Below are 55420 nucleotides of genomic sequence, written 5' to 3' on the forward strand. Positions count from 1 at the left end.
GTCGACGAGCTGCTCGCCCACCCGGGCACCACCTTCCTGCGCCGCGCCCACCGGATCGACATCAGCTCGGTGGACGTCGGCACCGCCGCCGAGGTGATCCGCCAGACCGTCGCCGACACCTCCCGCTCCATCACCCCCGAGGCCGCGGTGCGGGCCGGCGAGATCAGCCACGGCTACCCGTATCTCATCCAGGTGATCGGCGCGGAGGCCTGGGCCCGCGCGGGCGATGCGTCGACGATCGAGATCGAGGACGTCGACGCCGCGCGCGCGGCCACGATCGACGCGATGGTCGTCAACGTCCACGGCCCCGCCCTCCGGGACGTCACCGGGCGGCGCATGGACTACCTCCAGGCGATGCTCGAGGACGAGGGACCGAGCGCCGTCGGCGACGTCGCCGCCCGCCTCGGCCTGGACACCCGGGCGGCGGGAGTGCACCGCGCCCGGCTGATCGGCGAGGAGCTGCTGCAGGCGTCCGGCCACGGCCGCGTCGCGCTCGCCCTGCCCTACCTGCGGGAAGCCCTCGAGCGCGTGCGCGAGACCGGATCCACCCGCCGCGCCGCCGCGCCCGCCCAGGTCACGCGGCCGGTGCGGCGGAACGGCTGACGGGCCACCCCCGCCCGGGCAGACCGAGACCCCGTCCGGACCGCGACCCCCGCCCCACCCGGCCACGGCTTTGCGCGCTGTGCTTCCAGGAGTGGAAGCACAGCGCGCAATGGTGCGCGGGGTACGTGAGGGGAGCTGCTTGGTCAGCCAGCGGCTCACCCCGCGCAGTTCACGCAGGTCGACGCGGCCGGACGGATCCGCAGCCGAGCCCGCGGGATCTCGGTGCCGCAGGAGGCGCACCGACCGTAGGTGCCGTCCGCCAGGCGCTCGTCGGCGGCGTCGAGCTCCAGCAGGTGCCGCTCGGCCGCGTCCAGCAGGGCCTCCAACCGGGAGCGCTCCACGGCGGTGGTCGCCCCTTCGGGATCGTGCTCGTCATCCGTCGAGGTCAGCTCCATGCCGTCGACGATCGAGCGGTAATCCCGGCGCAGTGACGCGACGCGCTCCTGCGTGCGCTGACGCTCCTGCGCCAGCAGCTCCGAGAGCGCGTCGCGATCGGGCCGGCCGGTCATAGGATCAGCTCTCGGCGCCGGAGATGTTGACCTGCCACTCGATGCCGAAGCGGTCGGTGAAGGCGCCGTACACGTCGCCCCACATCTGCTTCTCGAGCGGCATCTGGATCGTGCCGCCCACGGAGAGCTTCTCGTAGGCGCTGCGGAGCACCGCCTCGTCGTCGCCCATGAGGGAGAGGGTGACGTTGGTGCCGGGCTTGTGCTCGCCCATGCCCTCCACGACGTCCGAGACGTACAGGCGGATCAGCTCGGTGACCTCGAGGGAGCCGTGCATGATCTTGTCCGCCGCGGGATCATCGGCCGGGACGGCCTGGAACTCGCCGAAGGTGGCGAACTGGGGCGTGGCCCCGAGGGCCGCGCCGTAGAACTCGAACGCCTCGCGGGCGTTGCCGTCGAAGTTGAGGTACGGGTGGAGTGCTGCGGGCATGGCGGACGTCCTCCTCGGCATCGGCGCCGGCCCGGTGCCGGGCGCTCACAGCGAGCGTAGATGCGGGGTCCGACGGGTGGAACCCCCGCGGGCGACGGCCAGGTGGTGGAGGTGACCGCCGCCGCCGCCGGTAGCCTGGCCCGGTCGTCCCGTGGTCAGCGAAGGAGCCGCACCGATGGACCCCGACCAGCGCCCGATGGGCCTCCTGCTGGACCTGCAGGAGCGCGCCGCCGGCGTCGACCCCGCCGCGCTGCGGCTCTCCTGGATCGTGCCCCCGCTGGGGGACGCGCGACAGCGCTCCTACCGGCTGCAAGTCGCCGAGGACCCCGCCTGCGCGCAGATCCTCTGGGACTCGGGCCCCGTCGACTCCCCGGACTCGACCGGCGTGCTCCTCGAGGACCTGCCGCTCACCCCCTCCACCCCGTACTGGTGGCGGGTGCGGGTCGCGACCTCGGAGCCCGGCGACTGGTCCGCACCCGCTCTGTTCACCACCGCCCCGGACCGCTGGCCCGCCCGCCCGATCTGGGCCGCAGGCGAGGCGGACTGGGCCCTGCTCCGCAGCGAGCTCACCCTGCCGGACGCCCCGATCCGCGCCGCCTTCCTCGAGAGCGTCGGCCTCTCCCCGGAGGGCGCACCGGCCGGTGCCGCCGGGCCCCGCGGCGGCCGCCAGCACGTCGCCAAGATCTGGGTGAACGGGCAGGTCGCCGGGTTCAGCAGCGCCCGCAGCGCCGACGGCCGGCCCTCGCTCCACACCCACCACGTCGCGGACCTGCTGCGCCCGGGCGCGAACGCCCTCGCCGTGCTCGCCTGGGCGCAGGAGGGGCGGCAGGTCGCCGTGCGCCTCGTCGTCGTCCTCGCCGACGGCACCCGGCTCGAGCACATGACCGCCCCGGACACCTGGCGCGCCCTCCCCGGCGACCGACTGCTGCCCGGCACCCGCAGCATCGGCGGCTTCTGGTACCACGCCCCCGCGGAGGACTGGGACCTGCGGGAGGAGCCGGCCGGCTGGACCCTCCCCGGCGTCGACGACAGCGGCTGGGCGCCGGCGAGCGCCGCGCCGCCGCTGCCCGCAGAGCCCGTGCCCGCCACCGTCTCCCTGCACCAGGAGACCGGGGCGACCCTGCGACCGGAGCCCGTCGGCGGCGACCCCGTCGGCCCCGCCCCCGGCGCACCGGATCCGCCGCAACCAACTCCCGTCGGCCCTGCGACCGTCGGCCCCGACGCGGCCCCCGCCGCGACCTGGCGGATCGACCTGGGCCGGGAGATCGTCGGCGGCCTGCGCCTCCGCTGCCGCGCGAGCGACGGCGCCCGGATCGCCGTCCGCCTCGGCGAGCAGCGGGACGAGCACGGCCGCGTCCTCTCCGCGATGCCCACCGGGAACGTGTACGAGGAGACGTGGACGCTGCGCGCGGGGGAGCAGGAGGTCGAGCACTGGGGCTACCGCGCCTTCCGCTACGCCGATCTCCACCTGCTCTCCGGCACGGTCTCGGACCTCGAGGTCACGCCCACCCTCCTCACCTCCGGCACCGCCCCCACCGGGGCCTTCGCCTCCTCGGATCCGGACCTCGACCGGGTGCACGAGCTGTGCCGCTACTCCATCGAGGCCACCACCCTGGACCTCTACCTCGACACCCCCGCCCGGGAGCGCCTGCCCTACGAGGGCGACGCCTACGTCAACCAGCTCTCCCAGTACGCGTGCGAGCGGAGCTATGCGCTCGCCCGTGCGAGCACCCGGTACCTCACCCGTCGGCCCACCTGGCCCGCCGAGTACCACCTCATGCCCGTCCTCCTGGCCTGGGAGGACTATCTCGCCACCGGCGACGACGGCCAGCTGCGCACCGACCTCGACCTCTGGCGCGCCGCCGGCTACGACCGGTTCCTCGGCGAGGACGGCCTCGTGCACCTCGAGCCCGGCAGCTCCAGCGGCTGGGACGCCGTCCTCGTGGATTGGCCCGTGACCTGCCGCGACGACGTGGAGATCACCGAGGTCAGCACCGTCCTGAACGCCTTCCAGGCCGCGGCGCACGATGCCCTCGCCCGGATCTGCCGGGCGCTCGGCCGGCCCCGTGAGGCCGCGCACCACGCGGAGCGGGCGGCGGGCCTGCGTACGGCGATGGAGCACCTGCTGGTGCGGGCCGACGGGGTGCTCCGCGACGGGCTCCGCGCCGACGGGAGCGTCGTCGAGCACGCCGCCCAGCACTCGAGCGCCATCCCCGTCGCCCTCGGCCAGGCGCCGGCCGCGCACCGCGACGCGCTCGCCGAGCACCTCGCCGCCGGCGGGATGCGCATGAGCATCTACGGCGCCCAGTTCCTGCTCGACGCCCTCTTCTCCCTGGGACGGGCCGATGAGGCCCTCGCCCTGCTCACCTCCCGTGGGGAGCGCGGCTGGCTGCACGGGATCGACGACCTCGGCGCGACGATCGTGCCCGAGGCCTGGGACCCCTCCCTCAAGCCCAACATGACCTACTCCCACGCCTGGGGCACCGCCCCCGTCAACGTCCTCGCCCGCTGGGTGCTGGGAGTGCGCGTGGTCGCCCCCGGCGCGGCCCGGCTCGAGATCGCCCCGCAGCCCGGACCGCTGCGTTGGATGGCGGGCACCGTCCCCACGATCCGCGGGGACGTGCGCGTGCGCTACGACGCGGCGGGGCGCGAGCTCGAGGTGGACGTGCCCGCGAACGCGACCGCGGTGGTGCGCTGGGGAACCGTGCAGTGGGAGGTCGGCCCGGGGGTGACGGTGCTGCACCTGCCCTGACGGCGCCGGGAGACGGTCAGGGGGCGTCGTCCGGCTCGGGAACCGCTGCCGCCGACGCCAGCCGGCGCAGATAACGCTGCTCGGACGGGCTCCGGGTGCGCTCGGCCGCACGCAGGAAGGCGGCGCGCGCCTCCTCCTCCCGCCCCAGCCGGGCGAGGAGGTGCCCAGTCACCGCCTCATGGCGATGGGAGAGCGGCGGATGCATGGCGAGCAGGTCCAGTCCCGCATGCGGACCCTCCACCTCGGCGGTCGCCACCGCGAGCCCCAGCAGCACCGCCGGGGTCGGCTCGAGATCCGCCAGCATGCGGTAGAGCACCAGGATCTGCGGCCAGTCGGTGGCATCGCTCGTCCCCGCCTCGGCGTGGACGGCCGCGATCGCCGCCTGCAGCTGGAACGGTCCCACCGGGCCCACCGGCAGGGTCCGCTCCAGCAGGGAGATCCCCTCCCGCACCAGGGCGTGGTCCCACCGCGATCGGTCCTGGACGAGGAGAGGCACGATCTCCCCGTCGGCGTCCAGGCGAGCGGGAGCCCGGGCATGGGTGAGCAGCAGCAGCGCCAGGAGACCCGCGCTCTCCGGCTCCGCCGGCCGGGCCGCGAGGACCGCGCGCGCCACCCGGACGGCGGCGTCGCCGAGCAGTCGGTCGGTGCCCCGTCCGCGCTCGGCCAGGGAATGGTCCTGGGCGTAGAGCGCGGAGACGGCGTGGCGGACCGCATGCAGTCGGAGGGGCAGATCCGCGCCGGTGGGCGCGGGGAGGCCGGCCCCGTCGGCACGCAGGCGGGCCTTCGCCCGGGAGATCCGCTGCGCCATCGTCGACTCCGGCACGAAGAAGCAGGTCGCCAGCTCGGCGGTGCGCAGTCCGCCGACCGCCCTCAGCATCAGCGCGGTCTGGGAGGCCGGGGTCAGGGAGGGATGCGCGCAGAGCAGGAGCAGGGGGAGGAGGTCCTCTCCGTCGCCCGACGCCCCGTGCGCGTCCTCGATCGGGTCGCCGGGGTCCCCGTGCAGCGGCTCCTCGAGCCGGGCCGCCCGCTCCTCGCGGGCGCGTCGCGCGGCGTCCGCGCGGATGCCGTCGATCAGGCGCCGCGAGGCGACCGCCCGCAGCCAGGCCCGCGGGGAGTCGGGCAGGCCGTCGCGCGGCCACTGCTCCGAGGCGGCCAGGAGCGCCAGCTGCACGGCGTCCTCGCAGTCCGCGAGGTCCCCGTGCCGACGCAGCAGCGCGGCGAGGACGTGCGGCGCCTCGCGGCGCCACACGTCCTCCAGGTCCGAGGCGGGATCAGGACTCGTCGGGAGCCTCGCTCATCACCGGACGCAGCTCCACCGTCTCCCCGCGGGCGCCGAACAGGCCGGCGATCTCCGCCGCCCGCTCGGGCGTCTCGGTGTCGACGATGAAGAACCCGGCGAGGTGCTCGCGGCCCTCGGCGTAGGGGCCGTCGACGACGATCCGTCGGTCGCCCTCCCAGCGGAACAGCCGCGAGCCCGAGGGGGCGGCGAGCGCCTCGGCATGGACGAGCTCGCCGCGCTCGAGGACCTCGCCGAACGCCGCGTCGAAGGAGCGGGAGTCGGCCTCCCGCTCCGCGGCGGACCGGGCCTGCTCCTCCGGCAGGTAGTCCGGGGTGGGATGGACCCAGGGCTGGGGGTTGGAGTGGATCAGGATCACGTACTTCATCGGGAGCTCCTCGGTGGGGTCGGGCGGTCGGGGGCGGATGCCCTCGACGAGTTGTCGACGCCGCGCCGCGGATCTCGACATCGACGGTCCGGACGGGCACGATGAAGCGGCGGACGTGCCCGAGGGTACGCCGCATGGGAGGAGGCCACGATGAGGTACCCCGAGCTGCTGGACCGCACGACCGACGCCGACGAGCCGCTCTACGTGATGGGCGACCCCGAGGGGCACCCGTTCTGCCTGCTGGTCGGCTGAGCCGGGGTCACCAGGCGTAGGCCTCCGGGGCGGGACCGCCGGGGCCGGGGAAGATCTCGTCGAGCGCGGCGAGGTCCTCGTCGGTCAGCGAGATGTCGAAGGCGCCGATCGCGGAGTCGAGCTGCTCCATCGTGCGGGGGCCGATGATCGGGCCGAGCACGCCCGGCTGGTGCAGCAGCCAGGCGAGGGCGACCTGGCCGGGGGCGAGATCGCGGTCCGCGCAGAAGGTCTCCCAGCGCTCGAGCTGCTCGGTGAGGTCCGCGGGGTCGTGGCGGCGATCGGCGTCCTTGCGGCGCACCCCGTCGGGGCGGCGGCCGCCGAGCTTGCCGCCCGCGAGCGGCGACCAGGGGATCACCCCAAGGCCGTAGTGCTGCGCGGCGGGCAGCACCTCGAGCTCGATCGAGCGCGACAGCAGGTTGTACAGGGACTGCTCGGAGACCAGACCCAGCGAGCCGCGGCGGGCGGCGGCCTCGTTCGCCTGGGCGAGGTGCCAGCCGGCGAAGTTCGAGGAGCCGACGTAGCTGATCTTCCCCTGCGCGACCAGCAGGTCCATCGCCTGCCAGATCTCCTCCCACGGGGTCGAGCGGTCCACGTGGTGCATCTGGTAGAGGTCGATGTGGTCCGTCTGCAGGCGGCGCAGCGACGCGTCCACCGCGCGGCGGATGTTCAGCGCCGACAGGCCGCGGTCGTTCTTCCCCGGCCCCATCTCGCCGTACACCTTGGTGGCGAGCACGATCTCGTCGCGGCGCCCGGAGCGGGCGAGCCAACGGCCGACGATCTCCTCGGTGTGCCCCCGATGCTCCTTACCACCGTAGACGTTGGCGGTGTCGAAGAAGGTCACGCCCTCGTCGACGGCGCGGTCCATGATCGCGAAGGAGTCCTCCTCCGTGGTGTGCGGGCCGAAGTTCATCGTGCCGAGCACCAGACGGGAGACGGTGGCGCCGGTGCGGCCGAGCTGGGCGTACTGCATCCTGATCACTCCTCGGGGGAGGCGGCGTCGCGGCATCGCGAGCGGGGTCCGCCGCGGCGGAGACTACGCCCGTTCCCACGTGGTGGCGAGGGGTTTCCAGGGCGGGAGACGAGGGGTCAGGGAGCCGACGGGTGCTCGGGCCGGCCCGCTCCCGGGCGATCGGTCAGCCGGGCAGCTGCATCGTGGTCAGGCAGGTCGCGGCGGAGGCGAGGGTGCGATGGGTGGCCGAGACCTCCCCGGCCTCGGTGCCGAGAGTGAGGGTGAGAGCCCGGTCGCGGGGCAGCCACAGGCCGAGGAAGCCGTTCGCGGCGGTGGTCCGCGCCTCGTCGATCAGCGGCCGGGCGCCGCCGTCGGAGACCCGCACCTGCACCTCCTGCCCCGCGAGCTCGCCGGTGCAGGTGGTCAGGGAGTGCAGGAAGCACTCATGGGTGGACTCCACGTAGGGCGCGACGGCGAGATACACCTGCTCGGCGGGGAGCGGCAGCGTGGCCTCGCGACCATCCTCCTCGGCCAGGGTCAGCTCCTCGGTGCCGATGGAGGCGAGCAGCCCCGAGGGCTTCTCCTCGAGCGGCAGCGCTTCGAGCGCATCGATCACGGCGCGGGCGTCGGTGGTCGGCAGATCGTGGCGGGCGAGGAGGGGCGAGGCGGCGTCGTCGGTCGGCTCGGTGCCGACCGTCGACGGGGAGGAGCAGCCTGCCAGGGCGAGTGCGGTCAGGCTCGTGGTGACGAGCAGGGCGCGGCGCGGCAGGATCAGCGGCATGGGGTTTTCCTCCGGGGGACGACGAGACCGCGCCCACCGTACCCCTCACCGGTATCCCCGTGCACGGGACCATCGGCCCCGCGGCGGGGAGTCCGCGTACGGGGCGGCGCCTCCCGCGTCGCCGGGACGTGCGCATCGGGCGCCGCGGCGTCGGGCTCAGCGGGAGGCCGGGGGGAGCGCGCCGCCCGGGCGATCACCGTGCCTCATCACCCCGGGGCCGAGTGTCGGAGCGGTCTGCCGGTCCAGGTGCTCCCGCACCGAACGGGCGACGTCCGGAAGCGGACCGGCGGGCAGGTAGCCCGCGGCACCCGCCTCCAGCATCCGGGTGACCGGACCGGCGTAGTGCACCCCGAGGTCCTCGTCCTCGATCTCGGCGATCAGCATCCGGGCGCGGGGGAATTGGGATCTCAACGCCGCGAGCAGCTGCGGGCTGATCGGCGGGACCAGCAGCACGTCGGCCGTGGGCGGCGCTTCGTGCAGGTCGAGCACCACGAAGCCCTCCCCGAACTCCTCGGCGAGGCGGCTCCGCGCCCCGACGGAGAGCTCCATGGCGGTCGCGACCACGAGGGCTCCCGAGGGGATCGGAGCAGGCTCCGGCTCCGCGCGGTCCGGGGCGATCAGGGCACCCTCGAGCACGCCGCCGGCATGCTGCAGGGGCGCGATGGAAAGGGTTCCCAGCACCGCGGCGCCGCGCGCGAGCAGCACCTCCTCGCCGCGCAGCGCCCCCTCGAGCGCCGCCGCCAGCGCGCGCGGGAGATCCTGCAGGTCCAGTCGACGACTCCGTCTCGGGCGCATGGGGCGCTCCTTCCCCTCGAGGCCTCACCCTGCAGGAACTGCGGCGCATCCGCCAGGGCCTTCACCACCTCTGCACCGTCGGGCGGCGAGTGACGCGGCGCACTGTCGCGAGTACCGTCGTACACCCGTGCGACGGGCCGCCGCGGCCGTCGCCCTGACGTCCGGGAGACGCCCCATGACCACTGCCCTCGACCCCACGAACGCCCTGCACACCTGGTCCCTGTTCCGCACCCTGGGCCGGTTCGTCGCCCCCGGGAGCATGCCCTCGGGCGGGATGCCCGAGAACCGCTCCACCACGGGACTGCCCCTGCTCGAACTCCCCGCGCAGCTCGCCGCGCACGGGTTCGCCAGCGCCCAGCTGTGCCACTTCTACCTCCCCACCACCGAGTCGCCCTACCTGGCCGAGCTCCGCGCCGCCTTCGACGAGGCGGGTGTGGATCTCGAGGTCCTCCTTGTCGACGACGGGGACATGACCCACCCCGAGCACGGCGCCGAGCATCAGCGCTGGCTCTCCGGGTGGCTCGACGTCGCCGAACAGCTCCGCATCTCCCGGGTGCGCGTGCCCGCGGGGGACCGGGCGCCGAGCGAGGAGGTCCTCGTCCGGAGCGCGAGCGGGCTGCGCGCTCTCGCCGCCGAGCACCCCGACCTCCGCGTCCTCACCGAGAACTGGAAGGCGCTGCTGATCGACGCGGCCACCACCCGCCGCCTGCTCGAGCTGTGCGAGGGCGAGGTGGGACTGCTCGCCGACACCGGCAACTGGACCGGCGCCGACAAGTACGAGCAGATCGCCCAGGTCGCCGGGATCGCGGAATGCTCGCAGGTCAAGGCGCGGGAGAACGCCGACGGGTCGCTCGACGCCGAGGACTTCACGCGCTCCCTGAGCGTCCTCCAGGAGGCGGGCTACGCCGGGCGGCTCTCGCTTGTCTACGCCGGGGCGGACGACGACGAGTGGGGCCGGCTCGAACAGCTCAGCACCCTGGTGACGGAGGTCGCGGGCTGAGCAGGGCGGGAGCTGCGGAGCCTGGTGCGGGGGCCGGGACAGAAAGGTCCGGACCCCTGGATTAATACCCCCTAGGGGTATAGTCTTGTCGCATGGAGACGACGCCTGCGCACGGAGGGGTCGGTCACGACGGCCACGAATCGCACCACGGCCGCGATCCGCACGGCGATCACGCGGCGGGCCACGACCACCACCAGCACGAGCCCGGCGGCCACGCCGGCCATGCCAGCCATGGTGGGCACGGCAGCCATGGTGATCACGTCGCGCAGTTCCGGCGGCTGTTCTGGATCATGCTCGTCCTCGCGGTCCCCGTCGTCGGCCTCTCGCCGATGTTCGCGCACCTGATCGGCTACACGATCCCGGACGTGCCGGGCCTCAGCTGGATCGCACCGATCCTCGGCACCGTCATGTACGCGTGGGGCGGGAAGCCGTTCCTCACCGGCGGGCTCTCCGAGCTCCGCTCCCGCACCCCGGGGATGATGCTGCTGATCAGCCTCGGCATCACCGTCGCGTTCCTGTCCTCCTGGGGCGCGACCCTGGGCCTGCTCCACCACGAGCTCGAGTTCTGGTGGGAGCTCGCGCTGCTGATCGTGATCATGCTGCTCGGGCACTGGATCGAGATGCGCTCCCTCGCGCAGACGTCCTCGGCGCTGGACTCCCTCGCCGCGCTCCTGCCTGATGCGGCCGAGCGGATCGACGGGGACGAGATCGTCACCGTCGCCCCCACCGACCTGCGCGAGGGAGATCTCGTGCTGGTGCGCCCCGGCGCGTCCGTCCCGGCCGACGGCACCGTCGTCGAGGGTCGCGCCGAGGTCGACGAGTCGATGATCACGGGCGAGTCCCGGCCGGTCGTGCGCACCCTCGGGGACCGCGTGGTGGCCGGCACCGTCGCGACCGACTCGAGCCTGCGCCTCGAGGTCACCGCGACGGGGGAGGGCACGGCGCTCGCCGGCATCCGGCGCCTCGTCGCCGAGGCTCAGTCCTCCTCCTCCCGCGCCCAGCGCATCGCGGACCGCGCCGCCGCCTGGCTGTTCTGGTTCGCGCTCGGCGCCGCCGTGCTCACCGCGCTCGCCTGGACGCTGCTGGGCATGCCCGACGAGGCCGTGATCCGCACCGTCACCGCGCTGGTCATCGCCTGCCCCCATGCCCTGGGGCTCGCGATCCCGCTGGTCGTCTCGCTCGCGACCGAACGCGCGGCCCGCGCCGGCGTGCTCGTCACCGACCGCCTCGCCCTCGAGGGCATGCGCACGGTCGACACCGTCCTGTTCGACAAGACCGGCACCCTCACCCGCGGCGAGCCCGAGCTCTCCGCGGTGGCCGTCGCCCCCGGCAGCGGGCTCGACGAGCAGACCCTGCTGGGACTGGCCGCCGCGGCTGAGTCCGAGAGCGAGCACCCCCTGGCCGGCGCGATCCGTGATCGCGCGGCGGCCGACGGGGTCGCCGTCCCCGCCGCCTCCGAGGTCACCTCCACCCCCGCGCTCGGCGTGAGCGCCCGGATCGGAGGGCACGAGATCCGCGTCGGCGGACCGCGGCTGCTCGAGGAGACCGGCGCCGCCGAGCTCGAGCAGGCCCCGGCCTGGCGCGAGGAGGGCGCGATCGTGCTGCACGTGCTGCGGGGCGGCGAGTCCGTCGGCGCCCTGAAGCTCGCCGACGCCGTGCGCGAGGAGTCCCGCGAGGCGATTGCCGCGCTCCACGCCCGCGATCTCCAGGTCGTCATGATCACCGGGGACGCGCAGAACGTCGCCGAGCACGTCGGCGCTGAGCTCGGCATCGACCGGATCTACGCCGGGGTGCGGCCCGAGGACAAGTCCGCGCGCGTCGCGGCGCTGCAGGGCGAGGGCCGACGGGTCGCCATGGTCGGCGACGGCGTGAACGACGCGCCCGCCCTCGCGCAGGCCGACGTCGGCCTCGCGATCGGCGCCGGCACCGACGTCGCGATCGGCTCCGCCGGGGTCGTGCTCGCCTCCTCGGACCCGCGCTCGGTGCTGTCGGTGATCGAGCTGTCCCGCGCCGCCTACCGGAAGATGCGGCAGAACCTCTGGTGGGCCGCCGGATACAACCTGATCTCCGTCCCGCTCGCGGCCGGGGTCCTCGCGCCGATCGGGTTCGTCATGCCGATGAGCGTCGGCGCGCTGCTGATGAGCGCCTCGACCGTGGTGGTGGCGCTGAACGCGCAGCTCCTGCGCCGCCTGGACCTGCGCCCCGAGACGGTCGCCGCCCGACGCTGAGCCCGCGGCCGCTCAGCCCCCGACGCGCGTTCGGAGCTCGGCGAACCACGCCTCGCCGTGGGGCCAGCGATCAGCCGACCGCGGGGTCCTCCAGCAGCCGCGCGAGCGTCGAGCGGCCGAGCTCGGCCATCGTCCAGTTCGTCCGCTCGTAGTACCAGACCAGGCCGATGGCCTGCACGAACGCCCAGGCCGCCCCGCGCTCCCACTCGAGGTCGGAACAGCCCAGACGCTTCCGCAGCTGCTCGCGCCGCGCCGCGTCCAGCAGGTGCCAGGCGCCGACGAGGTCGAGCGCCCGATCGGCGGGCCCGTACCCGCCGGCATCGAGCACGCCGACGACGCGACCTTCCGCGGTCAGCAGGTTCGCGGGGATGAGGTCGCGGTGGCTCATCACGTCCAGGGAGAGTCGGGGGAGTGTGCGCCAGCGTTCCCAGCGGTCGGCGAGGGGGCCGACGGGCAGCAGGTCGCGGGAGCGCTCCAGGCACTCCCGCACCCAGTCCTCGTGGGCCGTGAGCTCGCCGCCGCGGCCGGGACCCCGGAAGCGTCGGCCCCGGGTGGGGACGGCCCGCAGCGCGAGGAGCAGGGCGGCGAGGTCGTCGGCCGCGGCATCTGAGCCCGCGATCGTCAGCGGGTCTGCGACCTCGCCCGGGATCCAGGTCTGCACCGACCAGGGCATCGGGAAGGCGGCGGACGGCTCCGCGAGCGCGACCGGGTCCGGGGCGGGCAGCGGGGAGACGGCCGCGAACTCGCCCATCGCCTCGAGCTCGGCGGCGAGGGCCGACCGGGCGGCGTCCGGGTCCGTCGGCTGGAGCGGGAAGCGGGCGGCGAGGTCCTCGCCGATCCGCACCACCGTGTTCGTCGTCGCCGAGCTCGGCAGGAGGCGGATGGTCGCGGGGTCGGTGCCGGGCAGCAGCTGTGTGACGAGCTGGGCGGCGAGCTCCGGGGAGAGCTCGAGCTGGCCGTGATGCATCGGCTCGGTCATCGCGGTCCCTCAATCGGTGCCGAGCCGGGGGATCACCCGGTCGAGGAGATCGGCGAGGGTGGTCAGCTCCTCGTCCGTGAGGTCCCCGAGGATCGTGTCGCGCGCGAGCTCGATGTGCGGGGGCGTGGCGCGGAGATAGGTGCGCAGCCCCTCGCGGGTGAGGTGGACGTTGATGGCGCGGCCGTCGCCGGCGCAGCTGATCCGCTCGACGAGCCCGCGCTTCTGCAGCCGGGTGACGGCCTTGGATGTGCGCGGCGTGGAGAACAGCGACCGCTCGGCGAGGGCGCCCATGCGGAGCGTCGAGCCGGGGGCGGAGACGAGGGCGCCGAGGATCGCGTACTCGACGTTGATGATGCCGGCATCGTTCGTGAGCTGGGCGTCGAGCCGGGTGGGGAGCTGCTCTCCGACGGCCACCAGGGCACGCCACGCGCGGGCGTGCACAGGATCCATCCGGGGGACCCGGGGGGCGGCGGGATCGTCGGTGGGCATGCCGCCATCCTAGGGGTTGTTTCCCGGGCAACTATGTGGGTACGATGTAGTTGAACGGGCAACGAAATCATCGCCCCGCGCCTCGACCCTCCAGGAGAACCCCCATGAGCACCACCCTCACCGTCATCGGATCCGGCAACGTCGGCTCCGCCGTCGCCGCCCTCGCCGCGAAGGGCGGGGCACAGGTCCAGGTCCTGGGCCGTGACCAGGAGAAGGCCGCCGCCCTCGCCGCGCAGGTCTCCGGCAGCGCCGGCGTCGTCGGCGACGCGATCACCGGCGACATCGTGGTCCTCGCCGTCCCGGTCACCGCCTTCGACGAGCTCGTCGCCACCTACGGCGCGCAGCTCGACGGAAAGGTCGTCGTCGACGTCACCAACCCGGTCGACTTCGCCACCTTCGACTCCCTCACCGTCCCCGCCGACTCCTCTGCCGCCGCCGAGCTGCAGGCGAAGCTCCCCGGCGTGAAGGTCGTCAAGGCCTTCAACACCCTGTTCGCTGGCGTGCTCGCCGCCGGCCGGGTGGGCGGCGACGTCCCCGCCGTCGTGCTGGTCGCCGGTGATGACGAGGCCGCGAAGACCGCCCTGATCGAGCTGGTCACCGCCGGTGGCGTCCAGGGCATCGACGCGGGCTCCCTCAAGCGGGCCCGCGAGATGGAGGCCGTCGGCTTCCTGCAGATGACCCTCGCCGCCCGCGAGATCACCGGCTGGACCGGCGGGTTCGCGCTGCGCAAGTGACCCGTCGCTGAGCGGCCCTCCGCCGACGCACCGACGCCGCCCGGCCCCCGAGGGGGACCGGGCGGCTCGTCGCATCCGGGGCGCCCGGAGGGGCCGGTGCTCGGGGGAGGGACGGGACGTCAGCGGGTACTGCGGCGCACCAGGCTCACGTACAGCAGCGACATCAGCACGGTGAAGCCCACTCCCACCGCGAGCGCCATGTGGTATTCCGGGATCCACACCATGATCCCGAGGGTGAACAGGATGAACGCGATCGCGAAGAACTGCCCGTAGGGCCAGAAGGCGACCGGGAACTCGAGGGCGTCCCGCTCCTCGCGGCTCATGCCGCGGCGCGAGGCCACCTGCGCGAGCAGGATCATCAGCCACACGAAGACGGTCGCGAAGGTCGCGAGCGACGCGACGATCGTGAACACCTCGTCCGGCAGCGCCCAGTTCAGCGCCACACCGACCACGAGCACGCCGAGCATCGCCAGCGTGGTGACCGCCGGCACGCCGCGCACCGTGCGGGACAGGGCTGCCGGCGCCAGGCGCTGACGCGCCATGCCAGCGACGACGCGGCCCGCGCCGAAGAGGTCCGCGTTGATCGCGGAGAGCGCGGCGGTGATCACCACGACGTTCAGCGCGGCGGCCGCCCAGCTCACGCCGAGGGTGTCGAAGATCTGCACGAAGGGGGACTCCTCGCCGGTGATCTGCGGCCACGGGGTCAGCAGCAGGATCACGCCGATCGCGAGGACGTAGAACAGCAGGATCCGCACCGGGACCGTGTTCACGGCCTTCGGGATCGCCTTGCCGGGGTCCTCCGCCTCGGTGCCGGCGACGCCGATGATCTCCGTGCCGCCGAAGGCGAAGAGCACGAGGATAAACGCGCTGATCATCCCGCTGGGGCCGTTCGGGAAGAAGCCCCCGTCGTCCGTGAGGTTCGCGAGGCCCGTCGGCGTCGAGGCGTCGCCGAGCCCGAACGCGAGGATCGCCGCGCCGCCCGCGATCATCGCGATCACGGCGCCGACCTTGACGATCGTGAAGGCGAACTCGAGCTCCCCGAACCAGCGGACGCTCGCGAGGTTCGCGGCACCGACGATCAGCAGCGTGAGCGCCACCCAGATCCACTGGGCGGTGTCCGGGAACCAGAAGCGCAGGTAGATCGCGATCGCGGTGAGGTCCGCGAGGCACACGATGAGCATCTCGAAGGCGAACATCCAGCCGGTGATGTACCCGGCCCAGGGGCCGAGGAAGCGGCGGGTGTACTCGGCGAAGGAGCCCTGGATCGGCAGCCGCACCGCCATCTCGCCGAGCGCGCGGAGCATGAAGTACACGACCGCGCCGCCGAGGAGGTACACCAGCAGCACGGAGGGGCCGGCGGCCTGGATCGCGCCGGCCGAGCCGTAGAACAGCCCCGTGCCGATCGCGGAGCCGAGCGCGATGAAGTGCAGGTGTCGCGCCGAGAGCCCGGGGCGGCGACGCGTGGTCGCAGTGGTGGGGGTCGGCTGCGTGGACGTGCTCATCGCGAGGGTGGCTCCGGGGGCGAGGAGGGGACGGCGCGGGCGCCGCAGGCACTTCTTGTGCCTCTGACACGGTACGGGGCGGCACGGGGCGCGGGGTACGTGTGTCCGGCCACGTCGGATGTGGGCTGGTGTCGACGGGTCCGTGCCGCGGGGCCGCGCGCCGGGGAGGGGCCGGGGCCGTACCGGGGAGCCGCTGCGTGCGCCGCCTGCCTCAGGATGTCGCGACGGCCGCGACCTCCGGCTCGACCCGCACCTCCTCGGGCAGCGGCGCGGGCGAGGTGCTCGCCGGCGCCGGCAGCGGACGGCGCAGACCCCAGGCGACCGTCGCCAGGCACAGCACGCACACCGCGGCCACGATCGCGAGTCCGCCCGTGTACGGCAGCACCGGGGTGAGCGCCGCGAGGATCGTCGGCAGCAGGAAACCGAGATAGGCGAGGGAGTAGTAGACGCCGGTGATCCCGGCGAGCTCGCGCGGAGAGGCGAGGGACTGGGCGATGACCAGCCCCGCCACCACGCACACCCCGTAGGACGCACCGAGCAGTGCCGCGACGCCCACCACCAGCACCGGGCGGCGCAGATCCGCGGCGACGGCGGCGAGGATCATCCCCGCGCTCATGCCGCTCAGGCCCACGACCAGCGCGCGGCCGCGGGTGAGGCGGTCGATCAGACCCACCACACCCTGCGCGATCGCACCGATGCCGAGGGTGAGGACGGTCAGTCCGGTCGCGTAGATCGTCGCCGCATCGCCGATCTGTTCCTCGACCGTCGCGGGCAGGATCGCGTAGGCGACGCCAGCGGCGGCGAACACCCACGGCCCGGCCGGCAGCACGATCCGCGCGAAGACGGGATGCCTCACCGAGGAGACCCTCAGGTCATCGCGCAGCGCGCCGCGGGCCCGCAGCTCGCGCGGCAGGCTCTCCGGCGCCGCGAGCAGCGCGATCCCGGCCAGCAGGCACAGCCCGAGATGGACGAGGAAGGGCAGCTGCCCCGGCAGCGGCGCCCACTGGGCGAGCGAGCCCGTCACGCCCGCGCCGAGCGCGAAGCCGAGGGTGAGGATCATCGAGGAGCGTCGCGCTCCGGCGGTCGGCGTCGCGCGCGGGTCGTGCGGGGCGGAGGAGAGCTCCTTGATCCAGGTCGAGCAGACCGACATGCCGACACCCACGCCGATCCCGGCAAGGACGCGGCCGGCGCACAGCAGCACGAAGCTCGACATGCTCGCCGCAAGCACCACGCTGCCGAGCGCCCCGGCGAGCAGGCCAGCGATCGCGATCGGCCGACGGCCGTGATGGTCCGAGAGCCCCGCGGCCAGCAGCATCCCGGGGACGAGACCGGCGACGTACATCCCCAGCAACAGGTTCGCCTGCCAGGGCGCATAGCCGCCGACGGTCTCGTACACGTGCAGCAGCGGCGTGAAGTGATTGCCGCCCCAGGCGAGGAGGAAGCCCGTCGGGGCGACGGCGAGCCAGGCCGGGATCCGTGCGCGCATCACTCGGACACCACCGAGTAAGCATCGTCGTGGCCGGCGTGCAGGTGGCCCTCGATCATCTGGCGGAAGCCGGCGACGTCCCCGCGCGCCACCGCATCGGTGAGCTCGATGTGCTCGCGGTGCAGTGCGGGCAGGTCCGCGGCGGGGGAGAGGACGGCCAGATGCGTAAGGCGGAACAGCCGCGGTCCGAGCGCGCGCAGCACCTCCTCGACCACGCGGTTGCCGTCGTGGGAGGCGAGGGTGAGGTGGAAGGCGTAGTCGTGGACGGCGAAGTCCGCGGGACGATCGGTCGCCGCCTTCTGCGCCGTGAGCACCGGCGCGAGCGCCTCGACGAGGGAGGTGCGACGGGTCTCGTCGGGCGCGATCCGGGAGACGGCGTGGCCCTCGAGCATCGCGCGCACCGAGAGCAGCTCCTCCCGCTCGCGCGCCGTCGGCGTGGTGACCAGGGCGCCCTTCTTCGGCAGGAGGCGCACGAGCCCCCAGGTCTCCAGCTGCAGCATCGCCTCGCGGGCCGGGGTGCGGCTCGCGCCGTGCTCGGCGGCGAGCTCGACCTCGCGCAGCAGGGTGCCCGGCTCGATCGCGGCCTCGGCGATCTGCCGTGCAGTCGCGGCGGCGATCTGCGTCGCGATCGGGCGGTTCTCGCGGTCGTCGAGCCAGGGCAGGGTGGGGGCGGGCATGCGGGCGACCTTAATGCATGCATCAAAGAATGCATAGTCGAGCCCTGAGAATGAGACGACCCGTCGAAGGAGACCCCCGTGCCCCCGACCCTGTTCCTCACCGTCGGCCTGCCCGGCACCGGCAAGACCACCGCCGCCCGCCGGATCGAGGCCGAGCACCGAGCGCTGCGGCTCACCAAGGACGAGTGGATGAAGGCGCTCTACGGCAGCGAGAACCCCGAACAGGCCTCCGACGTCATCGAAGGCCGGCTCGTGGGGATCGCGCTGCGTGCCCTCGAGCTCGGAGTGAGCGTCGTCCTCGACTTCGGGCTCTGGGGCAAGGACGAGCGCTCCAGCCTGCGGCAGGCGGCCGCCGACCGGGGCGCCGAGGTGGTGATGCTCTTCTGCGACGTCGACCTCGCCGAGCAGCGACGCCGCCTGGGCCGGCGCCTCGCCGAGGAACCGCACACCACCTGGCCGATCTCCGAGGCCGAGCTCGCCTCCTGGGCGGGCGTCTTCCAGCGCCCCAGCGAGGAGGAGGTCGACGGCAGCGAGCCGATCCCGGCACCGCCGGAGGGCTTCGCGGACTGGGACGCATGGCGCGCGGACCGGTGGCCGCCCGCGATCCGCTGAGGTGGCGCAGGGGTCAGTGCATCACGTCGTAGACCAGCTTCACGACGCCGTTGCCGTAGGCGGCGGAGTCGCGCAGGCGCAGGTCCTGCCAGTCGTGCTCGGAGGTGGGGAGGAATCGCTTGCCTGTCCCCAGCGTCACCGGGAACAGCAGCAGGTGGTAGCGGTCGATCAGCCCCGCCTCGCCGAGCCGACGGGCGAGCTCCGCGCTGCCGTGGATGAAGATCGCGCCGCCGTCGCCGGCTTTCTCCGCGGCGACCTCCTCGGTGGAGCGCAGGATCCGCGTCTCGCCCCAGCCCTCGTGCAGATTCGCCTCATCCAGCGAGGAGGAGACGACGATCTTCGGGAGGTCCTGGTACGCGGCGTGGTCGGCGGAGCCGTTCCACACCGGGGCGAAGGCCTCGTAGCTGCGCCGGCCGAACATCAGCGCGGAGGTCTCGGCGATCTCCTCACCCTTGAGGGAGAAGGCCTCCTCATCGAAAGGTGTGCTGAGCACCCAGCCTCCCTGCGGATGCCCCTCCACCACCCCGCCGGGGGAGTCGACGATGCCGTCGAGGGTCATGAAGCCGGTCCAGATCAGTTCTCGAGCCATGAGTTCTCCTGGGGTGGGGCGGCCCGGGGGTGCTCGTCAGGGCGCCGAGGCGCCGGGGCCGTCGTGTGCACAGTAGTCAGCCGTGGGCGAGGGTGCACCCGACACGAGATACAGGCAGTGACGCGGCGCCGCGCTGAGTGCCCGGGGGAGTCAGATCCGGCCTGTCGATCCTCGCGCGTCGACTCCGTGTCCCGAAGCGCCCGTCGCGCGCCGGAGGCGGCGGCCTCGGAGTCGAGCGCTGCGAGGATCTCCCAGGGCGCACCGGTAGTGGAGACGGAAGTCCGCGGTTCATCGAGCATTCCCGGATCGGCAGCGCCCCGAGCCAGACGGTTCAGAGCCCCATCTCGTTCCAGGGCACCGGGGTCGTCGTGCCGCTCTCCCAATCGCGACGCAGTATCGCGTAGGCGACGGACGCCAGCGGTGCCCCGCCCTCGACGGGCCAGGACTCGCGGTAGTGGGCCTCCTTCACCCAGCCGCAGCGCACGAAGGTGCGGCGCATCGCGATGTTGTCCTCCCGGGTCTGGCCTTCGAAGCGCGTCACCTCCTCGAAGTGCGCGAACACGTGGCGCGTGACCTCGCGGAGCGCCTCGGCGCCCAGCCCCCTTCCGCGGAACTCCTCGGCCAGGCGGAGGTCGAGCAGGGGGGTGGGGTCCTCGAGGTCCTCGAGGCGCACCAGGCCGATCGTGCCCAGATCGGCATGGTCGAGCCAGAAGCTCCTCGTCTCGTCGTTCTCGAAGGCTCCCTCGTCGATCGACGCGGCGACCTCCTCGGCCGTGCGTCGCGACGTCACGTGGAACGGGAACACGTTCGAGGTGAGGAAGGAGAGGAGGCGGTCGCGGTCCGTCCCGCGGGGAGCGAGTCTGCTCAGCGCGATCGACGGCACGGTGTCGGGATAGGTCACCGAGTCACCCTAGCGCCCGGCCACTGCGGGACCGATCGGCCCCGTTGTCCTCGACCTGACCGCTGTGTGGCCGGGGCGGCCAGGCCGGGCGGCGACATGCAACCGCGCCCGTCGGCCCCTCCCGGCCCCGTGGCAACAGCCTGGCCCTCCTTGTCGCCCCCGGTCAGAGCACGCATCATGGCTCCATGAGCGAGACGACGGCGACGCAGCTGCCCACGATCCAGCCGATCCCCGAGGGACTCGCGGAACGTGCCGCCCTCCTCGGCGGACCGGAGGGGATCCTCACCGACGAGCAGATCTCCGGCTTCGTCACCGAGCAGCTCGCCGCCGCCGACCTCGACGCCAAGAGCGTCTGCCTGATCATCCCCGACGGCACCCGCTCGGTCCCCCTCCCCAAGGTGCTGCCCGCGATCCATGCCGCGCTCGCCGGCCGCGCCTCCTCCGTCACCGTGCTCATCGCGCTCGGCACCCACGCAGCGATGAGCGGGCAGGCCATCGACCAGCTCCTCGGCGCGACCGAGCGCGGCGCGAAGGCCACCTATCCGGAGTGGACGGTCCTGAACCACGCCTGGGACGACCCCTCCCAGATCGCGGACCTCGGCGTCATCCCCGCCGAGCAGATCGCCGAGCTCACCGGCGGCCTGCTCACCGACGTGCCCATGAACGTGCAGATCAACAGGCTCTGCGTCGAGTCGGACGTCAACCTGATCGTCGGCCCGGTCTTCCCCCATGAGGTCGTCGGCTTCTCCGGCGGCAACAAGTACTTCTTCCCCGGTTGCTCGGTGCATGACGTCATCGACATCTCCCACTGGGTGGGCGCGCTCATCACCGCCAGCCGCATCATCGGCACCCTCGGCATCACCCCCGTGCGCCAGCTGATCAACGCCGCGAGCGAGCTGATCCCGTCGGAGAAGTACGCCTTCACCATGGACGTCGCCGAGGGCGGCCAGGATCTCGGCGCGATCGCGTTCGGCGACCCGCAGGCCGCCTGGGCCGCGATGGCGAAGATCTCCGCGCAGACCCACATCACCTACGTCGAGAAGCCCTACAAGCGCATCGTCGCCCTCGTGCCGGAGATGTACGAGGACATGTGGACCGGCGCGAAGGGCTTCTACAAGTCCGAGCCCGTCTGCGCCGACGGCGGCGACGTGATCATCTACGCCCCGCACATCACCGAGGTCGCCGCAATGCACCCCGGCATCCGCGAGATCGGCTATCACAACATCGAGTACTTCACGAAGCAGTGGGACCGGTTCAAGGACCACCCCTGGGGCGAGCTGGCCCACTCCACGCACGTGACGGGACTGGGCACCTACGACCCGGAGACCGGCGAGGAGAAGCAGCGCGTGAACCGCTACTTCGCCACCTCCATCTCGCAGGAGGAGACCGAGGCGCACAACGTGCTGTACATGGACCCGGCCTCCCTCGACATCGAGGCGCTGCGCAACGACCCCGACACCCTCGTGATCGACCACGCGGGCGAGGTCCTCTTCCGCCTCGCCTCCGAGCGCGACGGCGCCGACGGGCAGGCCAAGTGACCTCCCTCCGCGAGCCCGTCCCGCTCACCCTCGGCACCGCCCTGTCGGCCCCGACTTCGCTGTTCGCGCCCGGCCATCCCGGCTTCGAGGCGGAGGCGATGACGCCCGACGCCCTGACCGGCGAGGCGCTCGAGCTCGCCGACGCGGTCTCCGCCGAGCTCGCGGGCGTGACGAAGCTGGGCGTCGCCTACTCCGGCGGCGTCGACTCCGCGACCCTGCTCGCGCTCGCCGTGCGGGCCCTCGGCCGCGAGAACGTGGTCGCCCTCCTGGGCGTCTCCCCGTCCCTCGCCCGCCGCGAGCGACGCCTCGCCCACCAGGTCGCGCGCGTCATCGGCGCGGAGGTGCTCGAGGTCCCCACCCATGAGGGCGAGAACCCCGACTACCAGAAGAACGACGGCGCGCGGTGCTTCCACTGCAAGGACGAGCTGTTCACCCGCATCGGCGAGGACGTGGTGGGCGAGCAGCAGCTCGACGCCGTCGCCTACGGGGAGAACGCCGACGACGCCACCCGTCACGACCGCCCCGGTGCGGGCGCCGCGACCCGGCACCGGGTGCTGCGGCCGCTGTCCGTCGTCGGCATGACGAAGTCGCAGGTCCGCGAGGTGGCGCGGCAGATGTCGCTGCCCGTGGCGGACAAGCCCGCCGCGCCCTGCCTCGCCTCCCGCATCCCCTTCGGGCAGGAGGTCACGCCCGAGAAGCTGCGCCAGATCGACGATCTCGAGGACGCCATCTACGAGCAGGGCTTCAGCGACTGCCGGGTCCGCCACCACGGGAGCGTCGGCCGCATCGAGCTGCCCACGGACGAGCTGCCCCGCGCGATGGAGCCCGCGATCCGCGAGGCCCTCGTCGCCGCTGGCAAGGAGACCGGCTTCCAGCACGTCACCATCGACCTCGACGGGATTCGCTCGGGCCTGTTCTCCCTGCAGATCGTCGGTCAGGGCGGCCGTGGCTGACGGGGCGGCCGACGGGGCCGGCAGGATCGAGGGCTTCCTCGACCTCGACCTCGACCGCGCCTCCCGCCGCGGCGCCCCCGAGGCCGTGCTCTGCGACGCCAAGAGCGTCGAGCAGGTCGCGGCGATCGTCGCCGAGTACGCGCGCCTGCACGCGACCGGTCGCACCGACCTCGGCCCGGTGCTCTTCACCCGCGCCGACGACGAGCGGGCGGCCGCCGTGCTCGCCGCCCTGCCCGACGCCCACCACGACCCCGTCGCGCGCCTGCTCGCCTGGCCCGCCGAGCCGCCCGCGCCGTCGGGCGGCCTCGTGATCGTCGCCTGCGCCGGCACGAGCGACCTCCCCGTCGCCCGCGAGGCCGAGCTGACCGCCCGCTATCTCGGTCGGCCGACGCGGCTTATCGCCGACATCGGCATCGCGGGCCTGCACCGCCTGCAGTCCCGCCTCCCGGAACTGCGCGAGGCGGCCTGCGTGGTCGTCGCCGCGGGGATGGACGGGGCGCTGCCCACCGTGGTCGCGGGCCAGATCAGCGCCCCCGTCGTCGCGCTGCCCACCTCGGTCGGCTACGGCGTCGCCGCCGGTGGCCAGGCCGCCCTGATGACCATGCTCTCCGCGTGCGCGCCCGGCATCGGCGTGGTCAACATCGACAACGGCTACGGCGCCGGCCACCTCGCCGCGCAGATCGCCCGCTGGGCCCCCGCGCCGGGGGAGTAGCCGCGGAGGAGAACCGCGTCACACCGAGGGTGATCGCTGCTTGCGTTACTTGACCATCCGGTCGGTAAAGTAACGGGTATCCCCGTCGGACCAGGAGGCCCCATGTCACCCGAGCGCCCCGCGCCGCCCGCACGCCCCGCGCACCGCCCGTCGGCCCGCGAGGCGATGCTCGACGCCGCCGAGGCGCACCTCGGCGAGGGCGGCACGCTCACCCTCGACTCGGCCGCGCGCGCCGCGGGCGTGACGAAGCCCGGGCTGATGTACCACTTCGCCACCAAGGAGGAGCTGCTCGGCGCGATCCTGGAGCGGCTCTCCGCCCGTTACGAGCGCGAGATGCTCGCTCTGGTCGGGGCGCGGCACGGGGCCGAGATCGCGGACTTCGCCGAGGTCCCCGCCGCGCAGCGCGTCCTCGCCTATCTCGACTGGGCCTGCACCGGCGCGCTCTCCGCCGCGGACCTCGTGATCTTCGCCGACCCGAACCTGCGCGTCGCCCTCACCGAGCGCTGGGAGGAGCAGGTCGTCCGCTGGCTCGACCTCCCGTCCGACGCGGACGCCGACAGGGTCGAGGGCGGCGGCGGCGGCCATGCCGCGCGCCTGCTCGCTGTGCGCCTGATGGCCGACGGGGTCTGGTTTGACCGCGCGAGCGGTCTCGGGGCCGGATCCGCCGCGCAGCTCGACGCCGTCCGCGCCCTCGCCCATGACCTGCTCGGAGGTGCGGCATGACCGCCTGGCTGCTGCTCGTCGGCGCGATCCTCTCCGAGGTCACCGCGACACTGTCCCTGCGCGGCGCACTCGACCATCCCGCGCTGTACGTCGTGGTCGTGGTCGGATACGTGACCACTTTCGTGCTGCTCGCCCAGGTGCTGCGGCGGGGGATGGGCCTCGGCGTCGCCTACGGCCTCTGGGGCGCGAGCGGGGTCGTGCTCACCGCCGGCGCCTCCGCCGTTCTCTTCGGTGAATCGCTCACCGCACTGACGATCTCCGGCTTCGTGCTCATCGCGGCCGGGGTGGCGGTCGTCGAGCTCGGCGCGCAGAGCGCCCGCCGCGCGGAGGCGACCCCGCCCGGCTCCCGCGGCGAGACGGAGTTGGCCGCGGAGCTCGGCGGAGAGGTCGGCGGCCCGCTCGAGGCGGAGCGCGGAGCGAGCGTCCGGGGGATCGTCGGCGGAGGTGAGCGATGAGCTGGCTGCTGCTCTCCGGGGCGATCCTCACCGAGGTCGCAGCGACGCTCTCCCTGCGGATGGCCGCGACCGGCAGGCGTCGCTGGTACGTCCCCGTCGTGCTCGGCTACGTCCTCGCCTTCGCCCTGCTCTCCGGTGCGCTCGCCGCGGGCATGCCGCTCGGCGTCGCCTACGGTGTCTGGACGGCCGTCGGTATCATCGCCACCGCTCTGCTCTCCCGGCTTCTCTTCCGCGAGGCGCTCACTCCGGTGATGCTCGGCGGCATGGGGCTGATCGTCGTCGGCGTCCTGCTCGTGGAGCTCGGCGGGGCGCACTGAGCCGAGGCGGCGCCCGGTATGGAAGTTGCCGCCGGTTGCCCTCCGTGCGGGGTAGGATCGCTCGCAGACTGCGGGCCGCGACCCCCGTCGGCCCCGGCGCCGAGGGAGCGCCCGCCCGGGACAGCGCCGAGCAGGCGAGGACGGAGCCGCACCGATGGCGGACAAGCGCGTGACGATCTACGACGTGGCCACGGCCGCAGGGGTCGCCCCGTCCACCGTCTCGCGCGCCTTCTCCCGGCCCGGCCGGGTCAGCGCCGCCACGCACTCCAAGGTCATGGCCGCGGCCAAGGAGCTGGACTACCGCACCAACGCCCCCGCCTCGCAGGAGCGCACCCAGCGCCACCACCGCCTCGGCATCGAGGTCCCCGACCTCACCAACCCGTACTTCGCCGAGGTCGTCTCCGGCATGCAGGAATCCGCCCATGAGCAGGACTTCCTCCTCCTGCTGCTGGACACCGTCGAGGACGAGGTCCGCGAGCGCACCGGCCTCGAGAGCGCGATCAACCTCGTCGACGGCATCGTGCTCTCCGGCACCCGCCTCTCCGACGCGACCCTCAACCACCTCACCAAGCGCATCCCCGTGGTGGTGCTGAACCGGCGCGTGGCAGGCCTGGACTCCGTCACCCCCGACTACGAGCACGGCATGGGCCAGGCCATGGCGCACCTCGCCGAGAACGGGATCCGCACCGTCACCTACGTCGCCGGGCCCGTGAACTCCTGGTCCGACGGGGAGCGCTGGCGCGCCGCCCGGACCGCGGCCCGCTCCCTCGGGCTCGCCGTCCAGCGCCACGGCCCCTTCGCCCCCACGATCGCCGGCGGCGAGCAGGCCTTCGAGGAGCTCAGCGACTCCCTGCCGCACGCCGTGGTCTGCTACAACGACCTCATCGCGATCGGCTTCCTGATCTCCGCGCTGCGCGCCGGAGTGCGGGTGCCTGCCCAGCTGTCCGTCATGGGCCACGACGATATCCCGCTCAGCCGTTTCATCGGCGGCGGGCTCACCACCGTTGTCACCCCCAAGCGCGCCCAGGGCCGGGCCGCCATCGAGCGCCTCGTGCGCCGGATCGAGAATCCGTCGGCCCACCGCAGCCCCGTCGAGGGCAGCCTGCCGGTCCGGCTCGTGCCCCGCGCCTCCACCGGGCCGCGCGAGGACCGCTGAGCGCGCGGTTTCGGCCCTGACCGGCACGAACCCGCCCTGACCAGGCGCGTCGGCCGCCCCGACCGGCAACCTGTGACAACCGACTGACCCCGCCCGTCGGCCCGGGACATCATGGCCGCATGAGCAACGACGCCTTCGAGCCTCACCCCGACCGCCTGCTGCCCGCCGACCCCGCCGTGCGCGAGATCGCGCGCGGGCTCTACGAGCAGATGAAGGACCAGCCGATCGTGTCCCCGCACGGACACGTCGACCCGCGGCTGCTGCTCGACGACGAGCCGTTCCGCGACCCGACGTCGCTGTTCATCACGCCCGACCACTACGTCAACCGGCTGATGCACGCCCGCGGCGTGGACCTCGCCGACCTCGGCGTCGGCCAGGGCCCGCTCGACGAGGCGGCCTCCCGCCGGGCCTGGCGCCTGCTCGCCGAGCACTGGCACGCCTACGCCGGCACCCCCTCGCGCTACTGGATGGAGCACGAGTTCCACGAGGTCTTCGGGCTGAAGACCGTGCTCTCCCCGGCGACGGCCGACGCGATGTACGACGAGATCGCGGACAAGCTCGCGCAGCCCGCGTTCCGCCCGCGCGCCCTGTTCGACCAGTTCACGATCCAGGTCATGGCGACCACCGACGACCCGGTCGACGACCTCGCCCCCCACGCCGCGCTCGCCGCCGACGCCGCCTTCACCGGTCGCGTCATCCCCACCTTCCGGCCCGACAAGTACCTCGAGCCCGCCCGCGAGGACTTCGTCGCCCTCACCGATGCGCTCGGCGAGGCCGCGGGCGTCGACACCGGCACCTACGACGGCCACCTCGAGGCGATGCGCCTGCGTCGCCTCCACTTCCGCGAGAACGGCGCGGTCTCCTCCGACCACGCCCACCTCGACCCCGGCACCCAGCGCCTCGAGCTCGAGGAGGCCCGCCGCCTCTACACCGAGGCCCGCGAGGGTCGGATCTCGGCCGACGCCGCGGTCGCGCTGCGCCGTCACCTGCTCGCGGACCAGGCCCGCCTCGCGGCCGACGACGGCCTCGTGATGACCATCCACCCGGCCGTCTACCGCAATCACCACCAGGCGACCTTCGAGCGCTTCGGCGCCGACGTCGGCTTCGACATCCCGATCGCCGTCGACTACGTGCACTCCGTCGCGCCGATGCTCAACGACGTCGGCCTCTCGCCGAACTTCCGCACCGTGCTGTTCACGATCGACGAGACCGTGCTCTCCCGCGAGATAGCGCCGCTCGCCGGCGTGTACCCGTCGGTGTACGCGGGCGCCCCGTGGTGGTTCATCGACTCGCCCGACGCGATCCTGCGCTTCCGCCGCGCGGTCTCCGAGACCCTCGGACACACGCGGACCTCCGGCTTCATCGACGACACCCGCGCGTTCTGCTCCATCCCGGCCCGCCACGACATGGCCCGCCGCCTGGACGCCCACCACCTCGCGGGCCTCGTCGCCGAGCACCGGATGCGTGAGGAGGACGCTGCCGCGATCGCCCAGATCCTGCCCGACCAGCAGCCGCGCGAGGTCTTCCGCCTCGACGCGCAGGAGGACCACGCATGACCGGCACCGCCGCCCCCACCGACGAGGGTCGCCTCGTCCACCTCGGCATCGGCAACTTCGCCCGGGCCCACACCCTGGTCGCGACCGACCGCGCCGGCGGCTGGAGCGTCGTCGCCTTCACCGGCCGCAGCGCCGCGATGGCCGACGCCCTGAACGCCCAGGGCGGGAAGTACGGGCTGATCGTCCGCGGCGCCGAGGGCGACGAGGTCGGCATCGTCGACGTGATCGACGCCGTCCACCCCGCCGACGACGTCGACGCCCTGGTCGCGCTGCTCGCCGACCCCTTCACCGCCGTGGTCACCCTGACCATCACCGAGAAGGGCTATGCCGCGGGGAACGATTCGGCGACCTCCGCCCCGGCCCGCATCGCCCTCGGGCTGCGCGCGCGCCGCGAGGCCGGGGTCGAGGAGCCGATCGCGCTCGTCTCCTGCGACAACCTCACCGGCAACGGCGAGGTGCTGCGGAAGGCTGTCCTCGAGGCGGCCGACGCCGAGACCCGCGACTGGTTCGACGCGCACGTCGACGTCATCTCGACGATGGTCGACCGGATCACCCCGTCGGCCGACGCCGGCGCCTCCGAGGTGGTGCGCGAGCGCACCGGCCTCGACGACCAGGTGCCCGTGGTGACCGAGCCGTTCACCGAGTGGGTCGTCGAGGACCGCTTCCGCGGCCGCCGCCCGGCGTGGGAGAAGGCCGGCGTGCAGTTCACCGACGACATCGAGCTGCACGAGCTGCGCAAGCTGCGCCTCCTCAACGGCGCCCACACCCTCATGGCCTACGCCGGCCAGGTCGCCGGGGTCGAGCGCGTCGACGAGGCCATCGGCCACCGCGAGGTGCGGGCCCTCGTCGAGCAGCTGTGGAGCGAGGCCCGCTCGACCCTGGATCTGCCCGCGGACCAGCTCGACGCCTACACCACGGCCCTCGAGGAGCGCTTCCGCAACCCGCGCCTCGCCGACCAGCTGGTGCGTATCGCCGCCGACGGCTCCGTGAAGCTCCCCGTGCGCGCCCTGCCGGTCATCGCCGAGCGCGGCGGCCCCGAGAACGCCCCCGGCGAGGTCGCGGCCGTCGCCGCCTGGACCGCCTGGGTCACCGACCGGGTCCGCGCCGGCGAGGAGATCAAGGACCCGAGGGCTGACGGGATCGCCGCGGCCGCCGCGATCGAGGACGCCACCGAGCGGGTCACGGGCCTGCTCGCCCTGCTGGACGTCCCCGCCGGCGATGCGCTGATCGGCGCCGTCGTGGCCGAGGAGTCCCGCCTGCCCCGGGCGTGAGGCGTGGGGCGCCAGGCCCTACGTAGTTACCGGACAGTCATGTGCGCCTCTGTTCCCGGAACGGAACACAGGCGCACATGACTTTTCAGTAACCCGGGAAGAAGTGCCGTGGGACCTGCCGCTGTCGAGTCGCGATCGGGCCCGCGGGGCGCCGAGATGGGCGAGGCGAGCCAAGAGCGCGCCGGGAGAGCGCAGATCGTGGTCGGACGCTCGCACCACGCGCCAGCCGAGCTCGTGCAGCACATCGTCCTTGCGACGGTCCCGGCGATGGCGCGCCCGATCCGTGCTGTGCCAGTGCCCGTCGTACTCGATCGCGATGCGCTGCGCGGGATAGGCGAGATCGAGGCGGAAGCTCTCACCCGACCCGGGTGCGCGGATCGGCAGGTTGATCCGGGGCTCCGCGAACCCCTCGCGGAGCAGCAGCAGCCGGGTCGCGGTCTCCTTCGGGGACTCGACCCGTTCCCTCGCGTCGGCCAGCGCGTCGCGCACGCGTCGGATGCGGTAGGTGCCGGTCGCCGCGGCGGCGACGGAGCGGAGCTCGATGAGCGTGGGGCGTGGATGGACGGCCGACCCGGGACCGACGAGCTGATCGCACGCGGCGACGAGCTCATCGTGCTCGAGATTCACGGCGAGCTCCGTCAGCAGTTCCAGCGGACCGCTCACTCGGACGCCGAGCACGCGCACCACGTCGCCTGGAGGACGAGAGTGCATCACGGCACCCCGGCCGGAGCGCCGACGGCGGTCGGGGGGCACCGTGCAGTGCACCTCCTGGGACGACGCGCTCACGCCCCCGCGCGCACATGGGGTTGCTCCCGCGCCCGTGGTTACTCCTAAGTCATGAGCGCTTGTGTTCCGTGGTTGGAACACAGCTGCACATGACTCGTGAGTAACTGGCTCGGGAAGCGCTCGGGGCGCGCCGCCCGGCGCTGCTCAGTCCGGGCCGGCCCGGCTCGCCCGACGCCCCTCAGGCCAGGTCGGCCAGCTTCTCGAAGCGGTCGAGGCGCTCGCGGTAGTGCTCGGTGTGGGCGGCGACCGGGTCGACGCGGCGCAACACGGGCACCTCGGCGACAGCCTGCCCGGGGGCGGCGGCCTCGAGGGCCATCACGGCCGAGCCGCGCATGGTCGAGCGGGACACGGCGACGTGGTCGATCGGCGCGCCGAGCGCGTCGGACAGCAGGTGCAGCCAAGCCGGGATCGCCTCGGTCATCCCGCCGGAGAGCACGATCCGCTCGGGCTCGCCGCCGGCCTCCCGCATCTGGTCGGCGATGCGCAGGAACGACAGCGCTACGCCCTCCATCGCGCCGCGCAGCATGTCCTGCGCGGTGGTGGAGGCGCCGACGTTCGCGAACAGCGCTCTCGAGCTGCCTCGCCACTTCGTGCCGCGCTCGCCGGAGAAGAACGGGACCACCAGCGGCGTCCCCGCCGTCGGCGGCGCGGAGAACAGGGTCTCCGTGTCGGTCTCGGAGATGTCCTCGGGGATGCCGAGCTGGAAGCGAGCCCAGTCGAGCACCCGGCCGCAGTCGCTCATGGCGGAGCCGACGAGGGTGCGGCGCGCGTCGACCCGGTACGCCCACAGGCCGCTGGGGAGCGCGGCGATCTCCGTGTCGAGCAGCTGGCGGATCGCGCCGGAGGTCGCCGTCGAGATGCCCCAGGTGCCGGTGCCGAGCGCGCCGATGCCCATGTTGGCGGCGAGCCCGTCGCCGATCACCGGCATCCACACCGCCCCCGCGAGCTGCGGGAACTCGGCGGCGAGGGAGGTCCCCGCGATCGGGAGGGCGTCGGAGGGATCGAGGGCCGTGCCCATCATGTCGGCGTCGACGCCGGTCGCGGCGAGCAGCTCGGGCACGTACTCGCCGGTGCGGCGGTCGATCATGCCCGACCAGGCGGCCGACGCGGTGCCGAGCGCGGGCGTGCCCAGCAGCTTCAGCGCCGCGTATTCGCCGAGGGCCATGAAGCGGGCGGTGCGCGCGAAGATCTCGGGCTGGGTGTCGCGCAGCCAGGTCAGGCGGGGCGCCGTGTACGAGGAGTGGAGGCGGGCCCCGGTGCGCTCGTGGAGGGCGTCGAGGTCGAGCTGCTCGGCGAGGGTGCCGACCTGCGCGTGGCAGCGGGTGTCCGCGTAGGTGATGCAGGGGGTGAGGGCGTTCCCGGCGGCGTCGACGGCGACGAGCGAGGAGGCGAAGGTGTCGATGCCGACGGCGAGGACCTCGCCCGGCAGCGAGCCCTCGAGCACCGCGGCCAGGGCGGCGCGGATCTCCGCGACCACCAGGTCGGCGTCGATCGTGGAGGTGCCGTCGTCGGCGACCGTGAAGGTGTGCGCCTCCTTGTGGGTCCGCTTGCCGACCTCACGCCCGCTGACGTCGTAGACCGCGGCGCGGGTGCCGCCGGAGCCGATGTCGATGCCGACGACCAGCGGTCCCTGGGCGTCCTCGGCGGGGATGTTGAAGCGGGGCATGGCGGGGTCTCCTGGAGATCGTGGTGTCGCCAGCGCCCCGTCGAGCACCGATGCGAGGGCGCCTGGCGTCCGCCCAGGATAGGCAGGGGATCGGCGGTGCGTCAGCGGTCGCGCCACGGGTTGCCAGCGGGCCGCGGCGGTAGCTGGCGTCGTGCCGCGCGGTGGTTGGTGTCCGCCGACGGGACGTGAGCGGCACGAGACCGGTCATATGACAGGCCTCGTGCCGCTCACGTCCCTTTCGTGGACAGCGACCCCGCCCGGGCAGCCGGCCCCGAAGACGGTCCGCCCGGCCCGGCCCTACCCGAGCACGCTCTCGCCCAGGAACTCTCCCTCCGCGCACCCGGGCGGGAGCGCGAACACGGCCGAGCCGATCGGCGTCGTCCACTGGTTCAGCAGGTCCAGATCGGAGAGCCGCTGCTGGATCGGCACGAACTGGCCCAGCAGATCGGCCTGCACCGACACGAAGATCTGCCCCGACTCGGAGACCGCGTCGGACCTCTCCTCCGGCGGCAGGTCATAGTTGTACGGCCGACGGAAGATCTCCTGCTGCGCGCCCTCGTCGACGCCGCGGGCCCGCCGCATGTGCGAGAACTCGGGGATGATCGAGAAGCCGTTGTCGGAGACGGCGGTGAAGTCCGCGGCCGACGACTCCCCGCCGCCGCTGAGCGGTGAGCCGTCGTCCAGGCGCGTGCCCGTGGACTGCTCGCGCGCTCCCCGGTCGGCCTCGTCCCAGCCGTCGAGGTCCATGCGGATCCGGCGCAGCACCAGCGAGGTGCCGCCCGCGAACGGACCGTCGGGGATCCACACGGTCCGCGCGAAGCGATCACTGCCGGGAGGCGGGTTCGCCGTGCCGTCGAGCTGGCCGAACAGGTTCCGCTGCGTCGTGCCGGGGTGCTGGACCCCGGCGGCGCGGCGGAAACCCCGCTGGATCCAGCGCACGCGCGTGAAGGAACGGGCGTCCTTCAGCAGCATCCGGGCGGCATGGGAGACGGTGAGCGGGTCGTCGGCCGCGACCTGCAGCAGTAGGTCACCGTCGCAGAACCGCTCCTCGAGCCGGTCGATGGCGAAGGCAGGCAGCGGGGCGAGCCAGGCGGGGACGTCCCGCTCGGCGCGCCGCAGTAGCTCGGGACCGAAGCCGACGGTGACGGTCAGGCGTGCCGGCTCGGTCGCGAGCTCCGGCTCGGTGTCCGCGAGCGCCGCCCGCCCCTGGGTGAGGCGGGCTGCGTCGTCGGTGAGGAGCCGGAGCAGGCGCAGCACGCCGTCGCGGTCCACCTCCTCGCGCAGGTCCAGCGCGAGAAAGGTCGCCGAGGACTGCGGAGAGGTCTCGATCCCGGCCTGGTGCTCGCCGTGGAAGGGCACGGTCTCGCCGCCGTGGAGGGCGGGCTCGACGGCCGACGGGGCCGGGCCCGCGTCGGATCGTCCCAGCGCCCGATCCAGACCGATCGAGGCCACGCCGATGCCGAGCGCTCCGGCGCCCGCCGACCCGGCCAGCAGCAGTCGCCGACGGTCCGGGCGCGGCGCGGAGCCGGCCATCAGTGGCCGCCGCCGTCGGAGGCGTGCTCGCCCGAGGATCCCTCCGGTTCGTAGTGCTCCTGCGCGCCGGCGAAGTCCTTGACGGTCGCGGTGCACGGGACCGTGGCGCCGCCCTCGAGTTCGAGGACGATCTCGATGCTCTCGCCGGCGGCGAGCGGCGCGGGGAGGTCCATGAGCATGAGGTGGTTGCCGCCGGGTTCGAGCAGGAGCTCGCCGCCGACGGGGATCGCGAAGCCGCCCTCCTTCTCCTGCATGCTCATGCCGCCGGAGCCGTCGGAGATGGTCTCATGCAGCTCGACCATGCCCGCGGCCGGAGTGCTGGCCCCGATGAGCTGCACCGGCTGGTTCGAGGTGTTGCGGAGGGTGGCGAAGGCGGCGGTCATCGCGGACCCCGCGGCCTTCACCCAGGGGTCGGTGACGGTGAGCGGGGCGGGAGTGCCGGCGTTCGTGCCGGTGCCGCTGTCGGATGCGCCGTTCTCGGCGGACGCGCCGTTCCCGTCGGCGGCGGAGCTCCCGTCGGAGTCGGTGCCATTGTCCGCGCCGCTGGTGCACGCGGCGAGGGGGAGGGCGGCCAGGCCGAGGGCGCCCAGCAGGGCGGCGCGGCGGGAGACGGCGGGGGTGGTGAGGGTACGACTGGACGTCACGGGGGCGGGTTCGCCGTGACCCGACGGGTCGGAGGCGGGCAGGGCAGGGTGGGACAGGTGAGACATGGGGGTCCTCTCGGGGACGCTCCGGGCGCCGCCGACGACAGGGGGCGCGGAGCAGGGGGATCCCGTGACGCGCGGGCGTGCACGGGCGATGGTCCGGGAGCCGCGGGCCCCGCGATCAGGTCGCGGAGCTCAGGCGGCGAGGACCAGGGGAGGACCCCGACGGCGCAGCGGTGAGAGCACCGCCTGCTGCACGGCACGACGCGGCTCGGCATCGGCCGTGATCGGGCGCGGCGCGGGGAGCACGGGGAGCGGCGCGACGACCAGCAGGAACACCCGTCCGAGCGTCGCGAGCAGCTGGATGGCGGCGCCGAGGCAGCGGAAGAGCGTCTGCTCGCCGCGGTGCAGGAGCAGGGTGGTCGCGAGAGCGGCGATCACGTGTCCCAGCACCATCGGTGCGTCCAGGTGCGCGGTGTGGAGCGCGTGCTCGGCCGACGTCGCCAGGTGCGTGCCGGTGGCATGCTGCGCGTCGACCGTGCCGTGCAGCCCGACCGCATCGTGCAGGCCGCTTGCGCCGTGGCCGAGGTGGCTGCCGGGGGGATCCACGAGCTGGACCGTCGGGTCGCCGGGCGTGCCCGCGAGGAACAGCCCGTGGAAGAGCAGCTGACTGGAGAGCACGGCGAGACCCAGCCGGGGCAGCGAGAAGCGCGATCCGGCGAGGGCCACGCACACCGTGACGGACAGCCACCACGGCAGCGCCACGCCGATCCAGGCCGGGGTGTCCCCGCCGCCGAGGACATGACCGCCGAGCGCGACGGCGGTCGCGATGGTCGCGGCGACCGCCCCGCGCAGCAGGCGCAGCGGGGAGCGGGACTGGGGCACGCGGCCACTCTACGTCGGCGGCCGGTCGGCGGCCGCGTCGGCGGCTCGACCGTGGGCCCGGCCCGGACGTCGAGTCGTGGGCAGGAGGCTGACCGTCAAAGGGACGTGAGCGGCACGAGACCGGTTATATGCAGGTCTCGTGCCGCTCACGTCCCTTTCATGGACAGGGACCGCCGTCCCGCCCCGCCGCTCCCGTCGGCGTACCCTCGGCGCATGCAGCTGCGCTTCGCCGGTGAGGTGATCGAGTGGCGGGGCCCTGCCCCGTTCCTGTTCGTGCGCGTGCCCGACGAGGAGGCCGACGCGATCGGGGCCGTGTCCCGGCAGGTCACCTACGGCTGGGGCGCGATCCCCGCGACGGTGCGCCTCGGGGCGACCGAGTACACCACGTCGCTGTTCCCGCGCGAAGGCGGCTACCTGGTGCCGGTGAAGGTCGCGGTGCAGCGGGCGGAGCAGGTGGGGCTGGGCGACGAGGTCACGCTCGAGCTGTTGATCGACGGCGTCTGAGCCCCCGCGGGCGCGCGCGGACCGGCCCGAACCCCGACCCGCCTCGTCGGCCCGCTGCGCCGACCCCCTCGTCGACCCGCTCGTGCGCCGACCCGCCTCGTCGGCCGCTGAGCGCCTGGCAGACTTCCCCCATGGTCGAGCGCACCCCACCCCAGGGCCCCTCCCGTCTGCCCACGATGAAGGACATCGCGGAGCACGTGGGCGTGTCGCGGCAGCTGGTCTCGCTGGTGCTGCGCGGGGCCGACGGGCCCAGCACCGAGTCCCGGGAGAAGGTGCTCGCGGCCGCCGCGGAGCTCGGCTACCGCCCGAACGCCTCGGCCCGGCTGCTGCGGCAGGCGCGCACCCGCACGCTCGGCGTGGTCTTCAGCATGCGTAACGCCTTCCAGGTGCGGTACGTCGAGGAGCTGGTCGCGGCGGCCTCGGCGCGCGGCTACCGGGTCGCCCTCGGCACCGTCGACGCTGGCCGCGGGACCGACGAGGCGATCGGGGCCCTGCTCGAGGAGCGGGTCGAGGCGCTCGCCGTGTTCAACCCGGACCCTCGTGCGACCGCCCTGGCCGCGGCGAGCACCCTGCTGCCGGCGGTGCTACTCGGCGAGTGGACCCGCGACGACTCCCTCGACACCGTCCACGTCGACGAGCGGGGCGGGCTGCGCCAGGCGGTCGAGCACCTGGTCGGGCTGGGGCACCGCGAGATCGCGTACGTGGGCGGGCCGCTCGGCGGGCTGGTCGGCGCCGACCGCGCGGACGCCTACCGCGCCGCGATGACGCAGGCGGGGCTCGAGGGGGAGGTCGACGTGCTCGACGCGGGCTTCGGCGAGGAGGACGGCGCGTCGGCGGGGCGGACGCTGCTCGAGCGCGAGCAGCTGCCGACGGCGGTGGTCTGCGGGAGCGACCACGCGGCGGCCGGGCTGCTCGCCGTGCTGCAGCGGGCGAGGGTGCGGGTGCCCGCGGAGGTGTCGGTGATCGGCTTCGACGACAGCCACGTCGCGGCGCTCTCGTATCACGCGCTGACCAGCGTGCATCAGGACGTGGCGGCGACCGTCGAGGCGACGCTCTCGATCCTGCTCGAGCGGCTCGAGGGCACGTCCGACGGCGCGCGCGCTCGGCGGGTGGTGGCGACGCCGACGCGCCTGACGGTGCGCGGGTCGACAGGGACCGTGCGCGCCGGGCGCTGAACGGTGCGCGCCGGACGCTGAACCCTGCGCGCCGGCCCTGAGCGGCGCAGAGGCAGTCTCCCGGGACAGACCCTTCACCGCAGGTTTAGCACGTGCTAGGGTCTGGGGCACCGAACGTTAGCTCGTGCTAGGCGCGGTCCTCGTGACCAGCGGTCGTCGGCACGCGACCCCCTCCGGAGGCTTCTCGATGCTCACCACCCTGCCCGACACCCAGATCCATCTCCCGGGCGCCGGCGAGCCCTCGCTGCGCTGGGGCGTCGTCGGCCCCGGCTGGATCGCCGGCGAGTTCGTGCGCGCGGTCCACGCGCACAGCGCGCAGCGCGTCGTCGCCGTCGGCTCCCGCAGCCCCGAGCGGGCCCGCGCCTTCGCCGACGCCCACCGGCTCGACCGCGCCCACGGCAGCGTCGAGGCGCTCGTGACCGACCCGGGGATCGACGTCGTCTACATCGCGACGCCCCACAGCGAGCACGCCGCGATCGGTCTCGCCGCGATCGCCGCCGGCAAGCACGTGCTCATCGAGAAGCCGATCACCGTCACCACCGCCGAGGCGCGCGAGCTCTCCGCCGCCGCGCAGTCCGCCGGGGTGATCGTCATGGAGGCCATGTGGACCCGCTACCTCCCGCAGACTTCCGTGCTGCGCGCCCTGGTCACCGGCGGCGACCTCGGCGACGTGCGCAGCGCCTCCGCCGACCACGGCCAGCGCATCGTCCGCCCCGCCGACCACCGCATGTATGACCCGGCGCTCGGCGGCGGCGCGCTGCTCGACCTCGGCGTCTACCCCGCGCAGTTCCTGCAGATGGTGCTCGGCGCCCCGACCTCGATCGAGGCCCGCGGCACCGTCACCGGAACCGGCGTCGACGCGCACGCCGTCGTCGTCTCGACCCACGCGGGCGGCGCGGTCTCCACGCTCTACACCTCGATGCTCGAGCGCACCCCGACCACCGCCACCATCGCCGGAACCTCCGCGTTCGTGCAGGTCGAGGGCCTCTTCTACAACCCTACGAGCTTCACCGTGCACGGCGCCGCCCATGGCTCGCCGACCGTGCGCTGGCAGGACCCGACCATGCTGCGCGGCTTCGCGGCGCTCTCCTACGAGGCCACCGCCCTCGCGCGCTACGCCGGGGAGGGCCGCACCGAGTCGCCCGTGCACACCCACGCCGAGACCATCTCCGTCATGGAGATGCTCGAGGCCGCCCGCGTGCAGGTGCTCGCCGCCGGGGTGGCGGCGCCCGCGCAGGATCTCGCCGACGCCCCGCCCGCCCACGGCGAGACCCGTCCCGCCGCGACAGCCGCGACCGTCGGGAGCGCCCGATGACGGCCGCGGTGACGGCCGCGGGCCCGACGACGATCGAGACGCTGCAGGCGCAGGAAATGGAGCTGGTGCTGGACCGCTTCGAGCCGGCCGACGCCTGGGCGCTCGGCTCCGCCGCCGTGTGCATCGCGCAGGAGACGGGGCACGGGGTGCTGCTCGACATCCGTCGGCCGCAGCTCGTGCTCTTCCGTGCCGTGCTGCCCGGCGTCGGCCCCGACCAGGAGGTCTGGGCGGAGCGGAAGGCGCGGGTCGTGCTGCGGATGGAGTCCTCGAGCGCGCTCGTCGACGCGCGACTGTCGCAGGCCGGCGTGGACCCGCGGGCGATCGGCTGGTTGGATGAGTCCTACGCCGTGACCGGCGGGTCCTTCCCGATCCGCGTGCGCGGCGCCGGGGTGGTCGCCGCGATGACCGCCTCCGGTCTCACCTCGCAACAGGACCACGACCTCGTCGTCGCCGCCCTGCGCGCCCACCTCGGCGAAGGAGCCGCCCGATGACCGCCGACGCCCCCACCTCTTCGTCAACCGAGCTCGCCGAGCCCGCTGTGCCCGCGGCGACCGGGGAACCTGCCGCATCCGCGGAGCCCGCCGCCGAGGAGACCCTGTCGGGCCGCCGCCTCCTGCCCGGACAGCGCTGCCGGATCCGCATCTGGGATCGCGCGACCGGCGAGATCCGCACCGTCCACGAGACCACCGAGCGGCTGTACGAGGCGCCGAACTGGTCCGCCGACGGGCGGCTGCTCGTCAACGCCGACGGTCTGCTGTTCTGGCTGCCGGCCGACGGCTCCGGGGCGCCCGAGCTCCTCGAGGTCCCCGGCCTGCCGCCGGTCAACAACGACCACGTGCTCGCCCCCGACGGCTCCGCGATCTTTGCCTCCGCGAACGACTTCCACATCTGGGAAGTGCCGCTGACCAGCCCCGATGCCGCCGGGATCCCGCGCCGCATCACCCCCGACGACGGCGCCCTGCACTTCCTCCACGGCATCAGCCCCGACGGCACGACCCTCGCCTACGTGCACCTCGCCCCCGAGGGCGATGACTGGTGGGCGCGCGGCACGATCCACCTGATCGGCGTCGACGGCACCGGCGATCGTGCGGTCACCACCGATCCCGGTCCGGCCGACGGCAGCGAGTACACGCCCGACGGGGAGTGGATCCTCTTCAACACCGAGCAGTTCGCCGACCTGCCCGGCCACGCGCAGCTCGCCCGGGTGCGACCCGACGGCAGTGAGCTGGAGCAGCTGACCGTCGACGAGCGCGTGAACTGGTTCCCGCACATCGCCCCCACGGGCGACGTGGCGGTCTACCTCAGCTTCGAGCCGGGCACCACGGGGCATCCCGAGAACCGCGAGGTCGAGCTCCGGATGGTCGAGGTCGGCGCGTGGCAGGAGCCGCGGACCCTGGTGGCGCTGCACGGCGGCCAGGGCACCATCAACGTGCCCAGCTGGGCCCCCGACGGCTTCGGCTTCGCCTTCGTCGACTACCCGCTGGACTGAGAGCGGGGGGCTTGCCCGGTGCGGGGCCTCCCGCGCAAGCACCGCGCCCCCGCAGCCGCAACGCCGCCGCCCCACCTCCGGTTACCGCGGGGTAGTGGCGGCTGAGGGAGCATGGTGCGGCCAACATGCTCCCTGGAGCGCCGCTACTCGCCGGTAGCCCCGGGGGCAGGGCCGACCGGGTGACCGAACTCCTCGGCGTAGCGCTGCTGCAGCTCCCGCCAGCCGTGCTCGAGGGCGTCCATACCCACGATCCGCTCCTGCTCCTCGCCGCTGAGCAGCGCGTCGAGCACGCCCAGGCACACATGCCAACCGGCCGCGAAGTACTGGGCCTCCTCGACGTCGCCGAGGGTGACCTGCAGGTCGATCTGGCCGTCGTCGACCACCCAGCCGAGCGTCGCGTCGCCCCAGCGATGGGTGACGGCGTGATCGGCGGCGAGAGCGAGCACGTCGGCCGCGACCGGATCGTCCTCGGGGTTCTCACGCGCCAGGGCGGGGCCGATCGCGGTGAGCGCCCGGTCGGGGACCACGGGCGACCACTGCGCGAGGCGCTCCGGGTCGGTGACCGCCTCCCACAGCTGGGCGGCGGTGCCGGTGATGTCGACCTCCATCACCAGGCTGTCCTCCGTGATCTCGGCCCTCACCAGGAGGTTCGAGATCCGGGTGTCGATGTCCGGGGTGTCCTTCGCGGTCATGCGTCCTCCTTGCGGGTTCCGTGGCGCCGGGTCGCGTCGCACCGCCTCGATCCTCTCAGAGGACGGGTGCGGCGGCCATGGGCGGGGTGTCCGGCGCCCGCTCCGGCACCCGCTCCCGCGTTCCGACGGCCGCAGCGCGCGGGGCGTTCAGGTGCACCACCCCGGGGATGTCCCGGGCGCGGTCCTCGGCCATGGCGTGCACCCTCTCGACGATGAAGCGCACCGCCGGGTGCCGGGCGGCGGTGCGACGCACCTGCACGCTCATCCGCCGACGCAGGGCCAGGTCCTCGATCGGGACCGCGACCAGGTCCGCGCGGAGGTCCTGGGCGATCACCGAGGGCTGCACGGTCACGTAATCGCCGGTGGCCACGAAGCCGAGCACGGTCGAATAGTCCTGGGGGTTGATCTCCACGCAGGGCGTGAAGCCCGCGGCGAGGCAGGCGGAGCGGATCCGGCCGAACCAGGGGGCTCCGGGCGGGTCGTCCGTCGCCCAGGACTCGTGGGCGAGGTCCTTGAGCTGGATCGCGGCGCGCCCGGCGAGCGGATGCTCGGCGCCGACGATCGCCACGTACCCCTCCTCGAGGATGTCCTGCGCGTCCCAGTCCTCGACGCGGGGGGAGTCGCTGGTCTCGCCGACGGCGACGTCCATGCCGTCCTCGAGCAGGTCGTCGATCGAGCAGCTGCGCAGCACCAGGTCGAGGCCGAGATCCGGGAAGCGACGGCGCACGTCCCGCGCCAGCTCGGGGATCCAGGTGGAGGCGACCGAGGCGGCATAGCCCAGGCGCACCGACCCGGAGCGACCCGAGCGCAGGTCCAGCACGGCGCGGTCGAGAGCGGCGAGGGCGTCGAGCACGGGCCCGGCCTGCTCGGCGAGCAGCCGCCCGTGCGCGGTCACCTCGATGCCGCGGCCCGAGCGCTCCACGAGCTCCAGCCCGGTCTCGCGGCGCAGGCTGGTGAGGTGCTGGCTCACGGCCGACGGGGTGTAGCCGAGCGCCTCGGCACTGGCGCGGATGCTGCCGGTCTCGACGACGGAGCGCAGCACGCGGAGCTTCACGGGATCGAGCATGCGGCGACCCTACCGCCGTTTAGCGTCACTGAACAGAGGGTCGGGAATCATCGCTTGTGCTGACGGGTTGGGGCGCGAAGGATCGAGTCATGACCGCCGCACTCCTGGGCCTCGCCCTCCTCGTCCTCATCCCGCTCGTCACCATCGCCCTCGGCGCCGCCACCCGACTGCTCGCCGCCTGGATCGTCACCCCGCGCGAGGAGCACGCCGCGCTCCGACCGGGGGATCGGCTGCTGCGCGGCAACGCCCTCGTCGTGCGGGAGCTGCAGCCCGACGGCACGCATCCGACCGCCCGGCTCGCTACCTTCGTCGAGCCGCCCGAGCCCTCGCCCGCGCATCATCCGCGGCTCGACCTCGTGGCAGACCACCCGGTCCTCGCCGGCCACGGCCTCCGCTGACCCCCGGTCGGCCCCAGCCCAGCCCAGCCTCCTGGCCCGCGCGGAGCCCAGGCGTGGCCCCGGCCCCGCGACCTACGGCGCCTGAGGGAGCATGTTCCCCCTGAACCGCTCCCCCCGGGGCCTCTCCCCGCTTGTTCCCACGGGAGGGGCAGGGTAGGTGGGCGCGGGACGAGCGGGGCGGGCGTGGGCGGACTGGCCAGTGGCGGGACGAGCGGGCGAGGGCGCGGGCGGGCTGGCCAGGGGTAGGCGGGCCCGCGACCGGCCCCCGGTCAGCCCTCGCGCTGCGCGAAGCGGGGTGCGGGCAGCGGGGGCGCGGTCTTGGCGGGGGTCTCGGCCAGCAGCGCGAGCGCCTCGGTGACCCCGCGGGCCAGCTGCGGGTCCTCGCCGGCGGCCCAGGCGTTCGGCGGCAGCGGCACCTCGATGTCGGGGTCCACGCCGTAGTTCTCGATCTCCCAGTCCTGGCCCTCGAACCAGCTCGCGTACTTCGGCTGGGTCACGCCGGTGCCGTCGACCAGGTCGTAGCGGCCGTCGATGCCGATCACGCCGCCCCAGGTGCGGGTGCCGATCACGGGCCCGATCCGCATCGCCTGCGCGACGGCGTTGACGATGTCGCCGTCGGACCCCGCCTCCTGGTTCGTCACCAGCACCACCGCGCCCCGCGGCGCGAACTGCGGGTACGTGCCGGGGGACTCGTGGCGCGGGTAATCCCAGGACAGCACCCGACGGGCGAGCCGGTCCGTGACCAGCTGGCTGGTGTGGCCGCCGCTGTTGTAGCGGACGTCGACGACGAGCCCCTCCTTGGTGGTCGCCTCGCGCAGGTCGCGGTGCATCTGCGCCCAGCCGGAAGAGACCATGTCCGGGATGTGCAGGTAGCCGAGGCGGCCCTCGGACAGCTCGGCGACGAGGGCGCGGCGGGACGCGACCCAGTCCTGATAGCGCAGCTCGGAATCGTCGCCGAGGGGCGTGACGGCCACGCGCCGCTCGACCCCGTCGCGCAGCAGCACCAGCTCGGTGGCCTTCCCCGCGGTGCCGATCAGCAGCGGGGCGACGCCCTCGGCGCCCACCTCCCGGCCGCCGATCCGCACGATCGCATCGCCCTCGCGCGCGCCGACGCCGGGGGCCAGCAGCGGCGAGCGGGCGTCGGGATCCGAGGAGTCGCCCGGCAGGATCCGGGCGATGGTCCAGCCCTCGTCGCGGCGCACGAAGTCCGCCCCGAGATAGGCGGGGAGCATCGGCGGGGACGCCTGGTGGACGCGGCCCTGCACGTAGGCGTGCGAGGTGCCGAGCTCGCCGACGACCTCCCACATCAGGTCCTGGAAGTCGTCGTCGGTGACGACCCGCTCGATCACGGGGTCGTACCACGAGGTCATGGCGTGCCAGTCCTGGCCGTCCATGTCCGCCCGCCAGTACTGCTGGGCCATGATCCGGTAGTTGTCCCACAGCATGCCGCGGCGCTCGAGCACCGGGTCGACCGTGAGCTGCAGGCGCGAGAGGTCGATGACGACGCGATCGGGGGAGTCCTCGTCCGCCTTGCGGGTCGCGGGGATCTGCACCCGGTTCTCACCCTGCAGCACGACGAGGGTCTCCCCGTCGCCGGAGGCGGCGAGATCGCTGACCCCCTCGGCGAGCACGGTCAGCTTGCGGTCCGCGAGGGACCAGAACTCGAGGGTCGGCGCCGGGTCCTCGCCCTCCACGCCGGCCCGAGAGGAGCCGAGCACGCCCTGCTGCGGGTGGCGCAGCCAGACGAAGCCGCCCTTGACGGCGGTGAGGTGCGAGTACGAGCCCGAGAGCACCGGGAAGGGCACGATCCGTGCCTCGATCGCCTCGAGGTCGACGACGGTCGCGGGCGGCGCATCGGCGTCCTCGGTGCCCGCGGGGCTGGTCGCCGTCGCGGGCCGCTGCGAGGGGTCGGTCGTCTCGGCCGACGCGGCCCCCGTCGGCGTCGCGCCGGCCGCCGACGTGACCGCCGGCGCGGCGCCCGTGCCGTCCTTCGGGTCCCTGCCGTCCTTCTCGTCGGCGCTGCCGCCCCAGCCGTCCGGGTGCGGGCCGAAGGGGTCGGGGGTGGTCGACTCGAGCGGGATCAGGAAGGGGCGCTCGGCGTTGACGAAGCCGAGGTCGAAGACCATGTCGTCGTACACCGTCTCGAAGGTGCGCAGCGACAGGAGGGCCAGGTGCTTGCCGTCGGCGCTGAAGGCCGGCTCGGAGTCCTGGTACTTCCCGGAGGTGAGGGCCCGGCCGGTGGGCTCGTGGTCCGCGGTGTCCGAGATCATCAGGCGCCCCAGCAGCCACGAGTTCGGCTCGGCCCACACCAGCCAGCGGCTGTCCGGGGACCAGGTCAGATGCTGCACCTCGCCGCCGGTGGAGCGGCCCACCTCGCGCACGTGCTCGAGGCGCGGGGCAGAGGGGACCGCTTCGGTCGAGCCGCCGTCGGCCGTGCCGGTCTTGCCGTGCCCCGTCCCTGCCGTGTTTGCCGGGTCCGCGACCCCGCGCAGGGTCACCAGGCGCACCACGTTGTCGTGGCTGGAGATCGCGACCTTCGAACCGTCGGGGGAGGGGATCGCGTGCAGGATGCGTCCGACCTCGCCGAGGTCGAGGCGGATCGGCTCGCCGCCGCCGTCGAGGCGCCGGAGCGCGAGGACGTCCGAGCCCACCCCGCCGTTCTCCCGGTCGGCGAGGGCTTCGGAGTCGGAGACCATCAGCGCGAAGGGGCTGCGGCCCAGCGGCCGCACCTCCCGGTAGCGGAGTCCGCACGACCCGGCGAGCAGGCGCGAGGGGCCGCCGCGGTGGGTGAGCGCTTGCGCGCTGCCGCGCCATTCGACGACGCTCGAGCGGGCATCGTGCACGGGACGCAGGGCCAGCAGGTTCCGGCTGGTCGGCGCGGGGCGCGGCCGACGGGCGGAGCCGACCCCGCTCGCGATCACCTCCACCTCGCGCGGCTCCGCGTCGAGGGAGTCCATCGCGAAGAGCCGGCCGCGGGAGGTGAAGACGATCGTGGTGCCGTCGGTGGCGGGCTCCCGCAGGTAGCCGTCGGCCGAGGTCAGCGCGGTGTGGCGACGCAGATCAGAGCCGTCCTGTGCGACCGACCAGAGGTTGGCGCTGGCCCGGTCGGTGCGCCCCGCGCCCTCGCCGGGGGTGTCGGAGGCGAAGATCAGGCGGTCGCCGTGCCAGGCGATCCGCAGCTTCGAGGCGAGGAGCTCGTCGAGCAGCGGCTCCCAGGGGCGGGCGGCGTGCGCGGCGGGCTCGGCGTCGAGCGGCACCTCCTGGCGGGAGATCCACAGCTTCACGGCGGTGCCGCCCTGGTAGTGCTTCCAGGAGGCCTGGTCGCGGCGCCACGGGGTCGCGACCACGGTCGTTCCAGAGGGGTGGATCGCGGCCTCGGCGGAGCGTCCGAGCGGCAGCAGCTCGGCGCGGCCCTCGAGGTCCGCGGCCCACAGCTGCATGTCGCGGGCGAGCGGAGCCTCATGGCTGCTCGCGGCGAGGACGCGCCCGTCGGGCAGCCAGCCGGCGACCTTCGTGGACGGCTTGCCCCAGGTGGTCAGGCGGCGCGGCGCGGTCGACCCGTCGGCCGCGGTGACCCAGACCTCCGGGCCGCCCGAGGCGCGGGAGATGTAGGCGACGTGCGCGCCGTCCGGGGAGAAGCGCGGGTAGGCGACGGGCGCACCCTCGTCGGTGAGGCGCCAGGCGCGGCCGCCGGCGAGCGGGACGGTCCAGACGTCGTTCGCGGCGGTGAAGACGATGGCGTCCCCGTGGACGTCGGGGTGACGGAGATAGGCGGCGTGCGCAGGAGTCTCGGGCATGGAGACCACTCTAGGGTGATCGCCGGCACAGGAGCGCGCTGCGCGAGCCGATCCGGGCCCGCTCCCGCACTCAGGCGGTGGCGTCGGTGATCGCGGCGTCGGCCTGGTGCAGGGTGCGGGCGACGTCGAGGCGGGTCAGCACGCGGTCGCCAGTGCCGAGCGTCGTGCCCGCGGGCAGCATCCCGGCCGCGACCAGCCAGGCGAGATCGAGGAGATCGGGGGCCGTGGCTGCGTCCTCGCTCGCGGCGAGCTCGGTGACGGGGGACCAGGTCACACCCACGGCAGCGAGCGAAGGACGCAGCAGCGCGGTGAGCATCGACGCCTCGCAGCCGAGGGTCGCGTCGCCGTCCGGGTGCACCTGCAGCGCGGCATCGCCCCACAGCGCTCCGCGGCCGTGCAGCCACAGCAGAGCCGCGGTCTGCTCGGCATCGTCCCCGAGGTCGACGAACAGGGTGGGGGTGCTCGCGACGGGCACCTCGGGGGAGCCTCCGAAGCGGTGCAGGGCCACGGCGAGCTGGCCGCGGGTGACGGTGCGGTCCGGCGCGTAGGCGTCGCCCTCGAGCGCGGTCTGGACGCCGGTCTCGTGCGCCCAGAGCATCGCCGCGAGGCCCTCCGCGTCATCGGCGACGTCGGCGAAGGGGCTGCTGGTCGGGGCGGCGCCCGTGCCGCCCTCGGCGGAGGAGGCGGTGAGCGCGGATCCCGACCGGTTCAGCAGGGTGCCGACGCCGACGGGCACGGCGACAACGGCCGCCGCGGCTCCGGCGAGCAGCACGGTGCGGCGGCCCGGCCCGCGACGCGCGGCGGGGGCGGACGACGGGGATGCTGCGGGGGCCGGGGCCGACGGGGCGACGTCGGGGGCGGCGGCCGACGGCGGTGCCGCGGGGGTTGCCGACGGGAAGACCTCGGAAACCGGTGCAGCCGGTGCGGTCGCGGCGGGGACGGGCGGGAGCGCGGGGTCGAGGGCGTCGCCGCGGCGGGCGCGCGGGGCGGCAGGTCGTCTCACAGCCACCCCAGCTCCCGCAGCCGATCGACGATCGCCCAGCTCACCGCCAAGTTGCCCCAGCCGTTGAGGTGGATGCCGTCGGGCGCCCGCAGCTCCTCGGGGACCACGCCCGCCGCGAGCGCGTCCCGGGCGGAGGCCTGCTCCCCGAGCCGCAGACCCTGCAGCGGCGGGCAGGCGAGCCCCTCGACGGTGGTCAGCAGCGAGGCGAGGTCGAGGAAGTGGTCCCCGTAGCGACGCTGCTGCTCGGTGTTGACCAGCGCGAGAGCGGTCCCGGTGGCGGAGCCCGTCGGATCCTGGCCCGTCGGCCACTGCCCGAGCACGAGCGTGTCGTGCGCCGGATCCTCGGCCGCGTCCCACATGCGCTGGGTGTCGTGGAGGACCCCGGCCGTGTCCGTGATGTTGTTCTTCCCCATCCACAGGATCTGCCGCGAGCCCTGGGCGATGGCCGCGAGGGAGGAGGAGAAGACCCCGCCCGCGACCGGGGCGACGGGATCGTCGGGGCGGAAGGACCAGGTGCCGGTGGATCCGTCGAGCGTGCCGGCGACGTCGCCGCAGGTTCCCGGGATCTGCAGCGGGCCGGCCGGGTTCAGGGCGGGCTCGAGGGTGACGGGGACCGCGCCCGTCGTCGCGTCGGCGGGACCGGTGACCCGCAGCGTCGGGGTGTCGAGTCCGCGCATCAGCAGGGTGTGCGCCGAGCGGGTGGCGCCGACGCCGAAGGCGTGCACGACGGCGGGCGCGGCGGCGAGGGAGAGATGGTCGTGGATGCGGATCTCGAGCGGGGTCGCCTCTGCGCCGCCCTGCGAGCTCATCGACGAGGAGCCCCACAGGGTGAGGGGGCGGGGCGAGGTAGTCGGCGAGAGCAGGGCGCGGGAGGCATCGGTGCCGGTCGACGCGGTGTGCACGGGGGCGGCGGGGGCCGGGAGGGGTGCCGCGGGGGCGAGGAAGGGAGCGGCAGGCGCGGCCAGGGCGGCGGTCTGCGGCGCGGGCATCGCGATCCTCCGGGGCGGTGCGGACGGGATGCCCCACCGGCACCCACGAGGCCCTACCTTACGGGAGCGGAGGGGCGGGGGTAAGGGCCGTCTGCCGACATCACTGCGGCCCTCCGGGCGGGTGCTCCGCGGCCTGCGCGCGGTCTCCCGTCGGCCCTGCGCGCACCGGCGCACCGGCCCCGCGCGCACCGGCGCTGTGACTCACGGCCAGGCGTAGTCGACGACCACGGGGGAGTGGTCCGAGAGCCGCTCGCCGGCCACCTCGCGATCGACGATGGTCCGCACCGCGCTGCGGGCGAGACGCGGCGTGGCCAGGTGGTAGTCGATCCGCCAGCCGCGATCCTCGGCGAAGGCCCGCCCCAGCCACGACCACCACGAGTAGGGGCCGTCCTGTTCCGGGTGCAGGGAGCGGACCACGTCCACGAGCGTGCGCGGGGAGAGCTGCTGTCCGAACCACTCTCGCTCCTCGGGCAGGAAGCCGTCGGTCTGCTGATTGCGGCGCCACGCGGCGAGGTCCTGCGGAGTGTGCGCGATGTTCAGGTCGCCCATCAGCAGGTACTCCCGCCCGTCGGCCTGCGCCGCGCGGCGCGTGCGGGTGAGCTGCCGGGCGAAGCCGTCCAGGAACTGCATCTTCCGCGCGTAGCGTGCCCCTCCGTCGGGCGCCTCCCGCATCCGCTCGGGCCGCTGCAGATGCGCGGGCAGGCCACCCTTGGGCAGGTAGAGCGAGGCGATGGTGAGCGGCACGTCGGAGAGATCGACCTCGAGGTAGCGGCCCTCGGCGACGAACCGCTCGAGGCCCCGGGCGAGCGGCACCCGGTCCGGCGCGGCGACGGGCACGAGGAGGCCGTCGGCGGAGCCGAGCAGCGCCGCCCCGCCCCAGGTGCGCACCGCCGCAGGCGGCCGGCGGGTGAGCACCGCGACCCCGTTCCGTCCCGGGAGCGTGCCGGTGTCCAGCGCGACGTGGAAGTCGCCGAAAGCCCGCTCGGGCAGCGCGGCGGCCTGCGCGCGGACCTCCTGCAGCGCGATCACGTCGGCCCCGCGGGAGGCGAGCCAATCGCCCAGGCCCCGACGATGGGCGGCGCGGATCCCGTTGACGTTGGCGGTCGCGATGCGGAGCATTCCTGCAGGCTACGCGGTAAGGCCGACGTGCGGGTGTCGGGCTGCGGCTGGCCCAGCGAGGGGGCCGGCCCCAGGGCAGGGTGGTCCGGCACGGCGTAGGATCGCCAGCGGCGAGCCCTGCCTCAGCTCGCGACCGGGTCGCCGACGACGGGGCCCTCGGTGTTGGGCTTCCAGCCGAGCGCCGGAGCGACGTGCTCCGCGAAGCTCTGCAGGATGTGCAGGTTCAGCTCGACCCCGGCCTGGCTGGGGATCGTGAGCATCAGGGTGTCGGCGGACTGCACGGCGGCGTCGGCCGTCAGCTGCTCGATCAGCTGATCGGGTTCGCCGGTGTAGGTGCGGCCGAAGGTGGAGCGGGTGCCGTCGATGATGCCGATCTGGTCCGCGTCCTGGCCGGAGCGGACTCCGAACAGCCGACGGTCCTGATCGGTCACGATCGGGAAGACGCTGCGGGAGACCGAGACCCGCGGGGTGTGGCTGTGGCCTGCGGCGGCGAAGGCGGTGCGGAAGGCGTCGATCTGCTCGGCCTGCAGGTCCCCGAAGGCGGCGCCGGTGGCCTCGGTGAGCAGGGTCGAGCTCATCATGTTCAGGCCCAGCTCGCCGGTCCACTCGGCGGTCGCCCGGGATCCGGCGCCCCACCAGATGTGACGGATCAGGTCCGGGGACTGCGGCTCGATCGCGAGCGGGGCGTGCGGGGCGGCGTCGGACATGTAGGGCTGCGCGGCGGCGCGGGTCATCGGCGCGCCCTGGATGGCCTTGAGGAAGACGTCGAACTTGGAGCGGGCGATGTCGGCGCCGCGCGGGTCGGTGGAGCCGGTGTAGCCGAAGGACTCCCAGCCGCGGTCGGCCGCCTCGGGGGCGCCGCGGGAGATGCCGAGCGCCACGCGGCCGTCCGCGATCAGGTCGAGCGCCGCGGCCTCCTCGGCGAGGTAGAGGGGGTTCTCGTAGCGCATGTCGATGACGCCCGTGCCGACCTCGATCCGCTGGGTGCGCGCGGCGACCGCCGAGAGTAGCGGCATGGGGGAGGCCGACTGCCGCGCGTAGTGGTGCACACGGAAGGAGGCGTTGTTGACGCCCAGCTCATCGGCCCCGACGGCGATATCGATCGCGTCGTGGAGCATCTGGCGGGCGGTGATTCCGCCCTGGGCGGGGCTGCCGCCGTAGTGACCGAAGCTGAGGAATCCGAAAGCACGCATGGGGCCACCCTAGCTGATGGTTGAAAATAAAATCAACAGGGTGGGGAGGGTGATCTCGGGCCGGGACCGGGGCTGTCGGCCGTCGGCTGGGGGCCGTCGGCCGGGGCAGGGAGCGGCCGCGGATTCCGCTCAGCCCTCCTGTCGCGGTCCCTCCACCACCAGCGCCCACATCACGCCGAAGCGATCCACGACCTGGCCGTAGTGGTCGCCCCAGGGGGCGAGCTCGAAGGGCATCGCCACCCTGCCGTCCGCGGCGACGATCCGCTCGATCAGCGCCCGGGCGTCCACGACCTCGTCCAGGCCGATCAAGAAGGAGTAGACCTCGGAGCTGAGCGGCGGCAGCTCCTCTCCGGGCGGGGCGATGCCGTCGCCGCCCGCGAGCGTGACCAGGCCGCCGTGCAGCTGGGCGTGCGCGACCGTGCCCGGGGGCGGGGTGAACGGGAATTCTGAGAGGTCCGTGAACTGCTCGTAGAGCATGATCTCGAGCTCCCCGCCGAACAGCTCGCGGTAGTGCTCGAAGGCGGCCTGCGCGGTGCCCGGGAAGGTGATGTAGGGGCTGAACTGCGGTGCTGCCATGGTGACTCCTCGGTCTGCGGTGACTGGTGGAGAGGCTGGCGGCCAGTCTTCCACGCCGAGCCCCGCCGCGTCCCGCGCCGGTCCGGACCGGTCTGCCCCCTCCGGCCTGCCCGCCCTGCCCCGTTCCTCCGGCGGCCTGTCCACGAAAGGGATGTCAGCGGCACGAGACGTGCATATAACAGGCCTCGTGCCGCTCACGTCCCCTTGGTGGACAGCTCCGCACCCGCCGGTCCCGCACCTCTCCTCCCCAGCGCCCCGTCATCCACAGCCGTCCCCGTCTCCTCCCGTCGCGGCAGCCGTCGATCCAGGCTGGGGCAATGGTTAGCGCTCATCGTCCCGAGGTCCATGTCCGCACCCGACGCCAGCTCGAGGAGGGCGGTCACGGCCGGCGGTCGATCGAGGCTCTGCTGGAGAGCGGTGCGGTGGAGCGGCTGGGCGGCGGGTTCTACGGGACACCGGGGACTCCACCGAAGGTCCGAGCCGCCCTGCTCCGAGGGAACCGCTTGACCTGTGTGGATGCCCTCGAGCTCTACGGCTTCTGGGTGCCGCGGGTGGGGTGTGTCCATGAGGCCCGCCGCCGTGTCGGTCCTGGGACGGGCCGCACGGCTCCGGAGATCGGCGAGGGGGTGGTCCTGCATGCGCCGATCCTGCGCACCTGGCCGGACGAACACCCGGTGCTCCCGCTCCTGACCGCTCTCGAGCACGCCGTCCACTGCCTCGAGCCGAGATTCGCCGCCGTGGTCCTCGAATCCGGGCTGAACCGAGGCCTGATCAGCGGGGATGACGCGATTGCGGTGTGCCGGTCGCTGTCGCGAAAGCGTCGACGGGAGATCTTTCCGCTGAGCAGGGTCGCGGAGTCCGGCACGGAGACGATCGTGCGTCGCGCCCTCACGCGACGCGGGTTCGTGGTGAGACCCCAGGTTGCGATCCCGGAGGTGGGACGGGTCGATCTGCTGGTGGGGGAGCGGCTCGTCATCGAGTGCGACAGCGTCGCTCATCACGCGGAGCAGGCCAAGTACACGAACGACAGGCGGAGGGATCGAGCCGCTCGGCGCCTCGGCTACACGGTCGTCCGGCTGACCTATGAGGACGTCATGCTCGCCTGGGACGCGACACTCGCGGACCTGCTGGTCATGCTACGTCGAGGCGACCACCGGATACCGCGGTCCCGGCGCACGACCGGGACCGACGAGCGGGGTCTTCTCCGCGGTCCGGGTCGGCCGTGTCCATGAAAGGGACGTGAGCGGCACGGGACGTGCATATAGCAGGCCTCGTGCCGTTCACGTCCCTTCGGTGGACAGACCCCCGTGGGCCGGGCCAGCCCGGACGGGAACCGGATCGGAATCAGAACAGGCTGGACCGGACCGGGCCAGGCCGGACCGGATGTAGCTGGACCGGACCGGACCAGGCCGGACCGGATGTAGCTGGACCGGACCGGACCGGGCCAGGCCGAACCGGATGTAGCCGAACCGGACCGGACCGGACCCGGGTCGAGGACTCAGTCCTCGTCGGCCTCGGTGGAGCCGGCGGGCCGGGAGCCGAGCTCGGCGTCGAGGCGGAGGAGGCCGGAGCCGTCCTCGCCGATCAGCTTGAGGCGCCCGATGATCTCGGAGGCGGTGGCCTCCTCCTCGATCTGCTCGTCGACGAACCAGTTCAGCAGCGGGCGGGAGTCGTAGTCGCCCTCCTTGTCGGCGCTGCGGTACAACTCGCGGATCGCCTCGGAGACCTTCTGCTCGTGCGCGAGGGCGGCCTCGAAGATCTCCAGCACCGACAGTCCGGGCGTCACGCCGGGCGCCGCGATGGTGCCGATCGCCGCGTGGTTGCCGCGGTCCGAGACGTGCTGGATGAACTTGTTGGCGTGGACGATCTCCTCGTCGGCCTGATGGCGGAGCCAGGCGGCGATGCCGGGGAGGTCCTGCTCGTCGGCTTCGATGGCGAGCTGGCGGTAGGTGATCGACGCGGCGAACTCCAGCGTGATCTGGTCCTGGAACTTCTTCTCGAGGTCGTGGCTCATCTTCATGGGGACGACGGTAGTCCGTCCACGGGTGGCTGTGACCCTTGCTGAGCCTTTCCTGACCTGCGACGACACGCATCGGGCAGGCTTCCCCGGCCCGCCCCTGACCTCACGGCGTCCCGTGCCGCGGGCGACCGCGGAGGCGGCGGAAGGTCCCCGTCGGCGACCCGCGCCTCCGGTCGGCTCGCGACCCGGTTCCGATCAGGCCCGGAGGTGTGCGGGAGCGGGGCCCAGGGTGCGGCCGGGCAAGAACGTCCCCTCGACCAGGCTGTGCCGCGCCGGCGTCGGGGCCTCGGCCGGGGGGCCCTCGCGGTCCTCCTGCGCCAGCACGAGCAGCTCCTCCATCCGCTCGACGGCGCGGGTGACGACCTCTTCCACCGGCAGGCGCAGGGTAGCGAGGCCCACAAGGTCCAGGCCGTCGCCGAGGCCGTCGAAGCCGAGGGTGCTGACGTCCTCGGGGATGCGCACGTCGCGCTCGGCGGCGGCCCGCAGCAGGCCCAGGGCGACGTAGTCGACGGGGCAGGCGATGCAGCTCGCTCCCTGCTCCCGGGCGGTGTCGAGAGCGCGCACCACACCCTCTTCCACCGGCAGCAGGTCGACCGGGAGAGTGGCGATGCCGAGCTCCCCGCACCGTTCGACGAGGCTGCGGATCCGCAGGTCGAAGACGCGCGAGTAGAGCAGCGGTGCGGAGAGCACGATGATCCGCCGATGTCCGCGGGCGGCGACCTCCTCGGCCATCCTGCGGCCGTGGGCGCGCTCGTCGTAGCTCACGGACTCGATCTGCGGATGGTCGTTGGGCCGGCCGAGGATCATCATCGGCACCGTGGTCACGGTCTCCACGAGGTCCTCGGCGGCGGTCACCCCGGTGCCGACGAAGACTCCGGCGACGCGCTGTCCGAGCAGGCGCCGCAGCCCCGTCACCTCGGCGGTGCCGTAGTCGTGGCGGGAGGCGGTGACGGAGATGAGGGTGCGCCCGGCGCGCTCGACCGCCCGGTTCGTCTCGGCGAGCAAGTGCCCGTAGGCGGGGTTGGTGGCGTCGCGGACCAGCAGTCCGAGCTGCCGCCCGTGGCGCTGGGCGAGGCCGCTCGCGACGAGGTTGTGCACGTAGCCGAGGCGGGTGGCGGCCTCGTGCACGGCGACGAGGGTGTCGGCGGAGACGCGCTCGCCGTCGTTCTGGAAGACCCGGGAGACGGTGGAGCGGGAGACGCCGGCGGCGCGCGCCACGTCGAGCATCGTCGGCGGGCGGGTCATGGGCGGCCTCTCGGGTCGGGGTGGGCGCGACGGCGGTGACGGCGGCGTTGGCGGCGTCGACGGGGCCGACGGGCGGTGCGCGGGGCCGGGCACGACGGCGAGCCCGGTGAGGCAGGGTAACCCGGCCGGGGCGTGCCGACCGGGGGAGCGGGGTGACGTCCGGGTGAAGCTTCGGTGCGGGGGTCGTCGCCGACCTCCGCCGGGCGCGCCGCGGGGGCGAACTCTCGGCGGCAGCGGGATGAACATCGGCCGACGCCGAGGTGGAGCGCGGCGTCGAATCGGGAGCGATGCGGCGCGGCCGCGGGGTGTGGGAGCACTCCCACCTGCAGGGACAGCCCGCGTTCATTCCCCCGTCATCCCGGACGTCGTTGCTGGCCAGGACGGTGGGAGCGCTCCTACGGTGACCGAGCGCATCACCGGTGAGGAGATGCGCGCACCTGCTTCGGTCGCTCCTCGCGGCCACGTCCCGCGGACCGCTCCGAGCGGCCGCCCGATCCACCCGGGAGAGCCATGTCGATGGACGTCGGATCCCGCGCCGCCGCGGAGGGGCGCACACCCGTCGAGCGCGGCACCAGTCCTGCACCGGACAGGGCCGTTGCCGCTGGGAGCCCGCTCGTGGACACGGACGCGCCGGGATCGGTGTCGACTGGGGGACGGACCGGGCCGCAGGACGCGCCGGAGCCGACCGACGATCACCGTCGAGAGGCCCTCACCGCCCGAGCCGCCGCCCGCCGCCGTTCCCCGCAGCGTCGCCGCCGCACCCGCCGCTCAGCGCTGCTCTTCCTCGCCCTCATCGCCCCGAACCTGCTGGCGATCCTCGTATTCTCCTACTACCCGGCGCTCTACAACATCGGGCTGAGCTTCATGGACTGGGATTTCGTGGACCCGGACCCGGAGTTCGTGGGCCTCGAGAACTACGCCGACCTCGCGACCGACGGCGAGTTCGCGCAGATCCTGCTGAACACGCTGCTGTTCACGACGCTGAGCGTGCTCGGCTCGATCGCCGGCGGCCTGGCGCTGGGCAGTCTGCTGGCCACCAAGGTGCCGCTGACCGGCTTCGCGCAGACCATGGCCTTCGCTCCGCACATGCTCCCGGGGGCCGCCGTCGGCATCCTCTGGCTGTTCATGTTCGATCCCAACTACGGCCTGTCCCGCTGGCTCTTCTCGCAGGTGGGCCTCGCCTCGCCGGACTGGACCACCACCTCGGACTGGTCCCTGTGGGCGATCACGATCGCGTACACCTGGCAGCGCCTCGGCTTCGTCACAGTCATCTGCTACACCGCGATCCTCGACCTGCCCCGGGACGTGTACGAGGCGGCGGCGCTCGACGGCGCCGCCGGCTGGTCGCTGTTCCGCCACATGACGCTGCCGCTGCTGCGCCCGATCACCTTCTTCCTCTCCGTCACCGGGATCATCTCGGCGGCGCAGAGCTTCGACATCATCTCGATCATGACCAGCGGCGGCCCGGGGATCTCCTCCACGACGCTGAGCTGGATGGTCTACGAGGAAGCCTTCAAGAACTTCGACATCGGCCGGGCGAGCGCCGCCGCGACGGTGCTGCTGGTGATCCTGCTCGCGATCACCTGGGTCCAGGTCCGCTACAGCCAGAAGCAGGGAGATGCCGCATGAGCGCCGACCTCCTCGGTCCCGGGGCGGCCCTCGCCGCCGACGCCACCGGCCGTGCCACCGATGCCGCCGGCCGCGCCGACGGCTCCGGCGCCAGCCGCGACCGCCGCCGCGCGCGCGGCCCCCGTCGGCCGCTCTGGCAGACGGCCCTGCTGTTGGCGGGCGTGCTCGCCACCATCGCCGTGTTCCTGGTGCCGCTGTACTGGCTGTTCTCCTCGGCGTTCAAGCCGCGCCCGGACATCTACTCCTGGCCGCTGCGCTGGATCCCCTCCCGGCTCACCCTCGACAACGTGGTGGAGGCGTGGACCTCGGCGCCCTTCGACCGCTTCTTCCTCAACTCGATCATCACCACGGGGGTCGGCACCGCGCTCGAGGTGACCCTCGCGATCCTGTGCGCCTACGCCTTCGTGTTCGTCGAGTTCCGGTTCAAGAAGGTGCTGTTCGGCCTGATCATCGCCTCGCTCATGTTGCCCGGCCACGTGACCCTGATCGTCAACTACATCACCGTGGCGAACCTGGGCTGGCTGAACTCCTACCAGGGGCTGATCCTGCCGGGCATCGCGAGCGCCTTCGCCATGTTCCTGCTGTACCAGTCGATGCGCGGGATCGACCGCGACATCCTCCAAGCAGCGGAGATCGACGGGGCCGGCCACCTTCGCCGCATGCTCACGATCGTCGTCCCGCTCTCCGCCCCGATGATCCTCACCTGCACGCTCATCGTGATGGTCGGGAAGTGGAACGAGTACGTGTGGCCGCTGATCGTCACCAGCACCGCGGACATGCGCACGCTGCCCATCGGCCTGCTGTTCCTGCGCACCCAGGAGGGCTACTCCAACTGGGGCTCGATCATGGCCGGCGCGCTGTTCGTGTCCCTGCCGATGCTCCTCCTCTTCTTCCTCGCCCAGAAGCGCATCATCGGCGGCCTCGCCGCCGGCGCCCTCAAATGACCTCTCACCCCACCCCATCCCAGGAGACCCCCATGTCCTCGTTCAGCCACCTCAGCCCCCTGTCCCGCCGCCGGATGCTCGCCGCCCTCGCCCTGGGCGCCGCCGGCACCGGCCTCGCCGCCTGCGGTGCCCCCAACGGCGG

54 protein-coding genes (2 of these 54 only partly in view) are annotated in these 55420 nt (G+C 73.6%); 25 read left to right on the forward strand and 29 right to left on the reverse strand.

What is annotated here, in order from left to right; all coding sequences use genetic code 11:
- Positions 1-603, forward strand: partial view of an AAA family ATPase gene (locus tag V1260_RS06380; RefSeq protein ID WP_329745967.1) — the final stretch only. Its footprint begins 645 nt before the window's first position; the window shows 603 of its 1248 coding nt (coding positions 646-1248); its start codon lies beyond the left edge, outside the window; it ends in the stop codon at positions 601-603.
- Positions 604-758: 155 nt separating this feature from the next.
- Here V1260_RS06380 and V1260_RS06385 read toward each other — a convergent pair whose 3' ends face one another.
- On the reverse strand, positions 759-1112 hold the full coding sequence (locus V1260_RS06385) for a TraR/DksA family transcriptional regulator (RefSeq protein WP_329745968.1): 354 nt from the start codon (positions 1110-1112) through the stop codon (positions 759-761).
- Between the two features lie 4 nt (positions 1113-1116).
- A complete protein-coding gene (locus tag V1260_RS06390) occupies positions 1117-1539 on the reverse strand; it encodes a VOC family protein (protein WP_329745969.1) in 423 nt (140 codons plus the stop codon).
- A 175-nt stretch (positions 1540-1714) separates the two neighbouring features.
- On the opposite strand from V1260_RS06390, the gene V1260_RS06395 reads away from it, so the two are divergent.
- Positions 1715-4291: a family 78 glycoside hydrolase catalytic domain gene (locus V1260_RS06395; RefSeq protein WP_329745970.1), complete on the forward strand. Its 2577-nt coding sequence runs from the start codon at positions 1715-1717 to the stop codon at positions 4289-4291.
- A 16-nt stretch (positions 4292-4307) separates the two neighbouring features.
- On the opposite strand, the gene V1260_RS06400 is transcribed toward V1260_RS06395, so the two are convergent.
- The 5 genes from V1260_RS06400 to V1260_RS06420 all read right to left on the reverse strand — a co-directional run bounded on the left by V1260_RS06400 (position 4308) and on the right by V1260_RS06420 (position 8732).
- Entirely contained in the window at positions 4308-5540 is a 1233-nt protein-coding gene (locus V1260_RS06400) for an RNA polymerase sigma factor (protein ID WP_329745971.1), read from the reverse strand.
- Positions 5541-5562: 22 nt separating this feature from the next.
- The gene (locus V1260_RS06405; protein WP_329745972.1) at positions 5563-5955 is read right to left on the reverse strand and encodes a YciI family protein; all 393 of its coding nucleotides are present in this window, start codon (positions 5953-5955) and stop codon (positions 5563-5565) included.
- Between the two features lie 259 nt (positions 5956-6214).
- Positions 6215-7177, reverse strand: a complete 963-nt coding sequence (locus V1260_RS06410) for an aldo/keto reductase (RefSeq protein ID WP_329745973.1) — start codon at positions 7175-7177, stop codon at positions 6215-6217.
- 163 nt (positions 7178-7340) lie between these two features.
- Entirely contained in the window at positions 7341-7937 is a 597-nt protein-coding gene (locus tag V1260_RS06415) for a CueP family metal-binding protein (RefSeq protein WP_329745974.1), read from the reverse strand.
- A 156-nt stretch (positions 7938-8093) separates the two neighbouring features.
- The gene (locus V1260_RS06420; protein ID WP_329745975.1) at positions 8094-8732 is read right to left on the reverse strand and encodes a hypothetical protein; all 639 of its coding nucleotides are present in this window, start codon (positions 8730-8732) and stop codon (positions 8094-8096) included.
- Between the two features lie 175 nt (positions 8733-8907).
- Here V1260_RS06420 and V1260_RS06425 point away from each other — a divergent pair, with 175 nt between their 5' ends.
- Together V1260_RS06425 and V1260_RS06430 are read left to right on the forward strand one after the other, a co-directional pair.
- Complete coding sequence (locus tag V1260_RS06425) at positions 8908-9732, forward strand: sugar phosphate isomerase/epimerase family protein (protein WP_329745976.1); 825 nt, start codon at positions 8908-8910, stop codon at positions 9730-9732.
- A 92-nt stretch (positions 9733-9824) separates the two neighbouring features.
- Positions 9825-11960, forward strand: a complete 2136-nt coding sequence (locus tag V1260_RS06430) for a heavy metal translocating P-type ATPase (RefSeq protein ID WP_329745977.1) — start codon at positions 9825-9827, stop codon at positions 11958-11960.
- Between the two features lie 70 nt (positions 11961-12030).
- Here V1260_RS06430 and V1260_RS06435 read toward each other — a convergent pair whose 3' ends face one another.
- On the reverse strand, positions 12031-12939 hold the full coding sequence (locus tag V1260_RS06435; RefSeq protein ID WP_329745978.1) for a phosphotransferase: 909 nt from the start codon (positions 12937-12939) through the stop codon (positions 12031-12033).
- Between the two features lie 9 nt (positions 12940-12948).
- The gene (locus tag V1260_RS06440; RefSeq protein ID WP_329745979.1) at positions 12949-13428 is read right to left on the reverse strand and encodes a MarR family winged helix-turn-helix transcriptional regulator; all 480 of its coding nucleotides are present in this window, start codon (positions 13426-13428) and stop codon (positions 12949-12951) included.
- 104 nt (positions 13429-13532) lie between these two features.
- On the opposite strand from V1260_RS06440, the gene V1260_RS06445 reads away from it, so the two are divergent.
- The gene (locus tag V1260_RS06445; protein WP_329745980.1) at positions 13533-14162 is read left to right on the forward strand and encodes an NADPH-dependent F420 reductase; all 630 of its coding nucleotides are present in this window, start codon (positions 13533-13535) and stop codon (positions 14160-14162) included.
- A 119-nt stretch (positions 14163-14281) separates the two neighbouring features.
- On the opposite strand, the gene V1260_RS06450 is transcribed toward V1260_RS06445, so the two are convergent.
- The 3 genes from V1260_RS06450 to V1260_RS06460 form a co-directional block, all read right to left on the reverse strand.
- Complete coding sequence (locus V1260_RS06450; RefSeq protein WP_329745981.1) at positions 14282-15664, reverse strand: amino acid permease; 1383 nt, start codon at positions 15662-15664, stop codon at positions 14282-14284.
- Positions 15665-15875: 211 nt separating this feature from the next.
- Complete coding sequence (locus tag V1260_RS06455; protein WP_329745982.1) at positions 15876-17150, reverse strand: MFS transporter; 1275 nt, start codon at positions 17148-17150, stop codon at positions 15876-15878.
- Entirely contained in the window at positions 17150-17827 is a 678-nt protein-coding gene (locus V1260_RS06460) for a GntR family transcriptional regulator (RefSeq protein WP_329745983.1), read from the reverse strand. The genes V1260_RS06455 and V1260_RS06460 overlap by 1 nt, the downstream gene beginning before the upstream one ends.
- A gap of 78 nt (positions 17828-17905) precedes the next feature.
- Between V1260_RS06460 and V1260_RS06465 the strand changes: the two genes are divergently transcribed.
- Complete coding sequence (locus tag V1260_RS06465) at positions 17906-18439, forward strand: AAA family ATPase (RefSeq protein ID WP_329745984.1); 534 nt, start codon at positions 17906-17908, stop codon at positions 18437-18439.
- A gap of 13 nt (positions 18440-18452) precedes the next feature.
- On the opposite strand, the gene V1260_RS06470 is transcribed toward V1260_RS06465, so the two are convergent.
- The gene (locus V1260_RS06470; RefSeq protein ID WP_329745985.1) at positions 18453-19028 is read right to left on the reverse strand and encodes a dihydrofolate reductase family protein; all 576 of its coding nucleotides are present in this window, start codon (positions 19026-19028) and stop codon (positions 18453-18455) included.
- A gap of 331 nt (positions 19029-19359) precedes the next feature.
- Positions 19360-19929: a GNAT family N-acetyltransferase gene (locus V1260_RS06475; RefSeq protein WP_329745986.1), complete on the reverse strand. Its 570-nt coding sequence runs from the start codon at positions 19927-19929 to the stop codon at positions 19360-19362.
- Positions 19930-20114: 185 nt separating this feature from the next.
- Between V1260_RS06475 and V1260_RS06480 the strand changes: the two genes are divergently transcribed.
- The 9 genes from V1260_RS06480 (at position 20115) to V1260_RS06520 (ending at position 28610) form a co-directional block, all read left to right on the forward strand.
- Positions 20115-21467: a lactate racemase domain-containing protein gene (locus V1260_RS06480; RefSeq protein ID WP_329745987.1), complete on the forward strand. Its 1353-nt coding sequence runs from the start codon at positions 20115-20117 to the stop codon at positions 21465-21467.
- Positions 21464-22420: an ATP-dependent sacrificial sulfur transferase LarE gene (gene larE / locus V1260_RS06485; RefSeq protein WP_329745988.1), complete on the forward strand. Its 957-nt coding sequence runs from the start codon at positions 21464-21466 to the stop codon at positions 22418-22420. Before V1260_RS06480 ends, larE begins: the two co-directional genes overlap by 4 nt.
- Complete coding sequence (gene larB, locus V1260_RS06490; protein ID WP_329745989.1) at positions 22413-23132, forward strand: nickel pincer cofactor biosynthesis protein LarB; 720 nt, start codon at positions 22413-22415, stop codon at positions 23130-23132. Before larE ends, larB begins: the two co-directional genes overlap by 8 nt.
- A 102-nt stretch (positions 23133-23234) precedes the next feature.
- A complete protein-coding gene (locus V1260_RS06495) occupies positions 23235-23855 on the forward strand; it encodes a TetR family transcriptional regulator (protein WP_329745990.1) in 621 nt (206 codons plus the stop codon).
- Positions 23852-24310, forward strand: a complete 459-nt coding sequence (locus V1260_RS06500; RefSeq protein ID WP_329745991.1) for a DMT family transporter — start codon at positions 23852-23854, stop codon at positions 24308-24310. The genes V1260_RS06495 and V1260_RS06500 overlap by 4 nt, the downstream gene beginning before the upstream one ends.
- A complete protein-coding gene (locus V1260_RS06505) occupies positions 24307-24627 on the forward strand; it encodes a DMT family transporter (RefSeq protein WP_329745992.1) in 321 nt (106 codons plus the stop codon). Before V1260_RS06500 ends, V1260_RS06505 begins: the two co-directional genes overlap by 4 nt.
- A gap of 154 nt (positions 24628-24781) precedes the next feature.
- Positions 24782-25783 carry a LacI family DNA-binding transcriptional regulator gene (locus V1260_RS06510; protein ID WP_329745993.1) on the forward strand — a complete coding sequence of 334 codons (1002 nt, stop codon included), beginning with the start codon at positions 24782-24784 and terminating at the stop codon, positions 25781-25783.
- 119 nt (positions 25784-25902) lie between these two features.
- Positions 25903-27339, forward strand: a complete 1437-nt coding sequence (gene uxaC / locus V1260_RS06515; protein ID WP_329745994.1) for a glucuronate isomerase — start codon at positions 25903-25905, stop codon at positions 27337-27339.
- Positions 27336-28610 carry a mannitol dehydrogenase family protein gene (locus tag V1260_RS06520; RefSeq protein ID WP_329745995.1) on the forward strand — a complete coding sequence of 425 codons (1275 nt, stop codon included), beginning with the start codon at positions 27336-27338 and terminating at the stop codon, positions 28608-28610. Before uxaC ends, V1260_RS06520 begins: the two co-directional genes overlap by 4 nt.
- A gap of 18 nt (positions 28611-28628) precedes the next feature.
- Here V1260_RS06520 and V1260_RS06525 read toward each other — a convergent pair whose 3' ends face one another.
- The 5 genes from V1260_RS06525 to V1260_RS06545 form a co-directional block, all read right to left on the reverse strand.
- On the reverse strand, positions 28629-29321 hold the full coding sequence (locus V1260_RS06525; RefSeq protein WP_329745996.1) for a DUF559 domain-containing protein: 693 nt from the start codon (positions 29319-29321) through the stop codon (positions 28629-28631).
- 253 nt (positions 29322-29574) lie between these two features.
- Positions 29575-31062, reverse strand: coding sequence for a gluconokinase (locus V1260_RS06530; RefSeq protein WP_329745997.1), 1488 nt, complete (start codon positions 31060-31062; stop codon positions 29575-29577).
- Positions 31063-31359: 297 nt separating this feature from the next.
- A complete protein-coding gene (locus V1260_RS06535) occupies positions 31360-32595 on the reverse strand; it encodes a Dyp-type peroxidase (RefSeq protein WP_329745998.1) in 1236 nt (411 codons plus the stop codon).
- Positions 32595-33305, reverse strand: coding sequence for a copper chaperone PCu(A)C (locus tag V1260_RS06540; protein ID WP_329745999.1), 711 nt, complete (start codon positions 33303-33305; stop codon positions 32595-32597). The genes V1260_RS06535 and V1260_RS06540 overlap by 1 nt, the downstream gene beginning before the upstream one ends.
- A 129-nt stretch (positions 33306-33434) precedes the next feature.
- Positions 33435-34124 (reverse strand): hypothetical protein, encoded by a 690-nt coding sequence (locus tag V1260_RS06545; RefSeq protein ID WP_329746000.1) that lies wholly within the window; start codon positions 34122-34124, stop codon positions 33435-33437.
- Between the two features lie 213 nt (positions 34125-34337).
- Here V1260_RS06545 and V1260_RS06550 point away from each other — a divergent pair, with 213 nt between their 5' ends.
- The 5 genes from V1260_RS06550 (at position 34338) to V1260_RS06570 (ending at position 38607) form a co-directional block, all read left to right on the forward strand.
- Positions 34338-34628: a DUF1905 domain-containing protein gene (locus V1260_RS06550; RefSeq protein ID WP_329746001.1), complete on the forward strand. Its 291-nt coding sequence runs from the start codon at positions 34338-34340 to the stop codon at positions 34626-34628.
- A gap of 131 nt (positions 34629-34759) precedes the next feature.
- Positions 34760-35803 carry a LacI family DNA-binding transcriptional regulator gene (locus V1260_RS06555; RefSeq protein WP_329746002.1) on the forward strand — a complete coding sequence of 348 codons (1044 nt, stop codon included), beginning with the start codon at positions 34760-34762 and terminating at the stop codon, positions 35801-35803.
- Between the two features lie 187 nt (positions 35804-35990).
- Complete coding sequence (locus V1260_RS06560) at positions 35991-37118, forward strand: Gfo/Idh/MocA family protein (protein WP_329746003.1); 1128 nt, start codon at positions 35991-35993, stop codon at positions 37116-37118.
- Positions 37115-37609 carry a heme-degrading domain-containing protein gene (locus V1260_RS06565; protein WP_329746004.1) on the forward strand — a complete coding sequence of 165 codons (495 nt, stop codon included), beginning with the start codon at positions 37115-37117 and terminating at the stop codon, positions 37607-37609. The genes V1260_RS06560 and V1260_RS06565 overlap by 4 nt, the downstream gene beginning before the upstream one ends.
- A complete protein-coding gene (locus V1260_RS06570) occupies positions 37606-38607 on the forward strand; it encodes a hypothetical protein (protein ID WP_329746005.1) in 1002 nt (333 codons plus the stop codon). The genes V1260_RS06565 and V1260_RS06570 overlap by 4 nt, the downstream gene beginning before the upstream one ends.
- 143 nt (positions 38608-38750) lie before the next feature.
- On the opposite strand, the gene V1260_RS06575 is transcribed toward V1260_RS06570, so the two are convergent.
- The gene (locus tag V1260_RS06575) at positions 38751-39299 is read right to left on the reverse strand and encodes a hypothetical protein (RefSeq protein WP_329746006.1); all 549 of its coding nucleotides are present in this window, start codon (positions 39297-39299) and stop codon (positions 38751-38753) included.
- A gap of 55 nt (positions 39300-39354) precedes the next feature.
- Positions 39355-40365, reverse strand: coding sequence for a LysR family transcriptional regulator (locus V1260_RS06580; protein ID WP_329746007.1), 1011 nt, complete (start codon positions 40363-40365; stop codon positions 39355-39357).
- A gap of 89 nt (positions 40366-40454) precedes the next feature.
- Here V1260_RS06580 and V1260_RS06585 point away from each other — a divergent pair, with 89 nt between their 5' ends.
- Positions 40455-40763, forward strand: coding sequence for a hypothetical protein (locus V1260_RS06585; protein WP_329746008.1), 309 nt, complete (start codon positions 40455-40457; stop codon positions 40761-40763).
- 269 nt (positions 40764-41032) lie between these two features.
- On the opposite strand, the gene V1260_RS06590 is transcribed toward V1260_RS06585, so the two are convergent.
- The 6 genes from V1260_RS06590 to V1260_RS06615 form a co-directional block, all read right to left on the reverse strand.
- On the reverse strand, positions 41033-44560 hold the full coding sequence (locus V1260_RS06590; RefSeq protein WP_329746009.1) for a S41 family peptidase: 3528 nt from the start codon (positions 44558-44560) through the stop codon (positions 41033-41035).
- A 70-nt stretch (positions 44561-44630) separates the two neighbouring features.
- Complete coding sequence (locus tag V1260_RS06595) at positions 44631-45569, reverse strand: hypothetical protein (RefSeq protein ID WP_329746010.1); 939 nt, start codon at positions 45567-45569, stop codon at positions 44631-44633.
- Entirely contained in the window at positions 45560-46552 is a 993-nt protein-coding gene (locus tag V1260_RS06600; RefSeq protein WP_329746011.1) for a hypothetical protein, read from the reverse strand. Before V1260_RS06600 ends, V1260_RS06595 begins: the two co-directional genes overlap by 10 nt.
- A gap of 201 nt (positions 46553-46753) precedes the next feature.
- Positions 46754-47671, reverse strand: a complete 918-nt coding sequence (locus V1260_RS06605) for an exodeoxyribonuclease III (protein WP_329746012.1) — start codon at positions 47669-47671, stop codon at positions 46754-46756.
- Positions 47672-47793: 122 nt separating this feature from the next.
- Positions 47794-48864 carry an LLM class flavin-dependent oxidoreductase gene (locus V1260_RS06610; RefSeq protein ID WP_329746013.1) on the reverse strand — a complete coding sequence of 357 codons (1071 nt, stop codon included), beginning with the start codon at positions 48862-48864 and terminating at the stop codon, positions 47794-47796.
- A 129-nt stretch (positions 48865-48993) separates the two neighbouring features.
- Positions 48994-49440, reverse strand: a complete 447-nt coding sequence (locus V1260_RS06615) for a VOC family protein (RefSeq protein ID WP_329746014.1) — start codon at positions 49438-49440, stop codon at positions 48994-48996.
- A 674-nt stretch (positions 49441-50114) separates the two neighbouring features.
- On the opposite strand from V1260_RS06615, the gene V1260_RS06620 reads away from it, so the two are divergent.
- The gene (locus tag V1260_RS06620) at positions 50115-50672 is read left to right on the forward strand and encodes an endonuclease domain-containing protein (protein ID WP_329746015.1); all 558 of its coding nucleotides are present in this window, start codon (positions 50115-50117) and stop codon (positions 50670-50672) included.
- Positions 50673-50938: 266 nt separating this feature from the next.
- Here V1260_RS06620 and V1260_RS06625 read toward each other — a convergent pair whose 3' ends face one another.
- Together V1260_RS06625 and V1260_RS06630 are read right to left on the reverse strand one after the other, a co-directional pair.
- Positions 50939-51460 carry a ferritin gene (locus tag V1260_RS06625; RefSeq protein WP_329746016.1) on the reverse strand — a complete coding sequence of 174 codons (522 nt, stop codon included), beginning with the start codon at positions 51458-51460 and terminating at the stop codon, positions 50939-50941.
- Between the two features lie 195 nt (positions 51461-51655).
- The gene (locus V1260_RS06630; protein ID WP_329746017.1) at positions 51656-52705 is read right to left on the reverse strand and encodes a LacI family DNA-binding transcriptional regulator; all 1050 of its coding nucleotides are present in this window, start codon (positions 52703-52705) and stop codon (positions 51656-51658) included.
- A 639-nt stretch (positions 52706-53344) separates the two neighbouring features.
- On the opposite strand from V1260_RS06630, the gene V1260_RS06635 reads away from it, so the two are divergent.
- The 3 genes in view from V1260_RS06635 to V1260_RS06645 are tightly spaced (at most 32 nt apart) and all read left to right on the forward strand, a layout consistent with a single transcriptional unit that may run on beyond the window.
- Positions 53345-54334, forward strand: a complete 990-nt coding sequence (locus V1260_RS06635) for a carbohydrate ABC transporter permease (RefSeq protein WP_329746018.1) — start codon at positions 53345-53347, stop codon at positions 54332-54334.
- Positions 54331-55278 (forward strand): carbohydrate ABC transporter permease, encoded by a 948-nt coding sequence (locus tag V1260_RS06640; protein ID WP_329746019.1) that lies wholly within the window; start codon positions 54331-54333, stop codon positions 55276-55278. Before V1260_RS06635 ends, V1260_RS06640 begins: the two co-directional genes overlap by 4 nt.
- 32 nt (positions 55279-55310) lie before the next feature.
- Positions 55311-55420 carry the start of an ABC transporter substrate-binding protein gene (locus tag V1260_RS06645; protein ID WP_329746020.1) on the forward strand. It continues 1294 nt past the right edge of the window, so only the first 110 of its 1404 coding nucleotides appear in the window; it begins with the start codon at positions 55311-55313; the stop codon falls past the right edge of the window.

This window comes from Brachybacterium sp. J144 (assembly GCF_036321705.1).
Classification (GTDB): Bacteria; Actinomycetota; Actinomycetes; order Actinomycetales; family Dermabacteraceae; genus Brachybacterium.

What these genes read in the sequence shown, in the direction of transcription:
- V1260_RS06385 (WP_329745968.1), bottom strand. Translation starts at nt 1,112, where the DNA reads ATGACCGGCCGGCCCGATCGCGACGCGCTCTCGGAGCTGCTGGCGCAG.
- V1260_RS06390 (WP_329745969.1), bottom strand. Translation starts at nt 1,539, where the DNA reads ATGCCCGCAGCACTCCACCCGTACCTCAACTTCGACGGCAACGCCCGC.
- V1260_RS06395 (WP_329745970.1), top strand. Translation starts at nt 1,715, where the DNA reads ATGGACCCCGACCAGCGCCCGATGGGCCTCCTGCTGGACCTGCAGGAG.
- V1260_RS06405 (WP_329745972.1), bottom strand. Translation starts at nt 5,955, where the DNA reads ATGAAGTACGTGATCCTGATCCACTCCAACCCCCAGCCCTGGGTCCAT.
- V1260_RS06410 (WP_329745973.1), bottom strand. Translation starts at nt 7,177, where the DNA reads ATGCAGTACGCCCAGCTCGGCCGCACCGGCGCCACCGTCTCCCGTCTG.
- V1260_RS06415 (WP_329745974.1), bottom strand. Translation starts at nt 7,937, where the DNA reads ATGCCGCTGATCCTGCCGCGCCGCGCCCTGCTCGTCACCACGAGCCTG.
- V1260_RS06420 (WP_329745975.1), bottom strand. Translation starts at nt 8,732, where the DNA reads ATGCGCCCGAGACGGAGTCGTCGACTGGACCTGCAGGATCTCCCGCGC.
- V1260_RS06425 (WP_329745976.1), top strand. Translation starts at nt 8,908, where the DNA reads ATGACCACTGCCCTCGACCCCACGAACGCCCTGCACACCTGGTCCCTG.
- V1260_RS06430 (WP_329745977.1), top strand. Translation starts at nt 9,825, where the DNA reads ATGGAGACGACGCCTGCGCACGGAGGGGTCGGTCACGACGGCCACGAA.
- V1260_RS06435 (WP_329745978.1), bottom strand. Translation starts at nt 12,939, where the DNA reads ATGACCGAGCCGATGCATCACGGCCAGCTCGAGCTCTCCCCGGAGCTC.
- V1260_RS06440 (WP_329745979.1), bottom strand. Translation starts at nt 13,428, where the DNA reads ATGCCCACCGACGATCCCGCCGCCCCCCGGGTCCCCCGGATGGATCCT.
- V1260_RS06445 (WP_329745980.1), top strand. Translation starts at nt 13,533, where the DNA reads ATGAGCACCACCCTCACCGTCATCGGATCCGGCAACGTCGGCTCCGCC.
- V1260_RS06450 (WP_329745981.1), bottom strand. Translation starts at nt 15,664, where the DNA reads ATGAGCACGTCCACGCAGCCGACCCCCACCACTGCGACCACGCGTCGC.
- V1260_RS06455 (WP_329745982.1), bottom strand. Translation starts at nt 17,150, where the DNA reads ATGCGCGCACGGATCCCGGCCTGGCTCGCCGTCGCCCCGACGGGCTTC.
- V1260_RS06460 (WP_329745983.1), bottom strand. Translation starts at nt 17,827, where the DNA reads ATGCCCGCCCCCACCCTGCCCTGGCTCGACGACCGCGAGAACCGCCCG.
- V1260_RS06470 (WP_329745985.1), bottom strand. Translation starts at nt 19,028, where the DNA reads ATGGCTCGAGAACTGATCTGGACCGGCTTCATGACCCTCGACGGCATC.
- V1260_RS06480 (WP_329745987.1), top strand. Translation starts at nt 20,115, where the DNA reads ATGAGCGAGACGACGGCGACGCAGCTGCCCACGATCCAGCCGATCCCC.
- V1260_RS06495 (WP_329745990.1), top strand. Translation starts at nt 23,235, where the DNA reads ATGTCACCCGAGCGCCCCGCGCCGCCCGCACGCCCCGCGCACCGCCCG.
- V1260_RS06500 (WP_329745991.1), top strand. Translation starts at nt 23,852, where the DNA reads ATGACCGCCTGGCTGCTGCTCGTCGGCGCGATCCTCTCCGAGGTCACC.
- V1260_RS06505 (WP_329745992.1), top strand. Translation starts at nt 24,307, where the DNA reads ATGAGCTGGCTGCTGCTCTCCGGGGCGATCCTCACCGAGGTCGCAGCG.
- V1260_RS06510 (WP_329745993.1), top strand. Translation starts at nt 24,782, where the DNA reads ATGGCGGACAAGCGCGTGACGATCTACGACGTGGCCACGGCCGCAGGG.
- uxaC (WP_329745994.1), top strand. Translation starts at nt 25,903, where the DNA reads ATGAGCAACGACGCCTTCGAGCCTCACCCCGACCGCCTGCTGCCCGCC.
- V1260_RS06520 (WP_329745995.1), top strand. Translation starts at nt 27,336, where the DNA reads ATGACCGGCACCGCCGCCCCCACCGACGAGGGTCGCCTCGTCCACCTC.
- V1260_RS06525 (WP_329745996.1), bottom strand. Translation starts at nt 29,321, where the DNA reads ATGCACTCTCGTCCTCCAGGCGACGTGGTGCGCGTGCTCGGCGTCCGA.
- V1260_RS06530 (WP_329745997.1), bottom strand. Translation starts at nt 31,062, where the DNA reads ATGCCCCGCTTCAACATCCCCGCCGAGGACGCCCAGGGACCGCTGGTC.
- V1260_RS06535 (WP_329745998.1), bottom strand. Translation starts at nt 32,595, where the DNA reads ATGGCCGGCTCCGCGCCGCGCCCGGACCGTCGGCGACTGCTGCTGGCC.
- V1260_RS06540 (WP_329745999.1), bottom strand. Translation starts at nt 33,305, where the DNA reads ATGTCTCACCTGTCCCACCCTGCCCTGCCCGCCTCCGACCCGTCGGGT.
- V1260_RS06550 (WP_329746001.1), top strand. Translation starts at nt 34,338, where the DNA reads ATGCAGCTGCGCTTCGCCGGTGAGGTGATCGAGTGGCGGGGCCCTGCC.
- V1260_RS06555 (WP_329746002.1), top strand. Translation starts at nt 34,760, where the DNA reads ATGGTCGAGCGCACCCCACCCCAGGGCCCCTCCCGTCTGCCCACGATG.
- V1260_RS06560 (WP_329746003.1), top strand. Translation starts at nt 35,991, where the DNA reads ATGCTCACCACCCTGCCCGACACCCAGATCCATCTCCCGGGCGCCGGC.
- V1260_RS06565 (WP_329746004.1), top strand. Translation starts at nt 37,115, where the DNA reads ATGACGGCCGCGGTGACGGCCGCGGGCCCGACGACGATCGAGACGCTG.
- V1260_RS06570 (WP_329746005.1), top strand. Translation starts at nt 37,606, where the DNA reads ATGACCGCCGACGCCCCCACCTCTTCGTCAACCGAGCTCGCCGAGCCC.
- V1260_RS06575 (WP_329746006.1), bottom strand. Translation starts at nt 39,299, where the DNA reads ATGACCGCGAAGGACACCCCGGACATCGACACCCGGATCTCGAACCTC.
- V1260_RS06580 (WP_329746007.1), bottom strand. Translation starts at nt 40,365, where the DNA reads ATGCTCGATCCCGTGAAGCTCCGCGTGCTGCGCTCCGTCGTCGAGACC.
- V1260_RS06585 (WP_329746008.1), top strand. Translation starts at nt 40,455, where the DNA reads ATGACCGCCGCACTCCTGGGCCTCGCCCTCCTCGTCCTCATCCCGCTC.
- V1260_RS06590 (WP_329746009.1), bottom strand. Translation starts at nt 44,560, where the DNA reads ATGCCCGAGACTCCTGCGCACGCCGCCTATCTCCGTCACCCCGACGTC.
- V1260_RS06600 (WP_329746011.1), bottom strand. Translation starts at nt 46,552, where the DNA reads ATGCCCGCGCCGCAGACCGCCGCCCTGGCCGCGCCTGCCGCTCCCTTC.
- V1260_RS06605 (WP_329746012.1), bottom strand. Translation starts at nt 47,671, where the DNA reads ATGCTCCGCATCGCGACCGCCAACGTCAACGGGATCCGCGCCGCCCAT.
- V1260_RS06610 (WP_329746013.1), bottom strand. Translation starts at nt 48,864, where the DNA reads ATGCGTGCTTTCGGATTCCTCAGCTTCGGTCACTACGGCGGCAGCCCC.
- V1260_RS06615 (WP_329746014.1), bottom strand. Translation starts at nt 49,440, where the DNA reads ATGGCAGCACCGCAGTTCAGCCCCTACATCACCTTCCCGGGCACCGCG.
- V1260_RS06625 (WP_329746016.1), bottom strand. Translation starts at nt 51,460, where the DNA reads ATGAAGATGAGCCACGACCTCGAGAAGAAGTTCCAGGACCAGATCACG.
- V1260_RS06630 (WP_329746017.1), bottom strand. Translation starts at nt 52,705, where the DNA reads ATGACCCGCCCGCCGACGATGCTCGACGTGGCGCGCGCCGCCGGCGTC.
- V1260_RS06640 (WP_329746019.1), top strand. Translation starts at nt 54,331, where the DNA reads ATGAGCGCCGACCTCCTCGGTCCCGGGGCGGCCCTCGCCGCCGACGCC.